We start from the raw sequence: 57,671 nt of genomic DNA, 5'->3' as shown, positions 1-57,671 counted from the left end.
ATCAACATGAAGGGTCACGGCGTCGGACTGTTCCAACAGCTCGTTCAATGTGTCGCAACGATGTGCGTTGCCGAGAGCCAGCTTCTCTTCGATATCGTAGAACACAACGCGCATGCCGAGTGCTTCGGCGAGTACGGAAAGCTGGGATCCGATATTGCCGTAGCCGATAATGCCCAAGGTCTTACCGCGCACCTCATGAGAACCTGCGGCGGACTTGTCCCAGACGCCATGCTTGATGTAGTGGGTGTGGGCGGGGATGCGGCGCATCAGGCAGATGATGTCGCAAATCACCAGCTCCACCACGGAACGGGTATTGGAATACGGAGCGTTGAATACGGCGATGCCATGCTTGCCGGCATAATGCAAATCGACCTGGTTGGTGCCGATGCAGAAGCAGCCGACGGCGCTCAGTGTTGGACGTGCCTTCAATACACGCTCGGTGACGCTGGTCTTGGATCGTACGCCCACCAGATCGACACCATCAAGCGCCTCGATAAGTTCGTCTTCGCTTAAGGCGCCCTTCATGGTTTCGACTTCAAAACCGTGGTTGCGCAATGATTGCGCGGCGTCCGGATGAATATTTTCCAACAATAATGCTTTCGGCATGCTTTCACCTTAGATGGTCATGGACTGTTCGTCCGCTTTTGTCCGCACTACAACCAGTTTCTGCGTAGGTCTGGTCATAGCAACATAGAGGTCGGATGCGGCCACCAAGCGGCTTGGTGCGTCATCCTCAATCATGGCCGGTTCCACAACGATTACCGCGTCGAATTCCAGACCCTTCACGGTTTCGGTACCGCATACGCTGATTTGTTCGTCCCATTCGGGTTGCTCGATCAGGCGCTGATACTCCTTGGGATCGAGCACGCTGGACAGACGTTTGCGCACGGCCTGGCGAACAGGCGTAATCAGTGAATCAGGACAGATGACCGCAATGCGACCGGTGCCGTCCGAAGAGACGAAATGATTTGCCAGTTGAGCTGATTGATTGGCGACGGCATTCAACAGGGCATCCGTGTCGTCGACCGTTTGGCGTGCCACCGAACCCGGCAGATCGCGTACGGCATGAACGGTGGAAATATACAGTCCCTCGTTGTGCGCGAATTGCGATGCGAGGTTGGATACCGCCTGCGGGTTACGGTAATTGATGGTCAACTCGTTCAGATCCCAGTGGCCGGGGCCGAACAGACGGTTCATCGTCTTATCCCAGCGGCGCGTGCCGCCCAAGGCAGAAGTTTGCGCCACGTCGCCCACGATAGTGAACGAACGCGAGGGACACCGCCTCATCAGCATGCGCCAATCCATGGCGGTGAGTTCCTGAGCTTCATCGACCACGATATGACCGTATGTCCATTCGCGGTCCGCGGCGGCACGCTGGGAGGTGAGCTCGGCATCGCTGCCATTCATTTGGTCAAGCAGCATCTGGCTGGAGACAATACCCTGACCGAGTCCGGTGGCGGCCAAAGTGTCTTTGGCGTACTGCTCTTCCGCAGCGCGGCGCGCGTCCGCAGCGGACTTTTTGGCCACAACCTTGGGATCGGGTCCAAGAAGATCCATGGCTTCGTCCAGTAGTGGAATATCCGATTTGGTCAGCGGGGAACCCTTCGGGCGGGCAAGCGCGCGAATATCATCGTCGGACAGCCAGCCGGCCAGCGACTTGAGACGCTCTGGGCGGGCGAACAGCTGATCGATCAGCCACGGTCCAGTCATCGGCAGCCAGCACAGGTTCAAGGTTTTGCGCACTGTGTCATTCATGCGAAGCAACTGCATGGCCCGGTTGAGCTCGGCCTGGTCGGGCGTGTAGTCAAGCTGTTCGGCATACCGGTTCTGCATGCTCGAAAGCATGGAACGGATGAATGTTTCACGCGCCTTGTTATGCGGCTGGCGGGTACGCTTCGCATCGGCCTGCGCCTGCTGGATATCGACGGTGAGCATCGGCACAGGGATGCCGCTGATGGTTACGGTGGGCAGGTTCTGGGGCACGCGGATACGTGCGGCGATGGCATTGGCGATCACCTGCGCCATGCGACGATCGCCTTTGAGCTTGGCGGCATACGGTGTATCCACGGCGGTTGCCTGAATACCGGGGATCAGATCGCCGATGGTGCGTGAAACCACGCCGGTTTCGCCCAACGAGGGCAGCACCTGATCGATGTAATGCAGGAATGCGGAGCTGGGGCCCACGACGAGCACGCCGGAACGCTCCAATGTGCGGCGGTGCGTATACAGCAGATAAGCGGCTCGGTGCAGTGCCACAGCGGTTTTACCGGTGCCGGGACCACCCTGCACCACTACGGCGCGATTCATGGCGGAACGAATGATGCGATCCTGCTCGGCCTGGATGGTGGCTACGATATCCGTCATTTTGCCGGTTCGGCGGGAGCTCAAGGATGCCAGCAGCGCGCCTTCGCCCGTGAGCGTGCCGGCTGAGGAGGCTTGACCGACCTGATCGGAGTGCACGTCGAGCACCTCGTCTTCAACACCCACCACGGTGCGGAAGCTTAGGGTGATGTGACGGCGCATCACGATATCGCCGTGATTGGAAGGTGTGGCTTCATAGAAGGGGCGAGCGGCCTCGGCACGCCAATCGGTCAGAATCGGCTCATGGTCGGTGCTGGAAAGACCGATGCGCCCTATGTAATGGCGGGTCCCGTTTTTAGCGTCGAGACGCCCGAATACCAGTCGATCCTCAACGCTGCGTAATTGAGTCAGACGGTCTTCGTACATCGTGGCGAAGGAATCTCGTTCGGTGCGTTGCGTAGGCGATCCATGGGAGCCGGCGGCGCGCACGGTATCCAAACGCTGCCACATTTCGGCACGAAGGTCATCAAGGCGTCCGTAAGCGCGATCGACGGCTTGCTGTTCCTCATGCAGCTGTGAGGCATAACTCGACATGCTCTTCTTCGTTTCCATTTCTTTCGAGGTCAACACTTTAAGGCATTCAAATCTACCGCACGCCCCCTACCTGGGTGGTGATGGTCGCGCAATGGTTGATGAACTTCCGGTGAATTCCATTCAGCTGACGTATGCGATAAGACTCCGACACGCAGTATTCCAGCGAATTCTCCCTAAAAGGGTGAGCAATTTGTGTCTGAGTGGGGAAAAATGGGGAAAGGTGGGGTAGAGTGGTGAAGCAGTGGGCCGGAGTGTACCCAAACGCGCGAAATAAGGAGGTGGAGCCATGGTCAATACGCAGACTGCAAACGATGAGCAGGCGGCTGGCAGCGGCTCCACGGGTATCGCCGACCTGTTGAACGGATTGCCGCCACTGCTGCTGGGCACCTACACTCCAAAAATCGATGCCAAAGGCCGTGTGGCGCTTCCCGCAAAATTCCGTTCGCAGCTTGGCGCGGGTCTGGTTATGGCCCGAGGCCAGGAGCGTTGCGTGTACCTTCTGCCATTTGACGAATTCCGCCGTATCGCAGCCCAGATCCAGCGCACATCGGTGGGCAATAAAGCGGCGCGCGAATACCTGCGTGTGTTTCTCTCCGGTGCTGTGGATCAGGAGCCGGACAAGCAGGGACGCGTGGTGGTGCCGCAGATGCTTCGCGACTACGCCAATCTCGGCTCCGACATTGTGGTGATTGGTGTGGGAACCCGCGCGGAAATCTGGAACAAGGATGCCTGGGAGGCCTATCTGGCCCAGAAGGAAGAGGATTACTCGGATATTGCCGATGACGTATTGCCGGAGATGGAGTTCTAATGACTGATTTGACTGCTATTCATCAGCCGGTGCTGCTCGAAGATTGTGTTGAGCTGATGGCTCCGGCATTGCAGCGCGAAGGGGCCGTCGCCGTGGATTGCACGCTTGGGCTCGCCGGACACTCCACCGCGTTCCTCAAGGCGGCGCCACAAGCTCGTCTTATCGGCATCGACCGGGACAGCGAGGCGTTGGCTTTAGCCACCAAGCGCATGGAGCAGGAGGGGCTGGCCGAACGGTTCACCCCGGTCCATGCCGCGTTCAACGAGCTCGACCAAGTGCTTGAGGACCTTGGTGTGGCACGTGTGGATGCCGTGTTCATGGATCTGGGTCTTTCAAGCCTCCAGATCGATGAGGCTGACCGTGGATTCTCCTACTCTCATGATGCGCCATTGGACATGCGCATGGACGTGAGTCAGGAGCTGACGGCGGAACGCATCCTCGCCACGTACGATGCCGCCGCTCTGGTTCGTATCTTCAAGGAATACGGTGAAGAACGCTTCGCGCGCCAGATCGCGCGCGCTATCGTAACCGACCGTGCCAAGGAGCCGCTGACCACCACCGGGCAGCTCAATCAGCTTGTGGAACGCGTGGTGCCCAAGGCGCATAGGCCTGCGGGAAACCCGGCCAAACGCGTGTTCCAAGCATTGCGCATCGAGGTGAACGGTGAGCTGGCCAAACTCGCATCCACACTGCCCCAAGCTGCCAACCGGCTGAACGTCGGTGGCCGACTGGTGGTCGAGTCCTACCATTCGTTGGAAGACAAAACCGTGAAAACCTTCATGGGGCATGGTCTCAAGATCGACGCGCCGGCCGATATGCCGATCGTTCCTCCGGACGCCCAGCCGTTCTTCAAAGAGCTTACGCGTGGGGCCATCAAGGCGGATGAACAGGAGAAGGCGTTCAACCCGCGCTCCGCATCGGTCCGTTTGCGCGCCGTGGAATTGACCCGTGAAATCCCTGATCGATGGCGCAGCCGATTCACCACCATGGCCGAGCATCCGGGCAAATCGGATAGGCCACAGCGGCACAACACCAAGCAATCCAATACCCATCGCAATACTTCGAGGAGACACTGAATATGGCGGCAACGGCACGCAGCATTCGATCCGGATCGACTCCGGTATCCGGGCGACCCCAAGCCAAGCCGCAGGCGAGTTCTCGTCCGCAGTTGCGAGTGATCACCAACCCCCATGGCAGCGAGGACCGCAACATCTTCAACCGTCTCATGGAATGGACCCGCACCCGCACCGCTCCTATGGTTCATGTGGTCGCTGCGGTAATATTCCTCGCCGCGACCCTCATCGGTGCGCTGATGCTGCGCACCGAAATGGTGCAGAATTCCTTCGAGGAGGCGCAGGTCAAGCAGCACATCAGCGTCTTGACCCAAGACATCGAGGATGATCAGGCGAAGCTTGACCAGCTCGTGGCATCCCTGCCGGACAAAGCCTCCGAAATGGGCATGGTTTCCAAGGGCGGGGCGGTGACCATCGATCTGCAGGGCTACCAGCAGCCGAAGGATACGGAAGGCGGAACACAGTGAACCTAGTCAACCGCATCATCAATTTCGCCAAAGCCAAGACGTTTGCGTTCAAATGCATCAGCATTGGCGTGGCTCTGGCACTGGTGGCTTCCATGTGCCTGGTCAAGCTTGCCTCCATCCAGCTGATCGATGGCCGACAGATGGCTCAGGCCGCCACGGCATCGCGTACCTCGACGATCACGTTGAGTGCCAAGCGCGGGCGCATTCTGGATTCCAACGGCACTGTGCTGGCACAGAGCGTGGAACGCTACACCATTGTCGCCAATCCTGAAGCAGCACAGGAATTCACACCAATCGATTGCAATAAGAACAATCAGGACTACTGCCATCAGATCGACGGCAAGCCTGTGGGCGCAACCGGCGCGGCAGCCGTTGGCCGTCTGCTCGCCAAAGCCCTGGATATGAGCGCTATGGAACTGGGCGCGGACCTGTCGGTAAGCGGCCAGTATGTCGTATTGAAAAAGGACGTGACCCCGCAGGTCAAGCGCAGCATCGACAATCTCAACTTGGGTGGCATCGTCTGGGGAGAACTCAGCAGCGAACGCATCTACTCCGATGGTGATTTGATGGGTTCGCTCCTGGGCGGCGTCAATGACGAAGGTACCGGAGTCGCCGGTATCGAACTATCGGAGAACAAAGTGCTCACCGGCACCGATGGGCATCAGACCTACCAGCGCGGCAATTACGGCGGTGAGGAAATCCCCGGTACGATGACCGAATCGGTGGCCGCCAAAGACGGCTCCGATGTGAACCTCACCATCGACCGCGACGTGCAGTGGTATGTCAAGAAGATCCTCAAGGACGCCAAGTCCAAGTATGGCGCCAGCTGGGTTATCGGCGTGGTGCAGGATGTGCAGACCGGCGAGATTCTTGCGCTCGCCGATAGCGACGAGGTCGAAGCCGGTACCAATGAAGCCAAGCTGGGCTCATCCCGCGCGGTGTCCGAAACGTTCGAGCCTGGTTCGGTGGGCAAGCTCATTTCCGAGGCAGGTTACCTACAGACCGGTCTGCATAAAATGACCGATCAGTTCACTGTGCCGAATTCGGTGACCGAGGACGGGCAGACCTTCAAGGATTCCTTCGATCACGGCAATATGCGTTGGACGCTCGCCGGCATTCTCCAGCAGTCCTCCAACATCGGCATGGTGATCGCCGGCAAAGGCTATACCGATGAACAGCGGTACGAATACATGACCAAGTTCGGCATCGGCCAGTACACCGGACTTGATTTGCCGGGCGAATCCAGCGGTGTGCTGACCTCTCCGTCATCTTGGGATTTGCGTACGCGCAACACTGTGCTGTTTGGTCAGGGCTACACCGTGAACATTCTGCAGCTCAACAATGTTGCCGCCACCCTTGCCAATAAGGGCGTGCGCGAACAGCAGTCCATCATCAAGTCCACCACCGACAGCAGTGGCAAGACCACCGAGGTCAAGAAGAAGCAAGGCACTCGCGTGGTGGATGAGCAGGTGGCTTCGGACATGATGAACGCGATGGAATCCGTGTCGGAAGGCTACAGCAAATTCGTGAAAGTCGATGGCTACCGTATGGCAGCCAAATCCGGTACCGCCCAGGTGGCCGGGCCCACGGGAGCGCTGACCTCCATCGTATCCGACTATTCGGTGGTGATCCCGGCCGACAATCCGCGATTCGCCGTCACCGTGGCCATGAAGGATCCCCAGGGCGTCTACGGTGGTCTTACCGCAGGCCCGGTCTCCGCGCAGATTTGTGAGTTCCTTATGCAGAAATATGAGGTGCCGGTTTCCAGTCCTCGTAAAGATGCTATTCCAGTCACTTGGTGATAATGAGATGACGGCAACCATGGAAGAAAGGCAATAGCCTATGAGTTCGGTGAGTGAATCCGTCTCCCAGCGCATGACGTTAGGCATGCTGGCGGAACAATACGGTTTTGACATCGTTCCGCAGTTCGCTGCGGATGTGACCATCACCTCGTTGAGCGATTCCCTGGACAGTATCGGTCCGGGAGCGTTGTTCATCTGCGGGAACCGTATTTCCGACATCCAGCATGCCGTGCAAGCGGGAGCCTATGCGGCATTGCTCCCGCGCGCACTCCAACATCAGTGCCCGTCGGCGGATATTCCACTGATGTTCGGTGAGATTAATGATCATGTGCTCGGCAACATGGCGGTGACGCTTGCCGGATCTCCTACGAACTCGATGGCTGTTTTCGCCGTATGTGGTGATGACGATGAGGATATCTACGCCAATGCGACGCAGCTTGCCGATTTCCTGCACATGCTGGGCAATCCGGTTGCGGTGATCAGCGCCAATGGTTCCACATCGATGACCAGGGCGCTGAACCTCACCTATCCACTGGGTGTGATTGACATGCAGCGTACGTTGGCAGTATGCGCTGAGGATGGTGTGGCGGCCGTGATCATCGCCATGAATGCCGCCACCATCACCAATCATGCGCTGGAATCGGTCAACGTGGACGTGATCGGCAGCGACCATGAAATCATTGGTCAGGATGTGTCCGCATTGCGCATGCGATACGGCTTCGTGGCCGATCGGGATCTTGCGCTGACCGTGACCAACGCGGAATCCAACGAACTCGCCATGGAATCCCCAGTGGCGTTCGACCCGATTCGTATGAGGCATATGTCATTGGCCATCGCCATGGTGCTTGCCGCAGGGGTCCGTAAGAACAATGTGAGAAGCGCGCTGCGCGTAGCCAATAATCTGAATTGATTGGCCGGCTGCTGGACGACAACAAGGAGAGGCATAACAAATGGTTCCAATGAGTGTGGAGGAGATTGCCAAGGCGGTAGGCGGCAGCCTTATTGCAGGCGAAACACAGTCCAGTACAGCCACGAATACGGTGAGCGACTCTCGCCAGGCCGGTGAAGGATCGGTGTTCGTGGCTATCAAAGGCGAACGCGTTGACGGGCATGATTTTGTGGCCAAAGTAGCGCAGCAAGGTGCGGTTGCAGCCATCGTCGATCATGAGGTGCCGGCGGCAGGCATCGCGCAGATTGTGGTAGATGATACCGTTGCCGCACTGGGCGCGCTGGCCAAGCACAATATTGAGCGCAGGCGTGAACTGCCCGGTGATTTCGATATCATCGGTCTGACCGGTTCCGTGGGCAAAACCACAACCAAGGATCTGCTGAGCGCGCTGATGTCCACGCTCGGCCCCACCGTGGCTCCGATTGGTTCGTTCAATAATGAGATCGGTCTGCCGCTGACCGCGCTCAACATCGATGCCGACACCCGTTTCTTCGTGGCGGAGATGGGAGCCAACCATGTGGGCGAGATCGCTCGCCTGACTCAGATTGCGCCGCCGAACACCGCCGTGGTGCTGAAAGTGGGCGTGGCGCATCTTGGTGAATTCGGCTCACGTGAACGCATCGCCCAAGCCAAAAGCGAGATTGTGACCGGACTGCTGCCCGACGGCGTCGCCGTGCTCAACGGAGACGATGAGTATGTGGCCTCCATGGCTCCTCTGGCACCCAACGGTATGCTGTGGTTCGGTAAAGACAACGATCGCACGCCCGGGGTGAAAGCGCTGGACATCACTGCTGATTCGGCCGATCATGCGCAGTTCACGCTGGAAGATACCGAAGGTCATCACACGCGCGTGCACTTGGGAATTCCCGGTATCCATAACGTGATGAACGCGCTGGCAGCCGCCACCGTGGCATTGCGCTATGGCATGAAGCCGGAACGCATTGCCGAGGTGCTTGCAGCCAAGCATGCCATCAGCCCGCATCGCATGGCGCTGTCCGAAGTCAGCCGTGGAGAGGCGCAGTTCACCCTGATTGATGATTCATTCAACGCCAATCCCGATTCCATGAAGGCCGGGTTGGAAGGACTGGAAGCGTGGCGGCCGCAGGATGGCGGCACCCCATTCCGCGTGGCGTTGCTGGGTGCCATGTTGGAACTCGGCGGCAGTGAAACCGAATTGCATGAAGAGGTAGGCCGTTTTGCCGCGGGACTTGGTCTGGATGCCATCATCGCAGTGGGCTCGGATACGGATTCGCATCTGCATGATATGGCTCAGGCTTTGGCTCGGGGCGCCTCGCAAGCGGGCGGGGTTTCAGTAGACTGTGTTGAGAACATCGATCGAGCTGAGCAACTGGTTCTTGCCATGGCTGCCAGCCATCCGGATACCGTGGTGCTGCTCAAAGGTTCGCATGCTTCAGGCCTGAGTGCGCTTGCGGAGCGTTGGTCGAAATAATAGGCGTTGTACTACACCGATACGAGGAGAAGAACCGTCCGTGATTGCTCTGATAATTGGAATGCTGGTGTCGTTGCTCGTCACTTTGGTGGGCACGCCGATGCTGATTCGACTGGTGCATAAGCTGCACTATGGCCAGTACATTCGTCAGGATGGGCCTCAATCTCATCTGGTGAAACGTGGCACACCGACCCTGGGCGGCGTGGTCATCAATCTGGCCATCCTGCTGGGCTGGGGTTCCTCGGCACTGTACCGATATTTGCACTCGGGTGAGGTGCCGTCCTGGTCCGCGGTGCTGGTGCTGTTCGCCATGCTGTCGATGGGCGTGCTCGGATTCATTGATGATTTCGCCAAGGTGCGTAAGAAGCAGAACGAGGGTCTGAGCGTAAGCGGCAAGTTCATCGGACAGTTCATCTTCGCCACCATCTACGCGGTGCTGGCGCTGATTATTCCTACCAAGTCGGGATTCCCCAGCGCACAGCCGGGCATGAGCTTCATCGAAAAGCCGTTCTTCAGCTTCGACTTCGCCGGCCGCGCAGTGGCAATCATCCTCTTTGTGATCTGGGTGAATTTCCTGATGACCGCATGGACCAACGCCGTCAATCTCACTGATGGTTTGGACGGCTTGGCTGCCGGCTCCTCGATGATCTCATTCACCGGTTTCGGCGTCATCGCGTTCTGGGAAAGCTACCACATCAGGGGAGGCGGCCACGAAGGCTATTCGTACGCCGTATCCGATCCGCTCGATCTGACGATTATCGCCATCTGCGCCGCCGTGGCCTGCTTCGGATTCCTGTGGTACAACTCGAATCCCGCATCCATCTTCATGGGCGACACCGGTTCACTGGCATTGGGTGGTCTGTTCGCCGCCATGTCCATCGCCACGCACACCGAGTTCCTGGCGGTGATTCTGGGTGGTTTGTACGTCATGGAAGCGATGAGCGACGTGATTCAGGTGGGTTACTTCAAGATGACGCACAAGCGCGTATTCAAAATGGCGCCGATTCACCACCATTTCGAATTGCAGGGGTGGACCGAAACCAAAGTGGTGGTTCGTTTTTGGATGATCGAACTGCTGTTCGTGCTGTTGGCGCTTACCGTGTTCTACGGTGACTGGGTCACCCGATCCGGCCTGCTCTTCAGCTAATCGGCAAGCCGATCGGATGACATATGTGGCGCGCACAATCGTAAGAACGTGCTGGTTGCGCGCGTGAGGGAAACGTGGGCGGCCTATCCTCGCCTGTGAGACATATACGGGAGGAATGATGCAAGTAAACGATACGACAGTGGTCATCGCCGGACTGGGAGTGTCTGGCACGTCGTTGGCCGAAGTGCTGAAGGAGCGCGGCGCCCATGTGATTGGTGTCGATGAACGCAAACCGGAGGCGGATCTGCACTCGTTCGCGGACGTGGACTGGGATCATGTGGATTATGTCATGGCCTCTCCAGTTTTCAATCCGCGTACGCCATTCATTCTCGAAGCGCAGCGCCGCGGCATTCCGGTGATGAGCGAGGTCGAGTTCGCATGGCGACTGCGCGTGGATAATCAACGCACAGGCAAGCCGGCACCATGGATTGGCATCACGGGCACGAACGGTAAGACCTCCACTACCGAGATGACCTCGGAAATGCTGTCCGCATGCGGCTTGGATGCGCCTACTGCTGGAAACATCGCATCAGGCGACATGTCCATGAGCCTGTCACGATGCGCCACCAATCCGCAACATGACGTGTTGTGCGTTGAACTGAGCTCGTTCCAGCTGCACTTCACCGATTCACTTGAGCTGGATTGTGCGGCGATTACCAATATCGCCGATGACCACTTGGATTGGCATGGCGGCCGTGAGAACTACGCCGCCGATAAATCCAAGGTGTTCCATAACGCCAAACGCGTCGTGGTCTACAATGCCCAGGATGCCACGGTGAGCGCCTTGGCGAAGGCAGCACAAACTGCGGAGGGATGCCGCAAAGTCGGATTCACTTTGGCTGAGCCGCAGGCGGGGGAGATCGGCATTGCGGACGGCTTTATCGTAGACAACAGCGGTCTGGTTTCCGGTACCGCTGGCGAGGCGGTGAAGCTGGCTCCTATTGCCGACTTCACGCATCTGATGGAGCCGGACGGCACCTTGTACCCGCATCTGGTGGCTGATGCGTTGACGGCTCTGGCTCTGGTGCTCGGCCTGGGTGCGGATACTGCAACCGCGTTGCAGGCGTTGAAGTCGTTCAAACCGGGCGGTCACCGCATCGAAACAGTCGCTGAGGCCAAGGTCGACGGCGGCAGCATTCGATTCGTGGATGATTCCAAAGCAACCAATGGCCATGCGGCGAACGCGTCGCTGTCCAGTTTCCCGGCGAAATCCGTGGTGTGGATTGCCGGCGGCCTTGCCAAGGGCAGCCGTTTCGAGCAGCTGGTTCACGATCAGGCGAACACCATCAAGGCGGCCGTTATTATCGGCGTTGATCAGGAACCGATGCGCGAGGCATTCGCCAGCGAGGCACCGGAGATTCCCGTGACCTTCATTGATCCCGAGGATAAGACCACGGTAATGGAGCGTGCGGTTGAAGCATGCGGACAGTACGCCACCGCGGGCGACGTGGTGCTTATGGCTCCGGCTTGCGCATCCATGGATCAGTTCAAATCCTATGCGGACCGCGGCAACCAGTTCGCTTCGGCTGCTAAAGCTTGGAGCGAGGTGCATGGCATCCAATGATTCTCCAGCACGCCGCGTGCGTGCCTCCAAGGCGACACCGCCATTGACGGTCACCGATTACACCGGGTGGCGAAGCCTGCTGAACCCGGTGTGGTGCTATCACGGTTTCCGCATGGCAGTAGTGGGCTTGACCTGTTTCGGCGTGATCATGGTGTTCTCCAGCTCCACCGTATCCATGGCGGCTCAAGGTGTCTCGCCATTCCTCAAATTGGCTTCGCAAGGCGCGTTCTGCGCCATCGGTCTGGTATTCGGTTTTGTTGCCATGCTGGTGCCGATTCAAGGATGGAAGCGCATCTGCCCATGGATGATGATTGGCGCGATCCTGATTCAGGCGTTGACGCTTACACCTTTGGGACTTGATGTCTACGGTAACCGCGGTTGGCTGAATCTTGGTTTCACCACCATCCAGCCTGCGGAATTCATGAAGTTCGTGGTATGCATTTGGCTGCCTGGCGCATTGCATGCGCGCAACAAACGGTATGCGAAAGAAGGATTGAAAGCCTATGCCGCGCCCTTGGGGTTGTACGTACTGGGTTTGATTGCAGTGATTGCAGGCAAGGATTTGGGAACCTGCATGATTCTGCTGTTCATCGGTTATGCGGCGTTCCTTGTGTCTGATTTTCCGAAAAAATGGATGATCATCGGCACGATCATCGCCGTTGCCGGAGTCGTGGCACTGGCCGTGTCCAGCCCCAATCGTCTGCGCCGTATTCTCGCCACGTATGGTGATTGCTCTGCTGCGGACGCGCAAACGGTCTGCTACCAGTCCATGCATGCGAAGTACGCGATAGCCTCGGGCGGATTCCTCGGCGTGGGTATCGGCAACTCCCGAGAGAAATGGAATTATCTGCCTGCCGCGCACAACGATTTCATTTTCGCCATCATCGGTGAGGAAACCGGATTCGTCGGCTGCCTGATCGTGATCGTCTTCTTCGCGATTCTGGCATGGTGCATGATCGCTGTGGCATTGCAGGTCACCGACCGGTATGTGACGATGGTGCTGATGTGCGTAACCATCTGGCTGGTCGGTCAGGCGATGGTCAACATCGGTGTAGTTGTGGGCGTGTTCCCGGTGCTGGGCGTGCCGATGCCATTCGTCTCCGCCGGCGGCTCCTCCATGGTCATGTGTCTGGCCGCGGCAGGACTTGTTGTGGGACTTATGCGATGCCAGCCCCAAATAAAGCAATCCCGTCAGAATGTGTAGAGTAGACTCAGTAGTCATGATTGAAGGAACAGCTCATATCGTTCTTGCCGGCGGCGGTACCGCCGGTCATGTGAATCCTTTGCTCGCGGTAGCCGATGCCATCACCGACATTGACCCCCAAGCCACAGTCACCGTGGTGGGTACTGCCGTGGGATTGGAAAAGGATTTGGTTCCCAACGCTGGTTATGAACTGGACACCGTGGAGAAAGTGCCGTTTCCGCGCCGTCCGAACCTGTACATGCTGAAATTCCCTGTGAAGTGGAAGCGTGAGACCGCCAAGGTGCGCAGCATTCTCGAGCACAGGCATGCTGATGTGGTGGCAGGCTTCGGCGGCTATGCATCGGCGCCGGTGTATGCCACGGCCCATAAGATGGGCATTCCCATCGCCATTCACGAGCAGAATGCCCGCGCAGGCATGGCGAACAAGCTCGGGGCACGCTGGGCGGATTTCATCGGCACCGTATATGAGCACACGGGTCTGAAGCCGGCGGCAGGCGCTCGTATTGAGCGAGTGGGGTTGCCGTTGCGCCCTGCCATCGCCGAACTGGCCAACCGTTTTGAACAGGATAGGGGAGCGGTACGCCGAGAGGCTGCGGCTCAACTCGGTGTGGATCCCGACCGTCCGCTGGTAGTGGTGACCGGTGGATCGCTGGGTGCGCAGAGTCTTAACCGTGCGATTGCCGCTTCGGCGGCGGATTTGCTGCCGCATGCACAGGTCATTCATCTGACTGGTCGTGGCAAGATTCAGGAAGTGCGTGATCTGGTCACTGCTTCGGCCGGCGCTGATGTATTGACCGGATTGGGTGCGGACTCAGCCGGTCAAGGTGACTACCATGTTGCCGAATATCTTGAGCGCATCGACCTTGCGTTCGCGTGCGCCGATTTGGTGATTTGCCGTTCCGGCGCAGGATCGGTTTCCGAGCTTGCTGCACTGGGTCTGCCGGCGATTTACGTGCCCCTGCCCATCGGCAACGGCGAACAGCGTTTCAATGCCGAACCGGTTGTCGAGGCTGGCGGCGGCATTCTTGTGGCGGATAAAGACATGACCCCGGCATGGGTGCGTGAGCATGTTCCCGGTTTGCTGGCCAATCGTGAGCAGCTCGCCGAGTTCGGCCGCAAAGCCTGGCAGTATGGCATTCGAGACGCAGCGCAGATCATGGCGAAACGGATTCTGGAGCTTGCCCATGCGCGCACTGCCTAGGACGGCATACAATATGTGCTCAGGAATAATCCTTCAAGGAGAGTCAATTGTCTCAAGAACAAACCATCGTGCTTGATCCCACTCGTGCCGCGTTCGACGCACAGGCGAAGCCCAGCAATCTGGGGGCCACGCATTTCATTGGAATCGGTGGAGCCGGTATGAGTGTACTGGCCGAGATGCTGCACGCTGAAGGCGTTGCGGTCGACGGTTCGGACCGCGAACACAGTGCCAAAACCGATCGTTTGGAATCGTTGGGCATTGGTGTGGAATTCGGGCAGAAGGCCGAGAATGTGGCCGGAGCCTCCACGGTGGTCTACTCCAGCGCCATCAAACCGGATAACCCGGAGATCGTTGCCGCTCATGCCGCCGGTATTCCCATTGTGCACCGCAGCGACATTCTGGCACTGCTGATGAACGGCAAGCAGGCCGTTACGGTGGCGGGCGCGCACGGCAAGACCACCACCAGCTCCATGCTGGCGCACATTCTGGTGCAGACTGGCATGGACCCCAGCTATGCCATCGGCGGTTCCATTCAAGGCCCGGACGGCAGTACGCTGGATGGCGGCCACGCCGGCGCAGGCAGCATGCTGGTGGCAGAGGCGGACGAATCCGACGGCAGCTTCGCCAAATATCATCCGACCATCGCCATCATCACCAATTGCGAAGCGGATCATCTGGACCACTATGGTGACGAGGCGCATTACCGTGCCGCATTCGTGAACCATGCCGAACATGCCACAGGCCATGTGGTGATCTGCGGTGACGATCCGGATGCGCTTGCCGTATTCGAAGCGTTGCCTGACACGGTAAAGGCGCACACGGTGGTATACGGCACCACGCCGGAAGACCAGCTTCCTGATTTGGCTGGCGCCTCGTTGGTGGCCATCTCTTCGGAAAACGAGACCGCCGGCAGCGGTACCGAGCAGCTGACCTTGGAATTGCCGGCAGCAGTCACCGGCGGCGAACCGGTGTGCCAGAGTGTCACATTGAAGGTTCCGGGCATTCATAACGCACGCAATGCCGCCGCTGCCATCAGTGCAGCGGTACTGCTGGGCGTCAAGCCGGCCGACGCTGCTCAGGCTGCAGGCAGCTTCCTTGGTGCGGCCCGCCGATTCCAAGTGCGTGGCACGGTCAAGCAGGTTACCGTCGTGGATGATTACGCACATCATCCCACCGAAATCGCCGCCTTGCTCGACGCGGCCCGCCGTCGTTATCCTGATTCCGTGATTCGTGTGCTGTTCCAGCCGCATCTGTTCTCGCGCACTCAGTTCTTCGCGCGCCAATTCGCCGAGGCGCTGGCGAAGGCCGACGATGTGATCGTAACCGGTATCTTCCCGGCTCGCGAAAAGCAGGAGGATTTCCCGGATGTCGGTCCGGACACCATTGTCGACGCGGCTCAGGGGCTGAAGGACGATACCGATGATTCATGGATTCAGGCGGTGGACGACATGTGCTTGGCTGCCAAGATGATGGCCATGCGTGCTCATCATGGCGATGTGATTTTCACCGTTGGTGCAGGCGACATCACCGATATGGATCAGGTGCTGCTCACGGCTCTTGAAGCGCACCGGGAGAGCTGCGAATAATGGCCGGTCGTACGGTCAGCTCCTCGGGCGGCCGCACGCAGTCCGGTTCTGGAGCGAGGTCGACTGCTGGCTCCGCTGCGAGTTCCTCCGCGGGTTCCACTGCCCGCGCGAAGAAGATTTCCGGTGCCACTGCACGGTCGGTGAGCGGTAGCGGCACCGGCGTGAGCAAGGGAACCGGTAAAGGCACGAAGCGCAAGGCTCGTGTTATCGAATCGCATCAGTCGAAGACTTCGCGCAGCGGTAGTACTCGCGCGTTGCGCAATACGCGTAAGCCGCATGAATTAGGCGGTCCACGTAAGCAGCGCAAACCTCGGAGCGTGGCTTCGCACGACGAACAGCATCTGCAGCAGCCGTTGGATGTCACGGTTGCCAAAGGCAAGGCAGGCGCATTCGTCGATGCGCGAGCTTTACGCAGTGAGGATTATGTCGCGGAGACGCTGCACCAGACCACGGGACCGTTGGGTGTGGCATCTCGCCCGAAAGTCGTTGATTTCACCGCACGTTCGAAAGAGCGTAAACAGGCGAGCGTGCGGGTTATCGCCGCTCGTGTGGCTATTGCGGTTGTGATTGCAGCTGCGACTGCCGGTTTGACCTGGCTGCTGCTGTTCTCTTCGGTGTTCCGATTGGAATCCAATGCGATCAGCGTGGCCGGCGCCAATGAATGGGTGAGCGAACAAACCATTCATGATATTGCGGATAAGCAGTCCGGCAAATCACTGTTTTTGGTGTCTTCCAGCGATGTTGCCGACCAGTTGAAAGCCATTCCGGGGGTCAGCGAGGCGAAAGTCTCCAAGCATTTCCCTAAATCCTTGAACGTGACGGTTACCGCGCAAAAGCCGACCGCCATGTTGAAAAGCGGCGACACGCTGACCGCCGTGGACAGTCAGGGACGTGTGCTGAACTCCGTGAAAAACGCGGACACCCAAGGCATTCCGGTGATTGAAGTCAAGAACGTGGAAACAAGCCTCAAAAGCCGTTCCTTGAAAGGCGCGTTGACCATTTTGGGTTCGCTCCCGGAATCGATGCGCCAACAGATTACCAAGGTGACGGTGGCAACACAGGATTCGGTGACCACCACGCTGAACAATGGCGAGCATGTGATTGTTTGGGGTGATTCCTCGCAGCTGAAGCTCAAAATGGCGGAAGTCGACAAAATCCTGAACGATCCGAACGTGATCGGTAACTACAAGCAGGTGGATGTTTCCGCGCCCAGTCGACCGATATTGAAGTGATACTTCCAGAATGTAAATGGTATGAAATGTGTTTGTCGAATCGATGCAAAGGTATGGATGGGGGGGCATAGTATATTTAACTTGATGCCCTCTGGGAGAGGAGTGGAAGGAGTGTGAGAATGCCGCAATCGGGATGGCATGATTCAGAAGCTACTAGAAAGTCGCTGTATGATAACGACTTTCTAGCGACCCAAGCTATTCCCATGACGGATGCCACTCGTACTGGGGCACGTGTTGCCAGCGTTGTGTTTGGCGTAGATGAGCAGTCTCAAGACGACGTAACTCTCCATCTTGAGCCCAACTCCACCCTAGAAGAAAAGTCCGCGGGGGGGGGTGCCCTAATCTAGGCTCATCTCTCAAGGATGTACAGGCCGTTTCCGATGATGTAAACGGCTCGGCAGGAACAACCTCATTCACCCGTGTACGTGAAATACGATCCAATGACGGAACGGGGAATATACGTGTTCGTTCCAGTCGTACACCTGTCTGGCAGGTGACATTTACCGCTGCGCTGATTGTGGTTGATGCTGCCATAATGCTGGCCTCTTGCGCTATTGTTCTGCTACTTTCCCCAAGATTGTTGCATGCGGTGACTCATGCCATGGTGAACGGCGGGATTGTCATTCCATTGGTGTTTGCGGGAACGTGGGTGCTGTGCCTGCTGTTTTCACACACATACCAGCATCACGTGATGAGCGAAGGATACAGCTTATACGCAAAAATTCTGACCGCATTATTAGCGGAGTTGGTGGTGCTATGCTCCGTTGGTTTTATTGCGAATGTGGAATTACCTCGTAGGCTTGTTGTTATTGCCCCGTTGATTGCTTGCGTTGCCACCTGCATTGAACGCTGGTTGATGAGACGTGCTCTGCATGCCAATCGTCGTAAGGGCGAATGCATGTATTCGACCCTCATAGTTGGTTCTCCTCAGGCAATTTGTCATGCAATACGTACATTGACTAGCGAAGGTGGAAAGGCTCTTGGATATAAACCTGTGGCGGTTTGTCCGATTGCACAGGCGAAGGCCTCCGCGGATGCAGATGCTGCGCAGTTTCTTGTTGATGCGTCCTTCGATGGCCAACAGTTGGATTGTAACCTGCAGATAATCCCTTTGAATGCCAAACTGCCACAGATTGCTCGTTCGAGGGGTGTAAGCGTGGTGCTTATTACCGATGTTCTTACCCGCGATTCCGAAACGATGCGCACATTGTCTCTGGCCGTTGAATCGCTGAATATGGAGCTTGCGGTTACTGCCGCAGTGGCTGATTTGGGAAGCGGGCACCTGGTGCTGCGGAGCAATACCTCCATGCCGGTGCTTTCTGCAGATTTACCGCAATATTCATGGCCGGTGAGATGTGTGAAGCGTCTTATCGATATTGTGGTAGCATTCATTGCTCTTATTCCTGCGTCAATAGTAATGATTGGTGCGGCTATAGCCATCAAATTTGAGGATGGCGGCCCGGTGCTGTATAAGCAGGAGCGCATCGGCTTGCACGGCAAGCCGTTCCAGTGTCTGAAACTACGTTCCATGCGTGTGCACGCAGACAAAATGGATGCGGCGTTGGCCCAACAGATGGGTGAGAACCATGGCATTTTGTTTAAACCGAAGAATGATCCCCGCATCACACGCGTAGGCAGAATAATACGCAAAACATCGATCGATGAATTACCTCAATTGATTAATGTGCTGCGTGGCGATATGTCTCTGGTGGGTCCCAGACCACAGCAACGGTATGAAGTGGAACAGTATGGTCCACTATATTCCACTCGTTTGCTTGTTAAACCAGGCATCACCGGCCCTTGGCAGATTTCAGGCCGATCGAACCTCAGCCAGGCTGATGCTGAATTCTTGGATGTGAATTACGTAGAAAACTGGTCGCTAATGACCGATTTGGCGATTCTCATCAAAACGGTTGCCGTGGTGATTCGTGGCAGTGGCGCGTATTAAACCGCTCATCGTTTTTTGATGAGCAGAGCATGATGCATTGAAGAAAGGAATGGTCTCTCTATGGCGTTTTTTGGTAAGCCTTCCAAGAAAACTGGTGGCACTTCACAATATGCGGGCAAGCATAACGGCAAGACGGCGCATCATGCCGCTGTTGCTTTGCCGAAAAAGCATCATGTGTGGCCTTGGATTGTACTTGTCGTGGTCTTGACGTTGTGTGCAGCTTTGGGCGCACTGGGCTATTCCATGTATCGACAGGCCATGAGCGCGAAGGCTCATCTGAATACGGTAATTGACACGGTGAAAACCGTCAAAGACGGCGATCTGACGACAACAGTGACGAAGCTTGACCCCATTGTGAACACCGTGCAGGCCGAGGCTTCGGCGGCAAAGTCCGATTTGAGCGGTTGGCAATGGGATATGGCCGAGAAAGTGCCGGTATACGGTTCCGACATCAAGTCGGTGCGCGTGGCTGTGGATGTGCTCGATGACTTTTCCCATCAGACTTTGCCGTTGCTGAATACCACGGTGAAGGACTTGATGAACGCCGATCTGAAAAGTGATGATGGGCAGCTCAATACTAAGCCGATTATCACTGCCGCGAATCGCATAACGAAGGCAAATAATCAAGTAAAGGCACAGTCGAAGCGTATCGAGAACCTGCCGGACGCTCACATCGGTCAGATTCAAACAGCGTTAAGCAAGGGAAAGACACAGTTTTCCAATCTTTCCGGCAAGCTCAACCAGCTTACGGGTGTCATCAACATGCTGCCGCCATTTATCGGATCGAATGGTGCCAGAAACTATGTGCTTATTGCCCAGACCAATTCCGAGATTCGTTCTACCGGTGGCCTGATCGGTTCCGTTGGTTCCGTCCATGCTGAGAATGGCAAGATTACGGTGGGCGACTTCCATTCAAACAAGGAGTTCCATACCGTCAATGTCGATCAGTATGTACAACAAGGTGATGCGGAGTTGTATGACAGCATTTGGCCGGGGCATATCACGAACGATTACACGATGATTCCTGATTTCCCGCAGCTGGCACAGTACATGGCCGAGAACTGGAAGCAGGAGTCCTTCGGTGGTGAATCGGATGGCGTGATGTCCATGGATCCGGTTGCATTACAGGCGCTTATGGGTGTTACCGGAAGTGTGACCATGCCAGATGGACGCGTACTCGATGGAACGAATGCCGCGGCATTTCTGCTTAACGGGGTCTATCAGGAAGTGCCTGTGGAACAGCAGGATGCATATTTTGCGTTGACGGCTTCCCAGACGGTTCACAATATGTTCTCGAAGATGGATGCGAAATCCATGCTGAAGATGGCAAAGACCATGATGAAGATGGCTGAGAAACGTCATCTGTATTTCTGGTCCTTCCATAAGGAGGATCAGCGGGCGTTACGTGACATGGGAGTGAGCGGCGAAGTTACCTCCGATGCAAAGAAGCCTGTGGTCGGCATGTATCTCAATGATACGAAGGCCACGAAGATTGACTATTACATTGACCGTAAGACCGTGGTAACGAAAACGGGTACAGCGGAAGATGGTTCAGCGCAATACCATGTTCAGGTTACCTTTACGAATACGTTGCCATATTCACAGGTCGGTTCATTGGCTACATACATTGTGATGGAAACTGGGGGAGCGGCACACAATGCTGTTGCTTTGTATGCGCCGGTCGGAGGATCCATCTCGAACATCGCCACTTCGAATGGTGATCAATTCGAGACCGTGCAGCGCAAGGATCGCATGGCGTACAACGGTCGCATCGTTATTGAACCGGCCAGTTCAGTCACTTTGGACTTTGACGTAACGACTGCTCCAGGTGCAGCCTCTCTTAAGTTCGATCAGACCCCGATGATTCGCGATGTCGATACCGTGTATGAGGGGAAGTGATTTCCATGAAGGTCCCAGAAAAAAGCATTTGTGTGGCAGTGGCCACACATAAGCCATACCGTATGCCAACGGATCCCATGTATCTGCCACTGCACGTGGGAGCGGCCTTGCATCCTGAGGTATGCGCGGACATGACCGGTGATGATACTGGAGACAATATCTCCGATCGTAACGGTTATTATTCGGAACTCACTGGTTTGTATTGGATGTGGAAAAACAGCCAAGCCGACTATAAGGGCTTAGTGCATTACCGGAGACATTTCGCCACGTTGAACCGATGGCAGCGTATAACCACGCATGACCGGTTCGATCGTGTAATCGGTTCCTCTGAGGTCAGCAGGCTTTTGGAGAACCATGACATTCTTGTGGCGAAACGGCGTGATTATTACATCGAAACCGTTTATTCGCATTACGCACACACATTCCATGCCGTGCAGTTCGATAAATGCCGCGAGGTACTGATGGAACTTGCCCCTGAGTATGTGCTTGCTTGGGATGATCTGATGCAGGCTCGCGGCGCGCATATTTTCAACATGTTCATCATGAGCGCTCAGAAATTTGATGAATATTGCTCATGGATGTTTCCGATTCTATTCGAGCTGGAACGCCGTCTGGATCCAGCTCAGTATGATGCCTTTCATGCTCGGTACCTGGGTCGCGTGAGCGAGCGTTTGCTTGATCCGTGGTTGGAGACAAATGGTTACTCGTACGCAGAGCTTCCTGTGGTGAGCCCCGAACCAGTGAACTGGTGGAAGAAGGGCATGGGCTTTCTTATGGCCAAGTTTGGCGGGAGGACTTATGACAAAAGCTTCTGAGCCTGGCCATGTCAAGATTCTCTATTACTCCGAAGGTTGGGGATTAGGCGGCATCGAACAGTTCGTTATGAACACGGTGCGGCATCTTGACGCCGATCGTTTTGTTTTTGATATCTTCTGCACGCATGATTGGAGCGATGCCCATGATGCTGAGATAAGGCGTCTTGGTGGACACCGCTATACGGTGTTCCACAACGAGAAGCCTGGTCTGGCTACACGTTTTAAGGCAAGCACCCGGGCTTGGCGACGGTTGCTCAAGGCCGGCGATTATGACGTGGTGCATATCAACACCATGAATGGTGTGGGCTTCGTCTACGCGCACATCGCCAAACAGGAAGGCGTCCCGGTACGTATTGTTCATTCTCATAACTCCGATTTCGGCGAGGGGTCGCGTGGCATTAAAACCATTGCCCACAAGCTCGGCCGTATGCTATGGGGTGATTCCGCTACGGTACGTCTGGCATGCTCGCAAATCGCAGGCGAATATCTGTTCGGCAATAAGCGGTTCGAAATCATCAAGAATGGGATCGATACCGAACGTTTTCGCTTTAATGAGGGCGTGAGACGTGAGACCCGGCGCATGCTCCATATTGCCGATGATGAGCTGTTGTTCGGTGCGGTGGGACGCCTGGCGCCCGCCAAGAATCCGTTGTTTCAGGTAGACATTTTGGCTGATCTGCTTGCCAAGGATGCACATGCGAAACTGCTGTTGGTCGGTGATGGCCCTATGGCGGAGGAAACCAAGCAATATGCTGAAAAACATGGTGTAGCAGATGCGCTGATCATGCCTGGGCCAACCAATACTCCGGCACCCTACTATTGGGCGCTTGACGTATTCACCATGCCCAGCACGTTCGATGGCTTTGGCATGACCTGTATCGAAGCCATGTGTGCCGGTCTCCCGTGCATCCGCTCCATCGAGACCCCGAAAATCGGGATTGAAGGAACCATTGAAAAACAGCTTCCTCTGGACGATGCGTCTGAATGGGCGAAGTCTGTACTCAAAATGTCACATCATCGGTATCAGGGCGATGAGCTAGTTGATTTAGCCGGATATGGATCAAAAAAGACAGCTAATCGGCTTATGCATCTCTACCAGGAGGCCTACTCGAAATCCAGATGAGGCGACGTGTTGTTTATCTCGGTGACTTCTTTATTTGTTGATTCATACTTCCAAGAAAGGAAAAGGGCATGGCTAATATTGCGCTAATTATCGCTGGCGGTAAAGGTGCCCGTATGGGGCAGGACATTCCCAAGCAATTCCTCAATGTTGAGGATAAGCCTGTGATTATGTATACGTGTGAGGCGTTCCAAAATCATCCGATGATTGATGCGATCGTGGTGGTATGCATTGATGGCTGGGAACGTATCCTCGACACATATGCAAAGCAATTTGGCATTACGAAACTGCGTGCCGTAGTGACTGGTGGTCATAACGGGCAGGATTCGATTAAGCGTGGTATTGATGCGATTGCCGAGCAATTCGAACCGTCTGATTTGGTATTGGTTCATGATGGAATTCGTCCGATGGTTTCGCGCGACGTAATTACGGATTGCATCCGAACCACGCAACTACACGGATCCGCGATTACGTGTATTCCAAGTGTTGAGGCTTTGCTCAAAACGGATGACCATGAGTCATGCGGTGAGATTGTGGATCGCAATATCATTATGCGTACGCAGACTCCGCAGGGATTCCCTTTGCAGACCCTGTTGGACATGCATCGGGAAGCCGCCGAACGAGGCATTACGAACTCTGTTGCGTCATGCACGCTGGCGATTGAGCTGGGGCGTGAAGTCTTTATCTCGCATGGATCGGAACGGAATCTGAAACTCACCACGGTTGAAGATATCGATTTATTTAAGGCTTTATTGCATGCTGAACGTTCTTCATGGTTGAAGGGTGGGGTACGTTGACAAATATAGCCGTTGGTTCGTTGCCTGATAGTGCTGCGAATGGCGTAGTCGATGCAGAATGGTGGGACGGGAAACGCGTCCTTGTACTGGGTGCTTCCGGATTAATTGGCGCTGCTATTGTTCGTTGTTTGGCATCACTGCGTACAAACATGAAACTCAATGTCAGCGTGTGTGCTTCAGGACGCAATCTCGGTCGGCTGAATGCTTTGTTCGATGAGTTGGAAGGTGTGTCTACGCTGCAATGCGATGTGACAAAGCCTCTGAATTCGGACTTGCATTGTGATGTTGTTATTGATGCAGCTTCTCCAGCTGGTCCTTCTGCATTCTCCAATGATCCGGTGGGCGTGATGGATGCAAACATACGAGGTGTATCGAATGCTCTGGATTATGTGAAGAATCAGGAGAATGGAATCTTGCTGTATATTTCCAGCGGCGAAGTATACGGTTTTGTGGATGCGCCTCATTTGATGAAGGAAAATGAAGCTGGTTTTGTGGACACACTTTCACCGCGGTCCTGCTACCCATCGGCAAAACGTGCGGCTGAAACGTATTGTGCATGCTATCGGGAACAATATGGCGTAGATGTGCGTATCGCTCGTCCAGCGCACATATTTGGACCCGGCTTTAAGCCTGATGATAGTAGGCTTGCCGCTACATTTTTTGTGGATGCGTTTAATAATTGCGATATCGTGCTGCGCAGTAGTGGCATGCAACAGCGAACGTTCACATACATTGATGATTGCGTCACCGCACTTCTGGCTATTGTGAGCAATGGAAAAGCCGGTGAAGCATACAATGTCAGTAATGCGGGGAATGATGTCGCTCTCCGTGATTTCGCTGGAGTAATCGCTCGTGCTGGCGGAGTTAACTTGAGGGTTCCTGCAGAGGCTTCTGAATCCGGAGCTGTCCGTGCATCAAGTCTCGATGACTATAAGCTTCGAGGTCTTGGCTGGTCGCCGCAATACACCATTGAACAAGGTGTCAGGGAAACCTTCCGATGGCTTCATGGAGAGGCTGTGGTGGGCGGGGAATGAAATCATTGAGCCGTTTCCGTCTCGTATACGCGAAGCACATGGGTTTTTTCCGTAACGCTATTTGGCAATATGGTCTTCAACTAGTGAAATACCTGTTGCCTTTGGTGACTTTGCCTTATTTGACCAGAGTTCTGGAACCACAAGGATACGCTGTATATGCATATGTGCTTTCCTACATGTCTTTTGCGCAGGTCATCATCGATTTCGGGTTTAATCTCTCTGGCACTAAGGAAATCGCCACAGCGCGGGATATCAGGGAATGTAACCGTATTATCGGATCTATAACGCAAGCGCGACTGCTGCTTTGTGTATTGACAGGAATCGGTTGTGTGATTATCGGATTATTCATTCCGATAATACGTGAGAACTTCGCCTATATGCTGCTCTCATTTGTCGCCGTTTGTGGACGTGCTCTTGCACCGGATTTTCTATTTCAGGGCAAAGAACAAATGGGGCCGATTACAACTCGGTATCTTGCGTCGAAAGGTGTATCGACACTGCTGACGTTTGTGGTCGTGCATTCTGTTGCCGATCTGTTGTGGATACCGGTTCTGGATATTGCCGCCAGCATCATTGCCCTAGTGTGGTCGTTCAATGCTGGGCGCAGACTGTTCCACACAGGCATTGAATGGGTCGATGCGAAAACCTGCTTTAAAGAGCTTGCTATATCCGGGTATTATTGCTTTTCCAATGTTGCGTCAACGTCATTTAATGGATTAGCTACGCTGATCATTGGTGCAGTGTTGGTCGATAAGGCGCAAATTTCCTATTGGTCTCTTGCAATGACGGTTGTTGCGGCTGTGCAGGCATTGTACATGCCTGTGGTCAACAGCCTTTATCCTCACATGGTTAACACCCGTGACTGGCATTTCGCAAAGAAGCTAGCGATTATTTCGATGCCGGCCGTCGTGCTGTTATCGATTTTCATTTGTATTTTTTCAGGACCGATCATTCAAATTCTTGGTGGTGATGCCTATAACGAGGGAACCATCGTGATAGTTTTCGTTGCTCCTGTGCTTCTATTTTCCTATTATTCACTGCTTTTAGGATGGCCGATTCTAGGTGCTCTCGGAAGAGTTAAAGAGTTGACTATGACTACCGTCATTTCCGGTGTAATCAACATTGCATTGTTGGGAATATTAGCTGGTGCTCGTGTGGAGTCAGTATTGGCTTTTGCGGTTATTCGTTCATTGGCTGAATTGACGCTATGTGGGCTTCGATTTATCGAGTGCATGAAAGCTAGAAACGGTTTGGAAGATAAGGTGAAAAAATGAATGGTGATACTTTAAACACCATGAAAGAATACGATGTAAGCGAAAAACATTGTTTGAGCCTTGATGAAATTCATCATGTCGAACTGGATATGCTGATTGCTTTTCGTGATTTCTGCGATTCTCATGGCCTTGATTATTCCTTGTATGGAGGAACACTACTCGGAACAGTACGTCATAATGGGTTCATTCCTTGGGATGATGATGTGGATGTAGCAATGCCCCGTCCCGATTATGAACGCTTGATTGCGATGAAAGATTCCGTTGAGTCGGAAACCGGGCTAGTACTGTCTCCCTATGGTGATCTTACCTTTGAGGAAACCCCAGTATTGAAGTTGCTAAACCAAAAGTACCGTACTAATGATCAGGCGGGTACATCATTCATTTGGATTGATGTTTTACCTATTGATGGAGTCCGTGCGGGAAATGTGAGGCATTTGTTTAAAAGAGTTCACTGGTATCAGAGAATTATATTCCTTGCATATTCGGCGGAAGAATCACCGAAAGGTAAGGTTCGCACCATGTTGAAATCTCCTATTAGATGGTTGGTGCGAAAAATAGGGCTGCAACATGTTGTTGCTCGTAAACTTAGGTCAATTGGGCTGGAAAACAGTTATGCATTAAGTCCTTACGTGGGCGCTGTTACCTTGGGGCAGTATGGAGCTGGGGAGCGTATTAAACGTAATTTATTTGTCAATAAAATATTCCTCATGTTTGAGGGGGAACAGTTTCGTTGTATTGCCGGATATGACGAGTATCTCGGAGGAATATACGGAGATTACATGAAGCTCCCTCCGATGGAGCATCGGATTACTCACGATTTAAAGGTGTATAGAACGACTGAACCTGTTTAAAGGGTATATACCCATCATCGATTTGACCGATTAAGGAAAGAAACATGCTCTATTACATACTCTTATTAGCGGTATTGCTGTGTCTCACCGTTGTTGCATTCCTCGTAGGAGGTAAGGAGCTGCTTGCTCCAATCACAATTATGCCAGCAATGTTTTCCGTAGTGACCGTGCTGGCCATGATTGGCATGTTCACTTGGAATACAGTGCAGTTGAAGAGTGATGGTTTCTTCATAATCAGTCTAGGCTGCTCAGTATTCGTCATAGGCGGTATTATTGTGCAGCGGTTACCGTACTCGTCCGTTGGAGCCTCCAATCGTGGTGACAATGATGCTCAGGATGTTTTTGAATGGAAGCAGGGGATTGCCACTTGGAAGTGGATTGTTTTAATAGTTTTATTACTGGTTGCTTTGGGTCTATTCGTAGCGGACACATATCGCCTTGGGCGGGCTATGGGTATAACTGATTCTAATTATTTGGTTATTGCAAAGCAGGTTCACCATCAATATGCCACTTATTATTCAACGTCGAATGTGCGAGTTGGTGAAGGATATAGTGTAATTACCAAGCAGTTTGAAAAACTGGCGATTGTTAGTGGTTTCATTGGTGCCGGTATGCTGACCATAGGTGTAAAAAGTCATCCGACAAAGAAGACCTTCGTGAGAAATGTACTTTTACCAACTATCGTCCTTGTTTTGTCATGTACTTTTATTTTAAGTGGTGGATACCGCAGCTGGGTCATGCGTTTCGCTATGGCAGCACTCATCGTATCATTCATCGTTGATTGCATGCGGACCGATAATGCTGCAAAAGTGTCGTTGCGGTATGCGCTGGTTTTGATTCCACTTGGAATTATTGCGTTTGCCTTGTTCTATCTCAGTGGTGTTGTCCTAGGAAGGGCAGGATCCCATGGAATCATTGAATACATTAGTTTTTACTTTGGCGCTGGAATACCGACTTTGCAGACCGGAATTTCCGGTGATGTCAAGATTGATGCCCCAGGGAGCTTGACTTTTTATGGTATTAGTCTTCTCCTCTACAAAGTTGGAATCATAGATTACCTTCCTGGATACTCGGCATTCTGGGTCAATCTTGGCGGGCATAGCTCTAATGTTCCTACGTGTTTTTTCAGGTATTTCTACGATTTTGGTTATGCTGGTGTGCTTATATTTGGCTTACTCCAAGGAATAGTGTTCTGCGGACTTTATCTTTTGGTGAAGAAATATAAGTCAACCACGTTGCTTCTCTTGTTCTCGCTTATCTATGCTTATCTTATTGATTTAGTTCGAGAAGAATTCATATTTAGTCGAATGATTTCAAGCAATATGATTCTTAACCTTATTTTGCTGGTAGCGCTTTCGTATTGGCTAACAAATCCGGTAATGAAGCAATTAATTTCCCGTTGCAAAATGGTCATCGAAAGGCATAGTAGCCGTAACTCAGAATAATTGTCTTTTATTTCGGTAATCTATTGTTCTATTGATGAAGGAAACAGCTATGCAGGGGAAGCTTAAGAATGGGTCCGTAACAATAAATGATCCTGCCGGATCGGGGCGCCGTGATCCCGCCATCGATGTATTGAGATGTTTGGCGATACTGCTTGTCTTATCTTTGCACTCATTGCGGTATGCTGTGCCTTTGGCCAATGGAGCGGATCCCGGGTTGGTTTCCGCTAGTCAGCTGTTGGCGTCTGCCATTGTGGGGCTTTCCACACTGGGTGTCCCGTTGTTTATCATGATCACTGGTTATCTTCTGCTCCATCGTGAATACACGAAAGAATATATGCATAGGTTTCTGCGGCGAAATGTGCTTCCTCTGCTTATTGCTTTTGAAATATGGAATGCATTAACTGCAGTGGTACATTACAACCTGTACAACGAATGTAGGTTTTACCGGTTGGTTAAAATCCGCGTTATTCCTTGGTCGTGTGCCCATGGGACATATGTGGTATCTGCAAGCAATTGTTGGAGTATACCTTACTTTGCCGTTACTTGCTGTGATGCTGCAATGGTGCAAGCGTAATCACATGATGAAATACCTTATTTATATTTCGGCAGGCATTCTTTGCTTATATTCGCTTATTCCAACCGTGCATAAAATGTTGGCTCTTAGTGGAAACGCATTCACGTATATCCCTAAGTTTTCCTTCCTGGTGATGACTGGTGATTTCACATTCGTGCTTTATCTGGTTGCTGGATGGGCGTTCCATGAATATCGTGATCGTCTTATGCGAGGAAACGCAGTGCTATTGAGTGGTCTTGTTGTCTGTTGCGTAGCGCTACTTGTTGTTTCGGCATATTACTGCAATGTTCAGGGAGACCCGTTTGAGCCAGGGCTATGCTTCCTGACTATCATTCTCGCATCAATTGCGGTATTTGGTGTGGTTATACGTATCTTGGCAAAAGCAGTGTTATCGCAGCCTGTCAAACATGCGGTGAATGTCGTGGCGCGATATTCGTTTGGCTTGTATGCCATCCACCTACCTATTATGAGCGTTCTCAATAAGGTGCAGATCATCCCCTTGCATGGTTGGCTGTTGTATCTCGCTTATTTTGCCGTAAGCTTTGTGTCATCTTTGGCTATAGTATGGCTGCTCTCCAAGAATCGAATCATCGCTAGATATCTATTGCTAATGAAATAGAGGTTGGCTCCGTCTCATACGGTGTATGAGACGGAACTGAACGCCTCACCTGCACCCAAATCGCCTTACGGCTCGTCAACTCCATCGAATACGCGGTGGCCGAACGACTCTACGACGGTGACGCGTATCTCATCGCCTGCGAGCTCGGTCTTACCGTCCAGATCGAAAAGGCTACGAATGCATACGCCATGGAGAATGAGGCGACTCTATGATCCGATTTCTTTTGTTTTATGGTTGTTACTCATCGATTCCGTTCTTCTATATGCTGATTTTCGGAATTTTCAACATATAGAAGGGTATATTTGTATTTCAAAACATCGATACGAGGTGAAACGAGGTGATAGAGGAATGGACTATAAAAGCATCAGGCAGACCATCAGCATGTCCCAATCCACGCAGAAGCCCACCGAACTGGCTCAACGCGAATACGAGATGCGAATCAACGGATGGTCCACGTTCCGTTCCGGAATCACGTTCGACGGACACGAGATGTTCGCCGTGTGTTTCAGAGAACTCAGCACCGCGCTCGACACCGTGAGGGAACTCGAAGGCAGCGTGGAATCACTATGGGATGGGCTGCCGAACCTCGCGAAACGCGCCTACCTGTTCGACCTCATCGGAGCCGAGGTGCAAAGCACCAACACCATCGAAGGAGTACACACCACACGCAAGGAGATAGCCGACGCGCTGGAATCGGCCGCGAGCGAAGGCCCTCACAAACGACTGACCGAATTTGCGAAGCTGTTCCTCGGATTGTCCGGCGAGGAAGGCAAACGATTGGAACTTCCTCAGGAGCTCAAGGACATCAGAGCCATCTACGATCAGGTCACGGACGGAGAGATATCCAACAAGGACAAGCCGGACGGCATACTGTTCAGGAAAGGCACCGTCTCCGTATGGGACGACGGCAACGGCCGCAAGCTCCACGACGGCGCATACCCTGAATCGGAAATCCAGGTGCAGCTCACCAGATGGATTGCCCTGCTCGCCAACACGGGTATACCACCGGTGCTCCGGGCCGTGATGTGCCATTACGCCTTTGAATACATCCACCCGTTCTACGACGGCAACGGCAGGACGGGTCGCTTCCTTCTGGCATTGCAGTTGAGCAAGCATCTGAGCGTCCCCACCGCCATATCCCTCAGCCCGGTCATAGCTGACGCCAAAGGCCAGTACTACAAGGCGTTCGATGACGCCCAATTCCCGCTGAACTGCTCCGACGTTTCCCTGTTCTGCTACCGGATGGTGAAGTTCATCATCACGGCGCAGAAAAACATCATCGCCGACCTGGGGAACAAATGGAACACACTGACGGCGGCCGATAACAGACTCGGCGAATACGCGGGGAAGAACCACCTGACCGAGAACCAGAAGGACATCCTGTTCTACCTGCTGCAGGTCGAATTGTTTGACAACGACCCGCATCCGGTCTCCCGCAGGGGACTCTCCATGTGGCTCGAAGTGGGAAGCACGAAGCTCATGACGGCAGTCAAGGGGCTTCTCGCCCTCGACCTCCTGCAGGAATACGGCAAACGGCCGATACGTTATTCACTGTCGGAAAAGGCTCGCGACCAATTCCTGCAATAAAAAATGTCTCGCCAACGCTACCAACGTCAACGAGGCAATGCCGGGTAATGCTACCAACATCCCATCCGGCAAAGCCGACAGCCAATAACAACCAACCAACGCGGCCGGCACGCCCCAAACGCCGAAACTTGGAAAAGTGACGAAACACGAAAAACCAACTTGTCTAAAAACACACTGCGGCATACGGCGGCGAGCCTCATGTGCATGCCGGCGCGAACGTGAAGGCCGTGCAGAACCAGCTCGGGCGCAGCTTCGTCGCCGTGACGCTCGACGTGTACGCCGACCTGTTCGACGATGATCTGGACATGGTGGGCAAGGCCATGAACGAACTGCTGCTGAAATAAAGTGTGGGCAAAAATGTGGGCAGAAGATACAGTAAAGGCCGCATAATCTAATGATTATGCGGCCTTTCGAGAGTGGAGGCGCGGGGAATTGAACCCCGGTCCGATGACCGAGCCCACAGTCTTCTACGTGCGTAGTCTGCTGGCCGTGCGGCGGTTTTTCTGCCCCCATCTGTGTCGCAGACAACCGATGGCGAGCATATCCGCAGTTAAAGTCCCGATGCAGCCCTGAGGCTCAACTGCATCAGCAAGTCTTCTTAACGACGCTCAGCATCCTCCCAAAGACGAGGAGGAGTGAACGGAGCGGCTGCTCACTGGTTAATCCTGGCGCGAAGCTCAGGCAGCGAGAGCGAACTCAGTGCGGTTAGATTTAGCACTTATTCTTTTGTCGGGGTCATCCACGAGTGGACCCGACGTTCTCGGCACGCTTCCCTGCAGCGAACAGGTCACCGTCGAAACCGATCGCCCCCATATTGAGTTATCAAACTCTTCCGGCTCTTTTCGGCCGGACTTTTCAATATATCCCTTTGCTGGCTGGAATGCAAATTAACACCGCGTATCAGCTCACAGAGATATGAAAAAGCCTGCGTGATCCGAAGGGGAAGATCACGCAGGCTCGTCTTAATAGGAGATGCCGCAGCGGCTATCAGGCCTCAGCCTTCTTGCCTTCGAGCACCTTGTAGGCAAAGCCCATGACCAGCACGTACAGGCAGCCGACGGCCATCACGAGGATGCCACCGAACTGGCCGGCAGCGTCAGCGGCCACACCCATGATCGGCGGGAAGATAGCGCCACCGATGAGGCCCATGAGCATAAGGCCGGAGATTTCGTTCTGACGATCCGGACGGTACATGAGAGCGTGGGACAGGAACAGGGAGAACACGTTGGAGTTACCGAAGCCGACCAGGGCGACAGCGACCCAGAACAGCCAGACCGGCGGGTTATCCTGCACCAGGGAGAAGATGGCGAAGCAGACGGCGGATGCAGTCATGATCACACCGCAGATGCGCAGGCCGACCTTGTTGGAGATCTTCTGCAGCACGATACCACCGGTGAAGCAGCCGATCATACGAGCGATGAAGTAGACCATGGTGGCGGTGGCAGCGATTTCAGTGAACTGGTTGCCGGTGTGCTCGGTCAGGATTCGCGGAGCCTGAGCGTTGATACCAACGTCCACACCCACGTGAGCCACGATGCCGAGGAAGCACAGGAAGACGATGCCGTCGGAGAACAGGAGCTTGAAGCAGCGGCCGATGGTGGTGGTACCGGCATCCGGAGCGGGTTCTTCAATCTTGTCGAAGGCGAGCAGCACGTAGCCGATGATGCCGATGACGAAGTAGATCACGAACAGAATCCACCACATGCCGAGCTTGGTGGCGCCCCAGATGGCGATGTACGGGGCGAACAGGGATGCGAAAGCCTTGACGAACTGGCCGGTGGTCAGAGTGGAAGCGAGCTTATCGCCCTTGACGAACACGGTCAGCAGCGGGTTCAGGGAGACCTGCATCAAGGTGTTGCCGATGCCGAGGAAGGCGAAGGAGATGACGATGAGGACCAGGCGCGGAGTGCCGGAGAGTGCCACGTAGGCGATAATCGGCAGGGCCATGGCCACGAGGGTCACGAGGATGGACCACAGCACGGTCTTGCGACGGCCGATCTTGTTCATCAGCATGCCGGTGGGCACGGAGAAGATCAGGAACCAGAAGAACACCATGGTGGTGAACAGGTTGGCGGTGCCGTCGGCCAGTGCGAACTCGCCCTTGACGTAGTTCGTCGCGGTGCCGACCAGGTCGACGAAGCCCATGACGAAGAAGGCGAACATCACCGGCAGGATCTTGGCGAATCCGGCGTTGCCGGTCTTAGTGGTTTCGTTGCTCATTATTGAATTCCCTTTTTCTTAACTGCAATGAGACAATGAATGGTTGGTTGATATTCAGTTATGGTTCCCGCGTTCAGGTACAGCTCACGCCGGGGATACGGTGTTTCTTGTGGAATCCCGGACTTCTTTGTCCGGCGTGAGCTGTGCCCTTTACGGAAGGAAAGGAGAGGGTTTCAACTCAGACAACACTGAGCTGAAACGCAGTGTCACTTGCCGGCTTCGGCGAGGTAGTCAGGCATCTCGGTCGGGTAGTCCGGCCAAGCGCCAGCCTGGGTGCACACGAAGGCGGCGGTGTTGACGGCCTTGCGGTGAGCGTCCGCCAGGGAGTCGCCCAGCAGGGTGCGTGCGGTGAAGGTGCCGGAGAAGGAGTCGCCAGCGCCGACGGTGTCCACGACTTCGACGTGCGGGGTGTCCAGGGTGGAGGACTCGCCGCGGCGGGAGATCACGGTGGAGTAGGCGGAGCCTGCGGTCAGGATCACGTAGTCCAGGTCGAACTCGTCGAGGAACCAACGGCAAGCGTCTTCACCGGAGGTGCCGCGGATGTCGAACATGTCGCGCAGGAGCAGCAGCTCTTCGTCGTTGATCTTGAAGACGGTTGCGGCCTTGAGCAGCTCTTCGATGAGTTCCTTGGAGTAGTGGTCGCCACGCAGGTTGATGTCGAAGAACTTCATGGCACCCGGCTTGGTGTGCTTCAGGAGCTCCATGATGGTGGCGTGGGTTTCGGGGGAGCGCAGGGCCAGGGTGCCGAAGCAGATGGCGTCGGCCTTGGAGACCACGTCGATGAGCTGGCGGGTGTACAGGATGTGATCCCAGGCGACGCCCTTGACGATGGTGTACTCCGGGATGCCGTTCTTCAGAGCGACTTCCACGGTGGAGGTCGGCCATGCATTGCGCTGAATGACGGTGTTGATGCCGGCTTCATCGGCCTTGGCGACCAGCTCATCACCGAGCTCGTCCTCGCCGACGGCGCTGATAGCCCAGCCTTCGGCACCATTCTTCATCGCATGGTAGGCGAAGTTCACCGGAGCACCACCGGCACGCTTGCCACCGGGCAGCATATCCCACAGCAGCTCACCGAGGCTCAGGACGATCGGGTTAGTCATGATGGTTTCCTTTCCTTGATCTTTTCGTTGTGCTTGTTCCGTTTGGAAACTTCGCAGCTGATGTTCTTGATTCATGCGAGTCAGGAGACATCGAAGAACACCGAGGGGTGTCCCAAAAATTGTGTGACCGCCACGGCCGCGGCGCCGGAAACGGCGGCATCTGCCGACAACGTGGACAGTGTGATGGATGTGGTGTTGTAGATTTCCGGGATGGACCGTTCCTCCACCGTGCTGAGCACCTCGTCAAGGAACATCGGTCCGGCTTCGGACACGATGTCGCCGATGATGATGTGCTTGGGATTAAAGCCGTTGAAAATGGTGACGCATCCGTAACCCACATAGCGAGCGATGCTGCGTACCATGGCGATGGCCTGCTCATTGCCTTCTTGAGCCTTGCTGAACAGGGCGCGCGTGGCAACGGTGTGGGTCATGTCTGCGGCACCCGGGACCAGCACGCCATCTTCGATGAGCATGTCATGGATGGCCGGGGTGGAGCAGTAGCGTTCGAGACAGCCGATGTTGCCGCAGTCGCAGGGGCGTCCGTTGACGTCCACTGAGATGTGGCCGATTTCCGTGGCGGCACCGAGATAGCCGTTGATAAGACGACCGTTCTCGATGACACCGAGGCCAACTCCTTCGCCGACGAGGTAGTAGGCGAGATTGTCGCTGGTGTGTACGGCTGGGTCAAACAGGTAGTGGGCCAGTGCGCCTGCGCGGGCATCCTGTTCGATGAACAGGGGAACGCGGAAGGCGGTGGCGAATTCGTTGATGAAGTTGATGCGGCGCCAACCCTGCATGCTGGAGACCACGGCGGTGCGGCCTTCGTTGCGCAGGTAGGGGCCAGGCACTGCCATGCCGATGGCCACAATGGTCTTGTCTTGGTCGAGCAGCTGGTTCAGGCGCTGGTGAATCAGCACGATGGTGTCGTCGATGGTGTTGTCGTACACGGTGGGCAGCGTCTCGAGGTTGAGTGCGTTGCCGCACAGGTCAAAGACGCCGATTTGCACCAGCGAACGGGCGAACTTCACGCCGATGATATGGAATCGGGTGGTGTCCAGTTCGAGGCCGATGGAGCGACGGTTCTTGGAACCTTCAATGTCGCCGGTTTCCTCGATGACTCCGGTCTCGATAAGGCGGGCGGTAATCTTGGTGATTGCTGCCGGGGTCAGATCCAATGCCTTGGCGATTTGTGCACGGGAGCTGATGCCGTGGTGGTACAGGTGCTGAAGAATACGAGAGCGGTTGGATTCGGAAACGCTGGCTTGTGAAGTAGCTTGCTTGGCGTCAAGTGCCATGAGTCCTCCTTGTCCTGCCTCGTTGCGAGTGTCCACGTCCGCTCGTCCTTGAATCTGAACTTGATTAATATATTAACGTCGTTAATTGATTCACGCAATCAACCCAGTTTCGGCGTGTCGCGTAATGACCTGAAGCGTTGCCCTGGTGCCGTTCGACAAGGCCTGATTCTATTTGTTAAGAAAGTTGTCAATAGTGGATTGCACACTGGAAGGGCAAGCAATGGCAATCGACTCAACGATTCGGTTCAACGGTGAACCTGAGGAGGACGTTATGGCAATACAATCGCAGGAATCTGAGCTTCACGGCGGCTCATACCGCATCGGTGTCGACGTGGGCGGCACGAAGATCGAAGCGGTGCTGCTCGCAGAGGGCAATCGGGTGATTCGCAGCGCCCGTATTCCCGCGCGGCACGGTAATGAGGCGGTCATCGATGATATCGTCACCGTGGCAAGTCGTGTCTGTGAGGATGATTTCACGCAGGTCGAGGCTCTGGGCATCGGCACGCCCGGTCAGGTGAATCATGTTTCCGGCCATGTTGACAACATCGTCAATCTGGAGGTGACTTCGCTCGACATGGGCCCCTTGGTAGCCGAGAGAACCGGCGTGCATGCTCATGTTGAGAACGATGTTAATGCAGCCGCTTTAGGCGCGGCCGCAGCGCTTGGCGGCTCGTCGGTGCTTCCCGGAACCGTCGCTTTTTTGAATTTCGGCACTGGTTTAGCCGCGGGCTTGGTGCAGGATGGCGTTCTGCTCCACGGTGCCAGTGGCGCTGCGGGAGAAGTAGGGCATATCCCGGTGGAACCGCATCGGTTCAAGTGCCCATGCGGTCAGTATGGATGCCTGGAAACGGTGTGTTCCGGCGCCTCGGTGGCACGCTTGTGGCCTTCGGCTAATCCCGCCATGCCTGATTTGATTCGACGTGCCAAGCGTCGTGAAGCCAAAGCCGTGGATGTTCTGGATATGGTGGTGCGTGCCATTGGAGACACCATCCAAATCGTGGCGCAGTCCGTGGATCCTGCGGTGATTATCCTCGGCGGTGGCATGGCGAAAACCGGTGAGCCGTTGGTGCAGGTGATTACCGCTGAACTACGTCGCCGGGAAGCGCAGTGCCGATTCCTTGAGTCGCTCGATTTGCCTTCGCGGTTGCGCCTCGCTCCGCTTGACCAGCCAGTAGGCGCCATCGGAGCCGCGCTCGCCGTGTGACTGCGAAATCATTGCTGACCTGCTGCAATAACGGCTGCGGGAGAGGCGATCACTGGCTGAGGTAATGCACCAATACGGCAATCGCCTCGCCCTGCACAGTGATGTCGGGCCCGCACTCACAACGGCGAATCGTAGTGTGCTTGTGGAATGTCGATGCGGTGCTGGCGTCAAGATACGCCTGCGCCGCATCGATGAATGTGGTGTTGATGATGTCAGGCTGACCGTACACGCACACATCCGCCATATCCAGCAAGCCGACCGGCATGGAAAGCGCCTGGCCGAGATGCTTGCCGGCTGTGCTGAGTATGTTCTTCCGTTCATTCTCGCTGGCTCCGGCAAGTTGTTTGCGCAGAGCGCTCCCGGAAATCGTGGTCTCCAAGCATCCGCGCTTGCCGCACGGGCACTGCGGTCCGTTCAGGTCGATGGAAATATGGCCGATTTCGCCGGCTGCATGCATCTCACCTTTGACCGGCATGTCGTTGATGAGCACGGCTGAGCCGATGCCGCTTTCGATGCGGATGAAAATCATATTGCGGTCGCCCTGCCCGAAGAACCGTTCGGTGAGCATCGCGGCGGTGGCATCGTTGGTGACAGTGACGTTGATGCCATACCGTTCCTGCAGTGGTGTGGCAAGATCCATATCGTGCCAGTCGAGCCATGTGGATCGCTTGACCACGCCGCCGTCGACCACACCGGGGGAGGCGATGCCAATGCCGATGACGGTGCCTTCGGTCATGCCCATCATCTTTTCGATAAGCTCGCTGATCATCTCCATCGATACCCGATCGTCTGCGCCGAGGGTGATTTCCGCGTGCCGCAATGCCTGTCCCAACAGATTGGTCACAGCACCGTGCAGCATGTGATCCTGGGTCAAGTCAAGGCTGATGATGTTAAGGCGATCGATGTCGATGCTCAGCAATGTGCCACGTTTGCCTTTGCCGCCGCTGGGCGCTTGGCCGGTTTCGCGCAGGAGACCCTCATCGAGCATCTGTCCGACCACATCAGAGACCGCCACGCGGCTGAGGCCGGTGAGTCGACCCAGGTCGGCGCGTGAATACTGGTTGGTGGGGAACAGCAGCGAGAAGATAAGCTGTCGGTTGTTGCGCCGCACATCGGCGGGGGAGGATTTGGTCGAACGCGTGCGTGACGGTAACGCTGCTCCGAAGAGTGACATTCCTTGCTCCTATCTGGATGAACATGTGGTCCGGAGCGGTGCCCGTGCCTACTGTAGCTGTTTCGTGCGGTGAAGTCTGTTCATCGTTGAATCTGTTATGATACTTCACTAACGATATATCCAGTGTAGCGCAGCGTTGATTTGTTGGGGCTCGCAAAACGCAATAGTCGCATAAGTCCGTAATTGTAATTATCCTTAACAAATAGCAGGGCGGTGTGTGTGTAACGATGCATATCACCGTGCGGCACATTGCGATGCGAGCTCAACGTTGCCCACTCGCATGCGATGGCGAAATCAGAACGAATAACCTGCGCAAGCAGGCTGAGGACGAAGGAAAGTGCAATGCCTGAGATCATCATTGTGAAGAATGAGGCTGAAGCTGGCGACATCTACGGCCGTTGTGTGGCCGACCTTATCAAAGCCAAGCCCAACGCGGTGCTTGGCTTGGCCACCGGTTCCAGTCCTTTGGCGGCATACCGCTCGCTTGCCCGCATAGTCAAGGAAGAATCCATCGACGTATCCCAGGTTCAGGGATTCGCCTTGGACGAGTACATCGGCCTGCCGCTGACCCACCCAGAGTCCTACCATGCGACCATTCACCGCACCGTGGTTGAACCGCTCGGCCTCGATCCGGCGAAGGTCCATGTACCCGGCGATGTGCTCAACGGTACCCCGCTTGAGGATGGTGAGAAGATCGCCTCCGCCGGTCCGGCCTATGATGCGGCCATTGAAGCCGCCGGTGGCATCGACGTGCAGATCTTGGGCATCGGTACGGACGGTCACGTGGGCTTCAATGAGCCGGGTTCCTCGCTTGCCTCCGGCACCCGAGTGAAGACGCTGGCCGAGCAGACCCGTATCGACAATGCTCGCTTCTTCGATAACGACATCAATCAGGTGCCGACTCACTGCATCACCCAGGGCATTGGCACCATCATGAAGGCTCGTCATCTGGTGCTGCTGGCATTCGGTGCCGGTAAGGCCGAGGCCATTGAGGAGACCGTGGAAGGCGGCGTGTCCGCATTCTGCCCGGCTTCCGCGCTGCAAATGCATCCGCATGCCACTATCATCGTGGACGAGGAGGCCGCAAGCCGTCTGCGTCATAAGGATTACTACCGTTACGCCTACACGCACAAGCCAGCTTGGCAGGGCATCTGATCGGCTGCTGGATTTCAGGCTCCCCGAATTGAGGGGAGCCATATTATTTATCGCAGTAGTGAATCAATGAATCGATAAGGATGATTCGAGGGAGAACGTACATGGCTGATAGGCAACAGATCGTATCGCGCGTAACCGCAGCGTTGGAAGGCAAGCCGTCACCGGTGGCGATTCACCACGCGCGCAAGGTGGATGCGCGCGGCGAACAGTCCGGGTACTGGATTGTTGCCGATGCCGATGGCGTTATCGTGGCGGCCGGCACCGATGAGCAGTCATTTGCTAGGGCTTGCGCGGCAGTGGGCATTGATTCGGAAGGCGAAGCGGTAGTGGATGCCCGCGGACGAATCATCGCCCCTGGCTATGTGGACATTCATGCGCATGGTGCATGGGAGCACAGCTTCGATGACGGTTCGGATGGCATCGATGTGGCGCGTGCCGGGCATGCGGTGCATGGCACCACGCGTCAAGTGCTGTCGCTGATCACCAATCCGCTCGACGTGATCTGCCGCAACATCCGTACGGTGGCGGACAAAATGGCCTCTGGCCGACCGGATATTCTCGGCTGCCATTTGGAGGGACCGTTCCTGGCACTGGCACGCAAGGGCGCGCACGATCCGCAGTGCCTCAAGGATCCGGTGCCCGAAATCGTTGATGCAATGCTCGAAGCTTCCGGCGCCGATTCGAAACATGGCAAGCGCGGATGCATTCGGCAGATCACCATCGCGCCTGAATTACCGCACGGGCTGAGCGCGATTCGTCAGTTCGCGGCAGCCGGCGTCGTGCCGGCAGTGGGTCATTGCGATGCCGATTATGAGACCGCCAAGGCTGGATTCGATGCCGGTGCGGGCATCATGACGCATATGTTCAACGCAATGAACGGATTGCATCATCGTGAGCCGGGTCCGATTCCAGCAGCTGTGGAAGACCCGCGCGTCACCATCGAGCTAATCAACGATGGTTTCCACGTGCAGAACCCGATGGTCAAGCTGGGATTCGGATTCGCGCCGCATCGCATCGCATTCGTCACCGATGCCATGGCCGCCACCGATTGCCCTGATGGTGCCTACAAGCTTGGCGCATTGGATGTGAATGTAGTCGACGGCCATGCGCGGCTGGTCTCCAATGGTGCCATCGCCGGATCGACGCTGCTGTTGGAAGTCGCTGTGAGCCGAGCAGTGAACGAGCTTGGCATCAGCCCGGTGGCTGCAGTGGAAGCCGCCACATTAACGCCGGCTAAGGCATTCGGATTCGATAAGCCGAACGATGTGACTGGTGCGCCTATCGGTTTGCTTGCCCCGGGCTTTGCCGCTGACATCAACCTCATTGACCCAGCAAGCTGGACGGTCGAGCGCGTCTGGTGCGCGGGCCGCAGCATCAAGTAATGCCTGAGACTGCTGAGTCACATACAAAGAAGCCTCGGTAAGTGCCTTGCTCATCACAGGTGCTTACCGAGGCTTTGCTCTATACCGCGGAGGATTAGTGCTGTACACCGTCGAAGACGAACAGCGCGTGCGTGTCGCCATGCCGCTTGTTCTCGAAGTAACGGTTGAACAATTGCAGACGTTCCACGGTGCTCGCGGCAAGCGGTTGGGGGAGTGCGTCCAAATCGAACCATCCAACGTTGAGGCTTTCCTCGTCGCCCACGAATGGTTCGCTATTACCGCCGGGCTTTACCTTGCAAAGGAACGAATGATCCATATACATGGTGTTGTCGCCGTTGGCATAGGTCAGCACCTTGTTCGATGAGGTCACGGCTACCAGATCGGTGACGATGGCATCCACGCCGGTCTCTTCCTTGATCTCGCGCACCACAGTATCCGCAGGCTGTTCGCCGGGCTCATTGATGCCATAGACCATAGCCCACTCGCCGGTATCCGAACGGCGGCCGAGCAACAGCTGGCCCTGATCGTTGAGCACATAGCCAGTTACGCCGTTGAGCCACAGGAGATCATGGCCGATTTTCTTACGCAGTTCGAGTACAAATTCCGGTGTTGGCATGTTCTTACCTTTCGTTCGGCCATGATCCTTCGCGGCTGCTTGTGGTGCAGCCGCTCACTTCGCCTACGAACAGTCCACTGGACTGTTCGTTTGACGGCTCAGCATGGCCGATTTTCTTACGCAGTTCGAGTACAAATTCCGGTGTTGGCAAGACTGCAACCCTCCTCTATAACAATGGCTCCCCTCAATGAGGGGAGCCGGAATAATAATTACTTAGTAGCGGCGGCGCGATCGGCCATCCAGGCTTCCACATCGTCAATCTGCTTCGGAATGCCGGCCGAAATCCATTCCGGACCGTTCTCGGTCATCAGCACATCATCTTCAATGCGGATGCCGATGCCGCGGTACTCCGGCGGAATCAGCAGATCATCCTCACGGAAGTACAGGCCAGGCTCAATCGTGAAGATCATGCCCGGGCGAATCGGAGCACCCTGATAGGCCTCAAAGCGAGCCTGCGCGCAATCATGCACGTCAAGACCCAGATGATGGGCCACGCCACATGCCAGCCAACGGCGATGCTGCTGGCCTTCGGGGGAGAGTGATTCCTCGACGCTCACCGGCAGCAGACCCCAATCATGCAGACGCTCGGCAATCACACGCATGCAAGCATGGTGAATGTCGGAATACGTGGCACCCGGCTTGGCGGCTTCGAAACCAGCCTGCTGGGAATCCAGCACGGCCTGATACAGGCGCTTCTGCAGGTCGGTGAACTTGCCGTTCGTCGGGAACGTACGGGTGATGTCGGCCGTGTACAGGGAATCAACCTCCACGCCAGCATCCACCAGCAGCATGTCGCCGGTCTTCACCACACCGGTGTTGCGCATCCAGTGCAGAATCGGGGCATGAGCGCCGGAAGCCACGATGGAGTCATAGCCAACGGCGTTGCCGAGTTCGCGAGACACCGCGTTGAAGGCACCTTCGAGAATACGCTCGGAGCGTGGCTTATCGATGGCGGCCGGCAGCGTGCTCAGCAGGCGATCAAAACCATGCTTGGTGGCATCCACGGCCTTGCGCATCTCATTGATCTCATACGAATCCTTGACCATGCGGGCTTCGGACGTGAACTCGTGCAGCTTGTCGTCGGCAGCGGCGTTCTTATCAGGGTCAGCAGCGCCGTTGGCCTCGCGAATGGACTCAACCAGCGAGGTGATCTGCGGATCAGTCTCACGCATCACGCGCACGCGGACGGCACCGGCCTCGGAACCGACATCCTTGCTCAGCGCATCGGCAAGCTGTGCGATGTCATGCGTCTCGATGCCGGTCATAGCCGTCATCTCCTTCAGACCGGCACGAGGGCCCACCCAGTACTCGCCGTAATGCGGGTTCATGAAGAAGTCGGTGGTGGAGTTATCGGCACGTGGAGCCACGAACAGTTCCGGCGTGTGGGTCTGGCCGGCCTTGGCCTCATCGGAATCAGGGTCAACCGGGTTCAGCACCAGCACGGCGCCAGCCTCATAATCCACACCAAGACCGGTGTAGTACGCGAAAGCGGTATCCGGACGGAACATGTAGTCGCAATCATTGTTGCGAACCTTCGGCTGGCCGGCCGGAATCACCAGACGCTCACCGGGGAAGGCCTTACCCAGAGCGGCGAGACGAGCCGGCGTGAACTTGGAGGATTCCAACGGCTCGATTTCCGGTTCATCATCGGCCCAGCCGGACTTCATGAAATCCTTGAATGCCTCGGAACGGGGGCGCAGCGAGCGATTGTTCACGCGGTCGCTCATGGCCTGATCGCTGCCCGGGGCGTTCTTGCGCTCCTCGGCCTCATATTCCTTATCCTTAGCGGTGACTACCTCACCCATTGATACTCCTTATACAAAGAGGTCTCATGTTACCGCTCCCATACTAGTCGTTCGAATTCGTTTGCCACATGTCGCTCACGTTTTTTATGCAGAATCGTGTTCAAGCGAAGCCCCCGAGATAGGCGCTTTATCCCTTTACGATTGTGCCGATGTTACTTCAGTTGCTTCGGTAAGTTGTTATGCGCCGTCGCCCCGTAGAGGAATTCCGGCTTTCAGCAGTTTGATGCGTAAAGGAGTTTTCTCATACACTTCAGAAAAAGTCAGATGAACCACCTCGTTGGCTCCTGCTCGTTGTAAACCTGCATCTCGTTCACGTTCTTTAGCAACCACTTGTTGAATGCTTCGGTTATCGGTCATATTGGGGTTGACGTATTTTTCGGTACCGTCGTACTCGGCTACCACAATGCGGCCATCATTCAATCGCCATACGAAATCCACGCGATAAGCTGCGCCGGTTTGCGGATCTTTGACGGGGACTTGAATCTGCGGCATTACAAATTGTTCTTCATAGATTGTGCCGCGCATCAGGGATTCGCCACCATTCTCACTGTGCGGATTCGTATGTTGCAACAGTCGGAAAACAGGTGTGCAGTCAGTGCGCAGAGTACTGCATGCGGTGAGGATTTGCTCTGTCGAAACCCCTTTCGCAAACGCAGAATCGAAAAATGGTAGTGCAAAGCGAAAATCGTAGGTGCGCGCGCATTCGATGAGTGTATGTGCTGGAGGCATGAGCAATAATCCAGACGTTGAATCGTGTACTGCTAAAGAAGAAGCCTGCGGCATGTATACGCGTCGTAATTGCGAGTGGCGTTGCTCGCTTCCGTGGTTCTGTGTCATAACAGACACTGAACCATCGTGGAGACACCATTGATGTTCGAAGCCGTATGCGCTGGCTGCAACCAATCCTCCGAAAATCCATTTTGGGTGAGCTACCGCAAGAGCCTTTGCGATATGCAGTGTTTGATCAGGTGGGGTTAGCGTATTCCAATACCGTTGTTCTGCATATAACGATGGTGAACCACGGTAGGTGTTGATGAGTTCGCCGGCCTGAGCGCGCCGCTGGAGCGCGAGTTGCTCTGAAGGCACCTTAGAATAGGCGCAGCGCTGTTCGCTTTGGGCTTCATGAAGAATTTGGGCAATTGCTTTATGTGTTTTCATGCCATCAACGGTAGAGAAACCGGCCGGGTGAGAGGCCGGAATTTGAATGATGTGGTTCGAACTTGCCCTTAGGATTGGGATGGCCTGAAAACCATTGAAATATCGAGTTTCCACCCAGGGCGGTGTTGTATGTGGGTTATCCACACTGGGCAGTGGTTCAGAAGGCATATGCCAATACATGGAACACATGTTTCATTGAAGTAGTCGTGCCATGTGATGAAGTTTTGACTACGCTGGAGTGTAGATGAAGAATCTGATTGAAGTCCGCTGGGCACGATAATGGTACTTGGCGTCTTTGTGCTGAAGCCGTTTGGACAAATGCTAATGCGATGACTTCAATACGGGGCTTTGGATATTGTCGTGAGATGACCGCAAAAGGCTTATGGGATGAATTTTGGTTGTAGTGGGGCTGTGCTCTGATGCTGGAGTGCCAGTGACTGGCCGGGAGACTACGCTGAGGCATGATTGATGATGCCAACTGGGCAAGTAATGGCATTATTCCATCTCTGAAACAGCTCAGTGAAGGTGTATGGGCATACTTTGGAGTAATCCCATCATTAAGCAATGTCTTAGCGATGCCATGCCATAAATGGTGGCCGTATGACTTCGATGAGGCATTTCAGTGATGTACGACGGGCAATGCGTGCTCGAACGCCTTCGCTTTCGCTATAGAGGAGGTCTTAACCTTTCCGGAAGGACTCGGCCACAGGCTGAGTTGATTCCCCGGCTACGTGGTGGCTACGTGGTGAAGGTCGACAGGCCAGAGGTTGGGAATGGCGCTGGTATGGCGGAGGTCCAATAACACACTCTGATACAGGTGCATAACTGAGATTAAGCACGGCAGGTAAGAAGCGGAACGACAATTCACCAAGTGCGGAATATAAAGCGCAATGCCGCAGCCTATAGACCCCGACGATTACTATGGTGGGAGTTTTCGCTTGAAGGTTCGTATTTGGCTTGGACGGGTACAGAGGTGCTCTGAACTGAGTCAAGGATGAACAGGGACGATGCTCTGTTGCGAGCTGGATGACGGCTGGTGCTGAGCTGGGCGTGCGACGCGTAGAAGAATTGAGAGATGGAGGATGGGCATGTCATTCGAGCATCCGAACAGGAACAATGAGACGATGAGGGACGTTGAGCTGGATATTATGAGCCGTCCGCCGGAGCATAACACCACGAACCTCGACTTGGACCGCATGAATCTGATGCTCGACCTGTTGGGTCACCCCGAGCAGTCGTTCCGTGTGATTCATGTGACCGGCACCAATGGCAAGGGGTCCACTGCGCGCATGGCTGAAGCCATCTGCCGTGCGTACGGCATGCGCACCGGTCTGTACACGTCCCCGCATTTGGAGCGCATCAATGAGCGTATTTGCATCGATGGCCAGCAGCTCTCCGACGATGACTTCATCGATATCTGGGATCAGACCAAGGATCTGGTGGCGCTCGTGGATGCCAAGATGGAGGAGCAGGGCAAGCCGAAGATGAGCTTCTTCGAAGTGCTCACCGCCATGGCCATCTGGAAGTTCGCCGACGCGCCGGTGGATGTGGCCATCGTCGAAGTTGGCATGGGCGGCGCATGGGATGCTACCAATGTGATTAATGCCGATGCCGCCATCATCGGTCCGGTGGACATGGACCACATGCAGTGGCTGGGAGACACGGTCGAGAAGATCGCCGGCGAGAAGGTCGGCATCATCAAGCCCAACTGCACTGCAATCATCGGCCCGCAGCCGCATGAAGAAGCGGTTATGCCGATTATCGAGGAGGCGGCAGCCTGTAACCATGCCACACTGGTTCGCGATGGCTACGAGATGACCGTTACCGACCGTATGCCGGCAGTCGGCGGCCAAGTGGCCACGCTGACCACGCCGAACGGCACGTACGAAGGCGTGCCGATTGCCAAGTTCGGCGAGCATCAGGCACACAATGCGCTCGCAGCGCTCGCAGCCGCTGAAGTGGTGATTCCGGTGAATGGTCCTCTGGATGGTGATTTGGTGGCCGAAGCGTTGAGCTCGGTTAAGATTCCGGGTCGTATCGAGCAGATTCGCACCTCGCCAACCATCATTCTGGATGGCGGCCATAATGTGAATGCCGCTGAGGCCCTGCGCAAGGCCATTGAGGAAAGCTACGATTTCCAGCAGCTGGTCGGTGTGGTCGCCATGATGCGTGATAAGCAGGTCGAGGAATACCTGGGCGTGCTGGAACCTATTCTGAGCTCCGTGGTGGTGACTGAGAATTCTTGGCGTGACCGTGTGATGTCCGCCGATGATCTGGAGAAGATCGCTGTGGATGTGTTCGGCCGCGATCGCGTGATCAAGGAGCCGAACCTGCCGGACGCCATCCAGACCGCCGTCAACATGGTCGATGCCGAAGACGAGCTGGGCGTGGGCTATGGCCATGGTGTGCTGATTTGCGGCAGCTTCGTGACCGCCGGTGATGCCCGCACCATGCTTGAAGAGCATGCAAGCCCCACCATGAAGCAGGCCATGAACATCCATCAGCCGGTGGTCGAGCCTGACGATTCGGAGGCTTCGCCGGATCAGCAGGCAAGTGAGGCTGCCGATGAGGCTGCCGATACGCTCGACGATCAGGTGAGCCCGGATGATTTCGACGTGTTCGACGTGCTGGGTCTCGGCAAATCCGCATCCTCCGATACCGGTACGGGCAATGCGGATGCCGCGGATGATACGGACTCCACGCAGGACTGACCGTTGACCGACCGGCCGCTTATCGGTCGGTTGCCAAGCGCAATAAGGTAAGGGACGACTTTCAGCCATGTATTTGAAAGAGCTCACCCTCCGCGGTTTCAAATCCTTCGCCTCGGCCACCACTTTGCGGTTCGAGCCTGGGATTACCGCGGTCGTAGGTCCGAACGGGTCAGGCAAGTCGAATATCGTCGATGCCTTGACCTGGGTTATGGGTGAGCAGGGTGCCAAAAACCTGAGAGGCACCTCGATGGAGGACGTGATTTTCGCCGGCACGTCCTCCAGACCGCCTTTGGGTCGAGCGCAGGTGAGCCTGACCATCGATAACTCCGACCACACCTTGGATATCGATTACACGGAAGTCACCATTTCCCGCACGATCTTCCGCAATGGCGGCTCGGAATATGCCATCAACGGTTCCGCCTGCCGCCTACTGGATATTCAGGAGCTGCTCTCCGATACGGGTCTTGGCCAGCAGATGCATGTGATTGTGGGCCAAGGTCGATTGGATGCGATTCTCAAGGCCGATCCGTCCGGACACCGTGCGTTCATCGAGGAAGCCGCCGGTATTTTGAAGCATCGCAAGCGCAAGGAGCGCGCGTTGCGCAAGCTCGCCAATACCGAGTCGAATCTGAACCGGTTGGATGATCTGCTCCGGGAATTGCATCGTCAATTGGGTCCGCTTGGCAGGCAGGCGCGCATCTCCCGGCGAGCGGATGCGATTCAGGTGACCGTTCGTGATGCGCAGGCGCGATTGTATGCCGAAGATGCGCAGCAGTCCATGCTTCAGCGCGAAACCGTACGCAAGGAGCTCGGTGAGGTGCGTGCCAAACTGACCGCAGCCCAGCGCGAGCTCGCCCAAGTGAAGGTTCGCATCGAACAGGTTGAAGCGTTGAGCTCCGAATCCAGTCCGGCCATCGCCAAAGCCAATCAGTATTGGCATGATTATTCGCAAACGCGGGAACGATTGCTGTCCGTAGCCCAGCTTGCCGATGAGCGTGCCCATTCCACGCTGGGAAGCATCGTCAGCAATGTCGGTGAGGATCCAAGCATGCTGAACGCGCGTGCCGCGGAATTGGAGCAACAAGCCAAGGAACAATCGGCAACCGTGGCCGATGCGCGCATCGCTTTCGATAAAGCCACCGAGACTCGTGCCAACACCGAGAAACAACTGGCATCGGTTCGCCAAACGTTGACTGAACTGCGCAAAACAGCGCAGGAGCGGGATTCCACTATCGCCCGGCTTCGTGAGCTGATTGCGCGCGAAGAGTCGGCAATAGCACTGGCGGACGGTCGTAGTAAGGATTACGAGGCGCAGCAGGCATCGGTGGCGCAGCACTATGCTGATGCGCAACGACAGGTGGCAACACTGGAGCATGAATCCGAAGCGATTGCGGACGATCAGGGTGCGGCTTTGGATGCTGCCCGTGAGCATCTGGCGCAATGCCGGGAGCAATTGGGAGCATTGACGGATGCGCAGCGTGAACTGCAATCTCAGATCATCTCGTTGAACGCCAAAGCGGACGCGCTGGCGGATACGCTGGATAGCCGCAACGCGTCAAGTGCGTTGGAACATGATGCTGCGGTGAACGTACTCGGTCATTTGACCGATTTCATCCATGTTGCCGACGGCTGGGAGGAAGCTGTGGCCCATGCGTTAGGACAGTTCGCGGGGGCCATCGTGGTTGCGCAGCCGCAGCAGATGATGCATGCATTGCAGCGCGCGCGTGAAGACAAGCTCGGTAAGGCCGTGGTCATCGCGGCATCGCCGGTAAGTGATGCGAAGACGGAACACTCAAGCACCTTGATGACTGCGGATGATTCGGCTGCGCACGGCATTCGCTGGCTGTCCACGCTGGTTGAGGCCAATCCTCAGGCAGCGGATGCTTCGCAGGTGCAATCCGTGGTCGCCGCAGTGCAGTCGCTGTTGGACGGTACGGCATGCGCTGATGATGCTGAACAGGCGCAACGCTATGTGGAATCCCATGCGGCTATGCAAGCGGTCACCCAGGATGGTCAGCTGTTCTGCCGCGGCATTTCCGCGTCAGGTGGCTCGTCGCTATCCCAATCGGATTTGGCGCTGGCCGCGCGCCGCGACAAAGCGTTGGCGAAGGTGAAGCAATTGACCGTTGAAGAGCAGCAGGCCGGCGAAAAGGTGGATCAGGCCAGACGGGCACGGGATGCAGCCGCACGTGTGGTGGACCAGGAATCCGCCAAGCGCACTGAGCTCACGCTCAAAGCGCAACAGGCGCGTAAAGCACTGCAGTCGGCGAGCGATCGCGTTACCTCGCTTAACCGACAACTGGAGCAGCTGAAGCAGCGCGTTGCAGACAATGATGATCAGCGGCAGACCCATCAATTCAAGCTGGATGATTTGCAGGAGGCTTTGGCCTCGGCGCAGCAATCAAGTTCCACGCAAGATCATTTCGATGATCTCGAGGCGCGCGAACAATCGTTGGAACAATCGCTGAATCAATTGCGCGAGCGTGAAGTCACCGCGAAAATCGCATGGACTGAGGCCTCACGCAAAGCTGACTCGCTGCATCGTCAAGCCGGCTTATTGCGTGATAACGCCAAGGAGGCCGAAGAACGGCGTGCCCGTGTTGAAGCATTGAATACTCGGCGGCGCGCTCAAGCCCAGCATCTTCAGGCCGTGGCACAGGATGCGCGTGACGTGGCGGCGATGGTGCAGCAGGAGCTCGAACGCGTCGCCGAAGACCGCGATCGCATGCAGGAGGAGGCATCGGGACATGATGCCATGCTGAAGTCCTTGCGTTCCCAGCGCAATGCCATCGAACCTGAAGTCACTGATTTGACGGCCCGCGAACATGCATTGGACGTGAACCGCGAACGATTAGCCACTGAAGCCGGCCAATTGATGCAGAAAGTGTCCGATGAACTGGGACTGACGCTGGAGGACCTGGTCCGCGACTACGGACCCGACCAGCCGGTGCCGGTACTGGATGATGATGGCAACCCGATTCCGGTTGATGCGCAGGATGATGCACAGGATTTGGCAGGTGGCGCGGCAGAGGAGGATTCCAGCCGACCACAACGCTTCCAGACCGTGCCCTACAACCGCGCCGAGCAGAAGAAGCGATTGGACAAGGCACGCCGTGACCTTGCGGCGCTCGGTAAAGTGAACCCGCTGGCCACCGAGGAATACGAGGCGCTTGAGGAACGCAATAAGTATCTCAACGATCAACGCAACGATGTGGTCAAGTCCCGCGATGACCTGATGCAGCTCATCAAAGACTTGGATTCCACGATGGTCACGGTGTTTAAAGCTGCGTTCGAGGATACGGCCAAAGCGTTCCAACAGGTGTTCGCCACGCTGTTCCCCGGAGGTACGGGTCGGCTGCGCTTGGAGAATCCCGATGATCTGTTGACCACCGGAGTGCTGGTGGAGGCAAGTCCTGCCGGGAAGCGCGTCAAGCAGCTGAGCTTGCTCTCCGGCGGGGAGCGGTCGCTGACCGCGTTGGCCCTGCTGTTCGCCATCTTCACTGCGCGCCCCAGTCCGTTCTATGTGATGGATGAGGTTGAGGCCGCATTGGATGATGTGAACCTCACGAGGCTGATCAACGCGTTGAACGAGCTGCGTACGCATGCGCAGCTTATCGTCATCACCCATCAGCAGCGTACGATGTCCATTGCGGACGCGCTCTACGGTGTGACCATGCGCGCCGACGGCGTGACCGCCGTCATCAGTCAGAAACTGGAACGGTAATAGCGGCGCTGAAATACAAGTGGCAGTGAATGCAGTGGCTTTGCGATATTCGTAAGGTATTGCAAGGGATTCGTATGTGTCGACGGTCATTGTGACGCACTGGTATGCGTGGCGCACTACACTATGCGTACAGCAATGCGAAAGAACTGAATTGGGAGCAGTATGCAAGAAACAGTTGAAATTCAGAATCAAGCTGACTGGAATGCGTTGGTTGAGGAGCGTCATGGTCATCCGCTGCAGCTGTGGCAGTGGGGCGAGCTGAAGGCATCCACCGGCCCGTGGACGGCTCATCGCATTGCGGTCAAGGAAGATGGTGCCATCATCGGCGGAGCTCAGATTCTTGTGCGTGATTTGCCATGGCCATTTCATGCCATCTCCTATGCCCCGCGCGGGCCTTTCGCGAATGATGACGCACAACTCGGCAAGGTGGCTGATGCATGCGCGGAATGGTGCAAGCAACATGCTGCTTCGGTGAGCCTGAAAATCGATCCAGCTGTGGAATCATTGAATCTGAGTGATTCATGGGTTAAGGGCAAGTACATCATGCTTGCCAAAACCGCGGCCATCGATCTGACTCCTGACGAGGATACGATTCTGAAAAACCTGCATTCGAAGAAAGCCCGCCAATACATTCGTAAGGCAGGCCGCAACGGGGTAGTGTGTCGTCCCGCCGTTGAAGGTGATTTGGATGCGTTGCTGGCTATCTACCACGACACTGCAGCCAACGACAACTTCCCGCTGCATCCTGATGAGTATTATCGCGCTGCGTTTGATCTCTTCGGCGATGTGGGACAGCTGTTTGTCGCCGAGCATGAAGGCCGTATTCTATCCTTCCTGTGGAACATCACCTCCACCAATGGCACGGCGTTCGAACTGTGGGGTGGTGTGAACGATGAGGGCAAGACCTTGCGCGCCAACTACCTGCTCAAGTGGACGGCGATTCTTGCTGCCAAGGAAAAGGGCGCGGTGCTGTACGACCTCAATGGTCTGCTGAACGATGGAATCAGTGATTTCAAGATGCTGTTCGCTAATGAGCCGACCTACTGGGTGGGCACCTACGATAAGCCGCTGAGCCACTGGTACCACCTGTGGAATACGGCGTTGAAGATTCGTGCGCGTCTGCATAAGTAGACATGCTATGTAGCGTGTATGCGCGAGTTGCACGTTGAAATGTATGAGTAAGGGCGTTTGACGGATTGGCATTCGTCAAACGCCCTTACTCATAGGATGCCCGATTACCATAGCTCTCATTGCTCGTACCGGGCATGCCGAGCCGTGTTTAATCATTTGGCTGCGCGATGCCGAACAGACGGCGGATCACATGGCCATCACCCTCGTACGGCGCATGCTTGCCTTCCACCTTGATCCACTGTTCCTCGCCCTTGCCGATGACCAACAGCACGGTCATGCGCCCTTGTGCCGCCAACTGTTCGGCCTCCGCTTCAGCCTGTTCGATGGCCTTGGCGCGATCGAGAATGATGTCGCTGGACACGTTGGGATTGGTGATATACCCGCGCATCTCGTTGAGGATATCGAGCATTGGTTCCTTGACGGTATCTTCGGAAGTCAGGATGATACGGTTGGCTTTCTCCTGCGCGCCATTGATGATGCCTTCGCGTCGATCCACGGCTTTATCGCCCACGGAACCGGTGACCACGATGATGTAGGGTTTACGGTCGGCATACTTATGCGAGACGAAATCAATCAGTGTACGCGTGCTTACGAAGTTATGTGCGTAATCCACGTACGCCACAATCGATCCATCGGCGTTCTGGAAATGCTCCATGCGTCCGGAAATGCGCACATGCTCCAGTGCGGCGAACGCAGGGGAGTCCTCAGGCACGCCAGCCTCGCGAGCCAAAGCGATGGCGGTGGCCGCATTGGCGGCGTTGAAACCGCCCTCAAGTTCCAAGGAGAAGTCGCCAATAGCCTTGCCATGCTCGCGGAAGATGAACTGCGCAGCGTTGTTTGGGTCGGGAAGCGCCACGAAATCACTGTCCTGTGCGGCAACGCCATCGCTGCTGCCAGTGCCACCATTGCCAGTGCCACCATTACGCAGTGCGAACGTAACGACCGGCACCTGTGCGGCGCGAGCATCCTCGCGAATCAGATCGGCATGGTCGCAGTCAGTGCCAAGGACCAACGTCTTGCAGTTATCAGTGATCTGTCGCTTGCAATACAGATAATCTTCGAACGTTGGATGTTCGATGGGGCTGATGTGGTCGGGGGAGATGTTGAGGAACGCCGCCACATCGAACGTAAGCCCGTAGACACGATTGACCTTGTACGCCTGCGACGATACTTCCATGACCAGGTACCGCATGCCATTGCTGGCGGCCTCATGCATCATGCGGAAGGCATCGAGGCTTTCCGGGGTGGTCAGTGCCGATTCGACATAGGTATGGCCATCCAGACAATTGTCCACTGAGGAGAACAATGCGCACTTGCCATCGGAATAGGCATTGAGCACGGCCTGTGTGAAATAAGCGGTGGTGGTTTTGCCCTTGGTACCGGTGATGCCAATCACCGTGAGCTTATCCTGCGGACGGTCGAAGAACTCGGCGGCAAGCAGACTCATGGCTTTGCGCACATCATTGACAATCAATCCCGGTGCATTGGTTTCGGCGGAATAATCGGTTTGCGCAACATAGGCGGCAAGGCCACGATCATCAATGCCATTGAGGAATGAAGCCTTGAAGTTGCCTTTGCAGAACAGCAACGTACCGTCGACTACTTCTCGCGTGTCGTACGTAATACTGCCGAACGGCTGATCATGCCGTGCGATTTCGGTGGGGTCAAGAGTCCAGCGCTCGCCGGCGATGATCTCCCGTAGCAGATGATGCTGTTTGAGCAGGCGAGCCGCCGAATCCAAAGTCAGAGCCATAAAATCATTTCTCCTGTTTCTTACCGAAAGTCATTCTACAGGGCGTTGTGGCATGGAGATGTCATGGATGGCACCAGCCACCATATACGCACACGAATTGGCTAGAATGAGCAACGTGACGACAACGAACCAAGTAACTGCACAAGCCCAGACGCATGATGGCGGGGCTGCTCCGGGGGAGAGCATGGCACAGAAGCGTCAACGATTCGAGAAGCTCGCCATGCCCGCCGTCAACGCGCTGTATCGACAGGCCATGAGGCTTACCAATAATCCTGATGATGCGCAGGACCTGGTGCAAGATACGTTCGAGCGTGGGTTCAAGGCCTTCGACACATTCCAGCAGGGGTCGAATTTCGAGGCGTGGATGACCACCATCGAGCGCAACGCCTACTTCAATCAGTACGCCAAGGCGAAGCGCAGGCCGCAGCGCGCCAATGATTCCACCGGTGAATACGACGACTGGGATATCTACGATGCTGCCGAACACTCCTCAGATGGGCTGAAATCCGCCGAAGAGGAGTATTTGGACGCGTTCGCGCCGCAGGAGATCATGGCGGCGCTCGCCAAACTGCCTCCCGAACGCCGACAGGTGTTCATCGATGCGGCGATTGACGGCAAGTCATACCAGCAGGTGGCCGACGAACAGGGCGTGAAAATCGGTACGGTGATGAGTCGATTGAATCGTGCACGCGCCCAGCTCAAACGTGAGCTGGCATCCTATGCGCGTGAGCGGGGGTATGGTGCAGATACTGCGGGAAAGACCGCAGGTTCACCATCCGCGAAGTCAGCGAAAAACGTTGGGCAAGCCGCCAAAACCAGCCATAATGGAACTGTTGGAAAGGAGATTTGATGAACGAGCGAAGTGTGGAGCAGACGCGTCATATCTCCATCACCAGTACAAGCGCGGATGGTGTGGTGAGCCGGACGGAAGTGCATATCACCACGCGTCAATGCTGTGCTGCTGACGATGCCGGATCATGTGACTGTCGTAACAGGGTTGAGGCTGCGCGCGAGGCAGATGCGCACGAAGGTGTACGTGAGGCAGACATAACGGCGCAGCAGCAGTTTGTTGAGGGGGAGTGCTTCGACCCTTCAACCTGTTGTGATGCCCGTGAACAGGCGTTGATTGCCGCGCTCCGTGCGTATTTGCGTCCGGATGTGGCGCCTGAATGCCTGATGTCCAAGCTGAAAGCCACGTTGGATCACTGCTGTGGCGAAGATCGGTAGCCAATAGCGAAAGCCCCCATCTGACGAATCAGACGGGGGCTTTCTTGTGTTCAAAGAACAACGAAGAATCAGGCGTTAGGACGCTTGCCGTGGTTAGCGGCCTTCTTACGACGATCCTTACGCTTACGTCCGCGCATGCCCATGATGGACTCCTTTGCTGAAGTAAAAAATAAGCCTTCGGAATTATGCCACATCGCTCAGACTATGCGCAACACGTGTGTCATGGTTGATTCCGTGCGATGTGGCAGCTCGCGAAGGCTTATCGCATATGGCTAGGGCTGATAAGCCGCGCCATATGCGATTGAGGCTGATGGGTCAGTGCTGTTCTGCCTTGATGAACAGCTTGGTGGTGCTGGACTCGCCAGGCTTGATTACAATCAGATCCTTGCCGGTGTTGAACGCGTTGGCGTATGCGGTCTGCGGTTCCACAGCAGTGCCGGCCGGGTGCTGGAATGCCGGGAAACCGGTGCCAGTGCACACCTGGAAGGAGGTGACGGTCTCGTCGCCGCCGACCTTGATCACCAGGCCGTCGGGGCGGGTGAAGGTTGCGGTGACGGAGCCATCGGCATCACGCTTCAGATCGGTCCAAGCGTCATCAAACGGCTGGTTCACCAGCAGCGGGTTATCGTTCAGATCGTACTTGGTGCCTTCCACAGGCTCGGTGCCGGTCGGAATCAGGTTGTCGTCCACGGTGACGTGGGTGGCGGCCGGGACGGTCAGGTGGCACTGGGCGTTGTGGCCGTCGATTTCGTCGCCGTAGCCGTTGAAGCCGTTGTCCAGCCACGGGTGGATGGCCAGAGCCCACGGGGCGTCCACATCACCGTAGTTTTCGGCGGTCACGGTAATCTTCAGACCGTCTTCGGTGAGTTCATGCGTGGCGTACACCTTGATGGCGAACGGGTAGCCGAGCAGGAACGGGGCGCGCCAGGACTGGGTCACCGAGTTTTCGGTCAGGGATTCCAGCTTCCAGAAGGCGCGGTAGCCGTAACCGTGGATGGCGGTGTTGCGGTCATGCTCGTCAATCGGCAGCGTGTAGGTCTTGCCTTCGAACTCGTAGGTGCCTGCGGCGATACGGTTCGGGAACGGTACCAGCAGCTGACCATGGCAGCAGGTGATCGGATCGTCGGGGCCGAGCGGCACAATCACGTTCTTGCCCTTGTAGGTCACCTTGCGCATAGTGGCGCCAAGTTCGGTGATTACGGCTTCGTAATCGCCATAGGAAATGCTGTACTGCTGACCGGTGCGCGGCGTTGTATTCGTCATGGAATCGCTCCCATAGTGAGTTGTTCGTTGGATCGGTAACCATTGTTACCGCTAACAGTCAAGTGTAGCGCGTTTCTTGCTGCCAGCATTGCTGCGCGTCCGCGGAATTCGCGTGTATGGCGAGAGTCGATGGGTGTTGCCATGTGCCTGCCTTACACTGGTACGCAGTGTGTACGACTAAAGGAGCCTTAATGACCAAGTGTGTGGTGCTGGCCGATCCCCGAGGATTCTGCGCCGGAGTCGATCGTGCGATTCTTACCGTGCAGACGATTCTGAAGGCCGCGCAAAAGTCCGGCAAACTGGTACGTGAGGATGGTCTGCCTCCCGTCTATGTGCGCCGACAGATTGTGCATAACAAGCACGTGGTTGAGGATCTGGCTTCGCAGGGTGCGGTGTTCGTTCAGGAATTGAGTGAGATTCCGGATGCTGCCGCGCAAGCAGGTATTCCGGTGGTGTTTTCCGCACATGGCGTTTCGCCTTCGGTGAAAGACGAGGCCAAGCGTCGCGGTATGCATGTGGTGGATGCCACTTGCCCGCTGGTGGGCAAGGTGCATCGTGAGGTGCTGCGCTTCGTGCGTGAGGGCTATGAGATTATCTATATTGGCCATAAAGGGCATGATGAAGCCGTTGGCGTAGTGGGGGAGAGCCCCGAGCATGTGCATCTGATTGAGCACGCGGACGATGTAGCGACATTGGACTTCACGCCCGAAACCAAGCTGGTATTGCTCTCGCAGACCACGTTGAGCGTGGATGAGACGGCAGGAACCATCGCCGCATTGAAAGCCCGATTCCCTTGGATTGAAGAGCCGCCGAGCTCGGACATCTGCTACGCCACATCGAACAGGCAAGCGGCGGTGAAACTCGTGGCGCAGCAATCCGATTGCGTGGTGATCGTCGGTTCCGCGAACTCCTCGAACTCCGTGCGGCTCATGGAAGTGGCGCAGGAAGGACTCGGTGATCGCGGCACGGCATATCGCGTGGATGATGCCAACGAGCTTGAGCCCGCATGGTTCGACGGCGTGGAATCCGTTGGCGTTTCCTCCGGTGCGTCGGTGCCGGACGAATTGGTCTCCGGTGTGATTGCTGCGCTGCAAGATCGCGGATTCACCGGTATGAAATCCGTGGAGACGATTAAGGAGAACATGCACTTTGTGTTGCCCGCGGAACTTCGCAGGCAACCTTCGCGAGCCTAGTTAGGCTCGCGAAGGTTGCCTACAGAGAGCCCACAGGGCTCTCTGCTTTACGGCTCAGCCCGCGGAGCTTCGCCGCCGGTAGCCCCGCCGGCAACCTACATGGCATTAATCCTCCACTAATCTCCACGGTGTGGTCACTACCCACGGTGTGGTCAACTACCCATGGTGTGGTTTTGCAAAACCTTGGAATAAAGCCATTCCTTAGAAACAACGGGT

General features: G+C 55.6%; 45 protein-coding genes, 1 other RNA gene and 1 pseudogene (1 of these 47 running past the window's edge). 34 read left to right on the top strand and 13 right to left on the bottom strand.

Annotation, left to right across the window (positions count from 1 at the left end; all coding sequences use genetic code 11):
* Together serA and JS530_RS09615 are read right to left on the bottom strand one after the other, a co-directional pair.
* Positions 1-606, bottom strand: partial view of a phosphoglycerate dehydrogenase gene (serA, locus tag JS530_RS09620; RefSeq protein ID WP_214376946.1) — the 5' portion only. The gene continues 594 nt to the left of window position 1, outside the view; the window shows 606 of its 1,200 coding nt (coding positions 1-606); its start codon is at positions 604-606; its stop codon lies off the left edge, out of view.
* Positions 607-615: 9 nt separating this feature from the next.
* The gene (locus JS530_RS09615) at positions 616-2,895 is read right to left on the bottom strand and encodes a HelD family protein (RefSeq protein ID WP_214376945.1); all 2,280 of its coding nucleotides are present in this window, start codon (positions 2,893-2,895) and stop codon (positions 616-618) included.
* Positions 2,896-3,181: 286 nt separating this feature from the next.
* Here JS530_RS09615 and mraZ point away from each other — a divergent pair, with 286 nt between their 5' ends.
* The 25 genes and pseudogenes from mraZ to JS530_RS09490 all read left to right on the top strand — a co-directional run bounded on the left by mraZ (position 3,182) and on the right by JS530_RS09490 (position 31,685).
* Entirely contained in the window at positions 3,182-3,703 is a 522-nt protein-coding gene (mraZ, locus tag JS530_RS09610) for a division/cell wall cluster transcriptional repressor MraZ (RefSeq protein ID WP_214376944.1), read from the top strand.
* Positions 3,703-4,779, top strand: a complete 1,077-nt coding sequence (gene rsmH / locus JS530_RS09605; RefSeq protein WP_214376943.1) for a 16S rRNA (cytosine(1402)-N(4))-methyltransferase RsmH — start codon at positions 3,703-3,705, stop codon at positions 4,777-4,779. Before mraZ ends, rsmH begins: the two co-directional genes overlap by 1 nt.
* A 2-nt stretch (positions 4,780-4,781) precedes the next feature.
* The gene (gene ftsL / locus JS530_RS09600; RefSeq protein ID WP_217625495.1) at positions 4,782-5,243 is read left to right on the top strand and encodes a cell division protein FtsL; all 462 of its coding nucleotides are present in this window, start codon (positions 4,782-4,784) and stop codon (positions 5,241-5,243) included.
* A gap of 92 nt (positions 5,244-5,335) precedes the next feature.
* The gene (locus tag JS530_RS09595; RefSeq protein WP_217625498.1) at positions 5,336-7,045 is read left to right on the top strand and encodes a peptidoglycan D,D-transpeptidase FtsI family protein; all 1,710 of its coding nucleotides are present in this window, start codon (positions 5,336-5,338) and stop codon (positions 7,043-7,045) included.
* A gap of 40 nt (positions 7,046-7,085) precedes the next feature.
* Entirely contained in the window at positions 7,086-7,955 is an 870-nt protein-coding gene (locus tag JS530_RS09590) for a hypothetical protein (protein ID WP_214376941.1), read from the top strand.
* Positions 7,956-7,995: 40 nt separating this feature from the next.
* A complete protein-coding gene (locus tag JS530_RS09585; RefSeq protein ID WP_214376940.1) occupies positions 7,996-9,444 on the top strand; it encodes a UDP-N-acetylmuramoyl-tripeptide--D-alanyl-D-alanine ligase in 1,449 nt (482 codons plus the stop codon).
* 40 nt (positions 9,445-9,484) lie between these two features.
* Entirely contained in the window at positions 9,485-10,591 is a 1,107-nt protein-coding gene (mraY, locus tag JS530_RS09580) for a phospho-N-acetylmuramoyl-pentapeptide-transferase (RefSeq protein ID WP_214376939.1), read from the top strand.
* 118 nt (positions 10,592-10,709) lie between these two features.
* Positions 10,710-12,155, top strand: a complete 1,446-nt coding sequence (gene murD, locus JS530_RS09575; protein ID WP_214376970.1) for a UDP-N-acetylmuramoyl-L-alanine--D-glutamate ligase — start codon at positions 10,710-10,712, stop codon at positions 12,153-12,155.
* Positions 12,142-13,359: a putative lipid II flippase FtsW gene (gene ftsW, locus JS530_RS09570; protein ID WP_240541181.1), complete on the top strand. Its 1,218-nt coding sequence runs from the start codon at positions 12,142-12,144 to the stop codon at positions 13,357-13,359. The genes murD and ftsW overlap by 14 nt, the downstream gene beginning before the upstream one ends.
* A gap of 16 nt (positions 13,360-13,375) precedes the next feature.
* Positions 13,376-14,560 carry a UDP-N-acetylglucosamine--N-acetylmuramyl-(pentapeptide) pyrophosphoryl-undecaprenol N-acetylglucosamine transferase gene (locus tag JS530_RS09565; protein ID WP_214376938.1) on the top strand — a complete coding sequence of 395 codons (1,185 nt, stop codon included), beginning with the start codon at positions 13,376-13,378 and terminating at the stop codon, positions 14,558-14,560.
* 47 nt (positions 14,561-14,607) lie between these two features.
* A complete protein-coding gene (gene murC, locus JS530_RS09560) occupies positions 14,608-16,146 on the top strand; it encodes a UDP-N-acetylmuramate--L-alanine ligase (RefSeq protein WP_214376937.1) in 1,539 nt (512 codons plus the stop codon).
* A 317-nt stretch (positions 16,147-16,463) separates the two neighbouring features.
* Positions 16,464-17,378 (top strand): cell division protein FtsQ/DivIB, encoded by a 915-nt coding sequence (locus tag JS530_RS09555; RefSeq protein ID WP_342590070.1) that lies wholly within the window; start codon positions 16,464-16,466, stop codon positions 17,376-17,378.
* A gap of 493 nt (positions 17,379-17,871) precedes the next feature.
* On the top strand, positions 17,872-19,326 hold the full coding sequence (locus tag JS530_RS09550) for a sugar transferase (protein ID WP_214376935.1): 1,455 nt from the start codon (positions 17,872-17,874) through the stop codon (positions 19,324-19,326).
* Between the two features lie 60 nt (positions 19,327-19,386).
* Positions 19,387-21,225, top strand: a complete 1,839-nt coding sequence (locus JS530_RS09545; protein ID WP_214376934.1) for a DUF4012 domain-containing protein — start codon at positions 19,387-19,389, stop codon at positions 21,223-21,225.
* Positions 21,226-21,230: 5 nt separating this feature from the next.
* A complete protein-coding gene (locus JS530_RS09540; protein WP_214376933.1) occupies positions 21,231-22,040 on the top strand; it encodes a DUF4422 domain-containing protein in 810 nt (269 codons plus the stop codon).
* Positions 22,024-23,163, top strand: a complete 1,140-nt coding sequence (locus tag JS530_RS09535; protein WP_214376932.1) for a glycosyltransferase — start codon at positions 22,024-22,026, stop codon at positions 23,161-23,163. Before JS530_RS09540 ends, JS530_RS09535 begins: the two co-directional genes overlap by 17 nt.
* Before the next feature lie 68 nt (positions 23,164-23,231).
* Entirely contained in the window at positions 23,232-23,957 is a 726-nt protein-coding gene (locus JS530_RS09530; RefSeq protein WP_214376931.1) for an IspD/TarI family cytidylyltransferase, read from the top strand.
* Complete coding sequence (locus JS530_RS09525; RefSeq protein WP_214376930.1) at positions 23,933-24,991, top strand: NAD-dependent epimerase/dehydratase family protein; 1,059 nt, start codon at positions 23,933-23,935, stop codon at positions 24,989-24,991. Before JS530_RS09530 ends, JS530_RS09525 begins: the two co-directional genes overlap by 25 nt.
* Positions 24,955-26,265 carry an oligosaccharide flippase family protein gene (locus JS530_RS09520; RefSeq protein ID WP_214376929.1) on the top strand — a complete coding sequence of 437 codons (1,311 nt, stop codon included), beginning with the start codon at positions 24,955-24,957 and terminating at the stop codon, positions 26,263-26,265. Before JS530_RS09525 ends, JS530_RS09520 begins: the two co-directional genes overlap by 37 nt.
* Positions 26,262-27,116 carry a LicD family protein gene (locus tag JS530_RS09515; RefSeq protein ID WP_214376928.1) on the top strand — a complete coding sequence of 285 codons (855 nt, stop codon included), beginning with the start codon at positions 26,262-26,264 and terminating at the stop codon, positions 27,114-27,116. The genes JS530_RS09520 and JS530_RS09515 overlap by 4 nt, the downstream gene beginning before the upstream one ends.
* Before the next feature lie 44 nt (positions 27,117-27,160).
* Complete coding sequence (locus JS530_RS09510) at positions 27,161-28,561, top strand: O-antigen polymerase (protein WP_214376927.1); 1,401 nt, start codon at positions 27,161-27,163, stop codon at positions 28,559-28,561.
* 34 nt (positions 28,562-28,595) lie between these two features.
* Positions 28,596-28,967, top strand: a pseudogene (locus tag JS530_RS11125) (acyltransferase family protein); the annotation flags it as partial.
* The gene (locus JS530_RS10845) at positions 28,963-29,754 is read left to right on the top strand and encodes an acyltransferase family protein (RefSeq protein WP_281067698.1); all 792 of its coding nucleotides are present in this window, start codon (positions 28,963-28,965) and stop codon (positions 29,752-29,754) included. The pseudogene JS530_RS11125 and the gene JS530_RS10845, both read left to right, overlap by 5 nt.
* A 348-nt stretch (positions 29,755-30,102) precedes the next feature.
* Positions 30,103-31,341 carry a Fic family protein gene (locus JS530_RS09495; protein ID WP_214376924.1) on the top strand — a complete coding sequence of 413 codons (1,239 nt, stop codon included), beginning with the start codon at positions 30,103-30,105 and terminating at the stop codon, positions 31,339-31,341.
* A gap of 200 nt (positions 31,342-31,541) precedes the next feature.
* Positions 31,542-31,685, top strand: a complete 144-nt coding sequence (locus tag JS530_RS09490) for a tyrosine-type recombinase/integrase (protein WP_425350869.1) — start codon at positions 31,542-31,544, stop codon at positions 31,683-31,685.
* A 70-nt stretch (positions 31,686-31,755) separates the two neighbouring features.
* On the opposite strand, the gene ssrA is transcribed toward JS530_RS09490, so the two are convergent.
* The 4 genes from ssrA to JS530_RS09470 form a co-directional block, all read right to left on the bottom strand.
* Positions 31,756-32,152: a transfer-messenger RNA gene (ssrA, locus tag JS530_RS09485) on the bottom strand.
* Between the two features lie 176 nt (positions 32,153-32,328).
* Positions 32,329-33,561, bottom strand: a complete 1,233-nt coding sequence (locus JS530_RS09480) for an MFS transporter (RefSeq protein ID WP_214376923.1) — start codon at positions 33,559-33,561, stop codon at positions 32,329-32,331.
* Between the two features lie 206 nt (positions 33,562-33,767).
* Complete coding sequence (locus JS530_RS09475) at positions 33,768-34,664, bottom strand: carbohydrate kinase family protein (RefSeq protein ID WP_214376922.1); 897 nt, start codon at positions 34,662-34,664, stop codon at positions 33,768-33,770.
* A gap of 80 nt (positions 34,665-34,744) precedes the next feature.
* Positions 34,745-35,959, bottom strand: coding sequence for an ROK family transcriptional regulator (locus tag JS530_RS09470; RefSeq protein ID WP_214376921.1), 1,215 nt, complete (start codon positions 35,957-35,959; stop codon positions 34,745-34,747).
* A gap of 271 nt (positions 35,960-36,230) precedes the next feature.
* On the opposite strand from JS530_RS09470, the gene JS530_RS09465 reads away from it, so the two are divergent.
* Positions 36,231-37,163, top strand: coding sequence for an ROK family protein (locus JS530_RS09465; protein WP_214376969.1), 933 nt, complete (start codon positions 36,231-36,233; stop codon positions 37,161-37,163).
* Positions 37,164-37,212: 49 nt separating this feature from the next.
* On the opposite strand, the gene JS530_RS09460 is transcribed toward JS530_RS09465, so the two are convergent.
* The gene (locus JS530_RS09460) at positions 37,213-38,337 is read right to left on the bottom strand and encodes an ROK family protein (protein WP_214376920.1); all 1,125 of its coding nucleotides are present in this window, start codon (positions 38,335-38,337) and stop codon (positions 37,213-37,215) included.
* A 342-nt stretch (positions 38,338-38,679) separates the two neighbouring features.
* On the opposite strand from JS530_RS09460, the gene nagB reads away from it, so the two are divergent.
* Both nagB and JS530_RS09450 read left to right on the top strand, forming a co-directional pair.
* A complete protein-coding gene (gene nagB, locus JS530_RS09455; protein ID WP_214376919.1) occupies positions 38,680-39,492 on the top strand; it encodes a glucosamine-6-phosphate deaminase in 813 nt (270 codons plus the stop codon).
* A gap of 101 nt (positions 39,493-39,593) precedes the next feature.
* Positions 39,594-40,874 (top strand): N-acetylglucosamine-6-phosphate deacetylase, encoded by a 1,281-nt coding sequence (locus tag JS530_RS09450; protein WP_214376918.1) that lies wholly within the window; start codon positions 39,594-39,596, stop codon positions 40,872-40,874.
* 94 nt (positions 40,875-40,968) lie between these two features.
* On the opposite strand, the gene JS530_RS09445 is transcribed toward JS530_RS09450, so the two are convergent.
* The 3 genes from JS530_RS09445 to JS530_RS09435 all read right to left on the bottom strand — a co-directional run bounded on the left by JS530_RS09445 (position 40,969) and on the right by JS530_RS09435 (position 44,621).
* Positions 40,969-41,490, bottom strand: coding sequence for an NUDIX hydrolase (locus tag JS530_RS09445; RefSeq protein ID WP_214376917.1), 522 nt, complete (start codon positions 41,488-41,490; stop codon positions 40,969-40,971).
* A gap of 209 nt (positions 41,491-41,699) precedes the next feature.
* The gene (locus JS530_RS09440) at positions 41,700-43,295 is read right to left on the bottom strand and encodes an aminopeptidase P family protein (RefSeq protein WP_214376916.1); all 1,596 of its coding nucleotides are present in this window, start codon (positions 43,293-43,295) and stop codon (positions 41,700-41,702) included.
* Positions 43,296-43,472: 177 nt separating this feature from the next.
* The gene (locus JS530_RS09435) at positions 43,473-44,621 is read right to left on the bottom strand and encodes a hypothetical protein (RefSeq protein WP_240541180.1); all 1,149 of its coding nucleotides are present in this window, start codon (positions 44,619-44,621) and stop codon (positions 43,473-43,475) included.
* 920 nt (positions 44,622-45,541) lie between these two features.
* Between JS530_RS09435 and JS530_RS09430 the strand changes: the two genes are divergently transcribed.
* From JS530_RS09430 to JS530_RS09420, 3 genes are all read left to right on the top strand, one after another.
* The gene (locus tag JS530_RS09430) at positions 45,542-47,164 is read left to right on the top strand and encodes a bifunctional folylpolyglutamate synthase/dihydrofolate synthase (protein WP_214376915.1); all 1,623 of its coding nucleotides are present in this window, start codon (positions 45,542-45,544) and stop codon (positions 47,162-47,164) included.
* 67 nt (positions 47,165-47,231) lie between these two features.
* Positions 47,232-50,888: a chromosome segregation protein SMC gene (gene smc, locus JS530_RS09425; RefSeq protein ID WP_214376914.1), complete on the top strand. Its 3,657-nt coding sequence runs from the start codon at positions 47,232-47,234 to the stop codon at positions 50,886-50,888.
* 162 nt (positions 50,889-51,050) lie between these two features.
* Positions 51,051-52,019 (top strand): lipid II:glycine glycyltransferase FemX, encoded by a 969-nt coding sequence (locus tag JS530_RS09420; protein ID WP_214376913.1) that lies wholly within the window; start codon positions 51,051-51,053, stop codon positions 52,017-52,019.
* Positions 52,020-52,167: 148 nt separating this feature from the next.
* Here JS530_RS09420 and JS530_RS09415 read toward each other — a convergent pair whose 3' ends face one another.
* Positions 52,168-53,772 carry a UDP-N-acetylmuramoyl-L-alanyl-D-glutamate--2,6-diaminopimelate ligase gene (locus tag JS530_RS09415; protein WP_214376912.1) on the bottom strand — a complete coding sequence of 535 codons (1,605 nt, stop codon included), beginning with the start codon at positions 53,770-53,772 and terminating at the stop codon, positions 52,168-52,170.
* A gap of 184 nt (positions 53,773-53,956) precedes the next feature.
* On the opposite strand from JS530_RS09415, the gene JS530_RS09410 reads away from it, so the two are divergent.
* Both JS530_RS09410 and JS530_RS09405 read left to right on the top strand, forming a co-directional pair.
* On the top strand, positions 53,957-54,622 hold the full coding sequence (locus JS530_RS09410; RefSeq protein ID WP_240541179.1) for a sigma-70 family RNA polymerase sigma factor: 666 nt from the start codon (positions 53,957-53,959) through the stop codon (positions 54,620-54,622).
* On the top strand, positions 54,622-54,999 hold the full coding sequence (locus tag JS530_RS09405; RefSeq protein WP_214376911.1) for a hypothetical protein: 378 nt from the start codon (positions 54,622-54,624) through the stop codon (positions 54,997-54,999). The genes JS530_RS09410 and JS530_RS09405 overlap by 1 nt, the downstream gene beginning before the upstream one ends.
* 68 nt (positions 55,000-55,067) lie before the next feature.
* On the opposite strand, the gene JS530_RS11120 is transcribed toward JS530_RS09405, so the two are convergent.
* On the bottom strand, positions 55,068-55,142 hold the full coding sequence (locus tag JS530_RS11120) for a 50S ribosomal protein bL37 (protein ID WP_003817083.1): 75 nt from the start codon (positions 55,140-55,142) through the stop codon (positions 55,068-55,070).
* A 172-nt stretch (positions 55,143-55,314) separates the two neighbouring features.
* On the bottom strand, positions 55,315-56,262 hold the full coding sequence (locus JS530_RS09400; RefSeq protein WP_214376910.1) for an aldose 1-epimerase family protein: 948 nt from the start codon (positions 56,260-56,262) through the stop codon (positions 55,315-55,317).
* 191 nt (positions 56,263-56,453) lie between these two features.
* Here JS530_RS09400 and JS530_RS09395 point away from each other — a divergent pair, with 191 nt between their 5' ends.
* Positions 56,454-57,455 (top strand): 4-hydroxy-3-methylbut-2-enyl diphosphate reductase, encoded by a 1,002-nt coding sequence (locus JS530_RS09395; RefSeq protein ID WP_214376909.1) that lies wholly within the window; start codon positions 56,454-56,456, stop codon positions 57,453-57,455.
* Positions 57,456-57,671: the final 216 nt, after the last annotated feature.

It is taken from the genome of Bifidobacterium colobi, assembly GCF_018555455.1.
Classification (GTDB): domain Bacteria; phylum Actinomycetota; class Actinomycetes; order Actinomycetales; family Bifidobacteriaceae; genus Bifidobacterium; species Bifidobacterium colobi.
Note: the sequence above shows the minus strand (reverse complement) of the source record. Positions and strands in the feature narration are given on the sequence as shown.

Coding starts and splice junctions, on each gene's coding strand:
- JS530_RS09615 (WP_214376945.1), bottom strand. CDS start 2,895: ATGTCGAGTTATGCCTCACAGCTGCATGAGGAACAGCAAGCCGTCGAT.
- mraZ (WP_214376944.1), top strand. CDS start 3,182: ATGGTCAATACGCAGACTGCAAACGATGAGCAGGCGGCTGGCAGCGGC.
- rsmH (WP_214376943.1), top strand. CDS start 3,703: ATGACTGATTTGACTGCTATTCATCAGCCGGTGCTGCTCGAAGATTGT.
- ftsL (WP_217625495.1), top strand. CDS start 4,782: ATGGCGGCAACGGCACGCAGCATTCGATCCGGATCGACTCCGGTATCC.
- JS530_RS09595 (WP_217625498.1), top strand. CDS start 5,336: ATGTGCCTGGTCAAGCTTGCCTCCATCCAGCTGATCGATGGCCGACAG.
- JS530_RS09590 (WP_214376941.1), top strand. CDS start 7,086: ATGAGTTCGGTGAGTGAATCCGTCTCCCAGCGCATGACGTTAGGCATG.
- JS530_RS09585 (WP_214376940.1), top strand. CDS start 7,996: ATGGTTCCAATGAGTGTGGAGGAGATTGCCAAGGCGGTAGGCGGCAGC.
- murD (WP_214376970.1), top strand. CDS start 10,710: ATGCAAGTAAACGATACGACAGTGGTCATCGCCGGACTGGGAGTGTCT.
- ftsW (WP_240541181.1), top strand. CDS start 12,142: ATGGCATCCAATGATTCTCCAGCACGCCGCGTGCGTGCCTCCAAGGCG.
- JS530_RS09565 (WP_214376938.1), top strand. CDS start 13,376: ATGATTGAAGGAACAGCTCATATCGTTCTTGCCGGCGGCGGTACCGCC.
- JS530_RS09545 (WP_214376934.1), top strand. CDS start 19,387: ATGGCGTTTTTTGGTAAGCCTTCCAAGAAAACTGGTGGCACTTCACAA.
- JS530_RS09540 (WP_214376933.1), top strand. CDS start 21,231: ATGAAGGTCCCAGAAAAAAGCATTTGTGTGGCAGTGGCCACACATAAG.
- JS530_RS09535 (WP_214376932.1), top strand. CDS start 22,024: ATGACAAAAGCTTCTGAGCCTGGCCATGTCAAGATTCTCTATTACTCC.
- JS530_RS09530 (WP_214376931.1), top strand. CDS start 23,232: ATGGCTAATATTGCGCTAATTATCGCTGGCGGTAAAGGTGCCCGTATG.
- JS530_RS09525 (WP_214376930.1), top strand. CDS start 23,933: ATGGTTGAAGGGTGGGGTACGTTGACAAATATAGCCGTTGGTTCGTTG.
- JS530_RS09520 (WP_214376929.1), top strand. CDS start 24,955: ATGGCTTCATGGAGAGGCTGTGGTGGGCGGGGAATGAAATCATTGAGC.
- JS530_RS09515 (WP_214376928.1), top strand. CDS start 26,262: ATGAATGGTGATACTTTAAACACCATGAAAGAATACGATGTAAGCGAA.
- JS530_RS09510 (WP_214376927.1), top strand. CDS start 27,161: ATGCTCTATTACATACTCTTATTAGCGGTATTGCTGTGTCTCACCGTT.
- JS530_RS09495 (WP_214376924.1), top strand. CDS start 30,103: ATGGACTATAAAAGCATCAGGCAGACCATCAGCATGTCCCAATCCACG.
- JS530_RS09480 (WP_214376923.1), bottom strand. CDS start 33,561: ATGAGCAACGAAACCACTAAGACCGGCAACGCCGGATTCGCCAAGATC.
- JS530_RS09475 (WP_214376922.1), bottom strand. CDS start 34,664: ATGACTAACCCGATCGTCCTGAGCCTCGGTGAGCTGCTGTGGGATATG.
- JS530_RS09470 (WP_214376921.1), bottom strand. CDS start 35,959: ATGGCACTTGACGCCAAGCAAGCTACTTCACAAGCCAGCGTTTCCGAA.
- JS530_RS09465 (WP_214376969.1), top strand. CDS start 36,231: ATGGCAATACAATCGCAGGAATCTGAGCTTCACGGCGGCTCATACCGC.
- JS530_RS09460 (WP_214376920.1), bottom strand. CDS start 38,337: ATGTCACTCTTCGGAGCAGCGTTACCGTCACGCACGCGTTCGACCAAA.
- nagB (WP_214376919.1), top strand. CDS start 38,680: ATGCCTGAGATCATCATTGTGAAGAATGAGGCTGAAGCTGGCGACATC.
- JS530_RS09450 (WP_214376918.1), top strand. CDS start 39,594: ATGGCTGATAGGCAACAGATCGTATCGCGCGTAACCGCAGCGTTGGAA.
- JS530_RS09445 (WP_214376917.1), bottom strand. CDS start 41,490: ATGCCAACACCGGAATTTGTACTCGAACTGCGTAAGAAAATCGGCCAT.
- JS530_RS09440 (WP_214376916.1), bottom strand. CDS start 43,295: ATGGGTGAGGTAGTCACCGCTAAGGATAAGGAATATGAGGCCGAGGAG.
- JS530_RS09435 (WP_240541180.1), bottom strand. CDS start 44,621: ATGCCTTCTGAACCACTGCCCAGTGTGGATAACCCACATACAACACCG.
- JS530_RS09430 (WP_214376915.1), top strand. CDS start 45,542: ATGTCATTCGAGCATCCGAACAGGAACAATGAGACGATGAGGGACGTT.
- smc (WP_214376914.1), top strand. CDS start 47,232: ATGTATTTGAAAGAGCTCACCCTCCGCGGTTTCAAATCCTTCGCCTCG.
- JS530_RS09420 (WP_214376913.1), top strand. CDS start 51,051: ATGCAAGAAACAGTTGAAATTCAGAATCAAGCTGACTGGAATGCGTTG.
- JS530_RS09415 (WP_214376912.1), bottom strand. CDS start 53,772: ATGGCTCTGACTTTGGATTCGGCGGCTCGCCTGCTCAAACAGCATCAT.
- JS530_RS09410 (WP_240541179.1), top strand. CDS start 53,957: ATGGCACAGAAGCGTCAACGATTCGAGAAGCTCGCCATGCCCGCCGTC.
- JS530_RS09405 (WP_214376911.1), top strand. CDS start 54,622: ATGAACGAGCGAAGTGTGGAGCAGACGCGTCATATCTCCATCACCAGT.
- JS530_RS09400 (WP_214376910.1), bottom strand. CDS start 56,262: ATGACGAATACAACGCCGCGCACCGGTCAGCAGTACAGCATTTCCTAT.
- JS530_RS09395 (WP_214376909.1), top strand. CDS start 56,454: ATGACCAAGTGTGTGGTGCTGGCCGATCCCCGAGGATTCTGCGCCGGA.